Raw genomic sequence first — 46,130 nt, 5'->3', positions numbered from 1 at the left:
TTGCTGAACCCATCGCAAACCTCCTGTTTGCGCTACCGATTCAGATTCGTCGGCTTTTGGGAACCCCGAGAGTCAGCATCAATGGAGGTTGGTATTAAAGGGTAGGGCCAGCCACTCCGTGACTATGAACTGATAGGAGAGACCTATGACGCAATGCTTCCGTAAAAGCATACTATTCCCGATCACTCTCATGTTCGCTGGTGTCGTCGCGTTTTTTCTCTTCCTTTATGTGACAGGGCATGATCCCGACGAAAAGCCACTAACATTGATCCATTGGATTATTGGCGGAGCGCTGATCGGTCCAGGTTTTGGCTACCTCGTCCAATGGAGGCAAGGCAGGGACCGAACCAAGTTGTAAGCAACTCGTACCCTGGCGGCCGTCGCAAGTATTCTGATATTCACGACAAAATCAGCGACAATGTATTTCTCGGAAAATTTATGTCGCAAAAACCGGTCGCAAAAAGCTAGCATTCGCGACCGAGTTTTGCGAAGGGATTGGATGACCGGAAGTAACCCTTCCGAGCTTTTCCACGATTGCTCGTCCAATCCCGGTAAGCTACCGTTCACATTTTCCACTTCACTGCATAAGCCTCGTGTATCGGCAGAAGTCGCAGGGAGCCGCCGCGCCACATGCCCTATCGCACCATTTTCCCGCACCTCATAGCGGCAGCCCTCTTTCTTCTTGCTCCGCCACCTGCCTTCGCAGAGGAGCCAGCCTTGCCGCCAGGTGCCGAGACTGCGGGTCACGCGCTGCCCAGTGCAATCATGCTGCGTGCGGCACCCCTGATGCAGGCGGGCAAGGGCGACGAGGCGACGTTCTGGTTCTATGCCGGACAACTTCGCTGGCGCTCACGCCTGAACGCCAGCCCAGCTCAGGACCCGACCGGCGAACCCGCTCTGTTTTCGTCGCTGTTCGAGACACTCGGGCCGCCCGTCAACAATTGGGCCTTCGGCGACATCCCCAAGCTCCAGCGGACGATCGACGCCGTGCTCCTTTGGGACGTCCGTTATCCCGATCCTTCGCTGGATCCGGCTGTACACGAGCGGATGCGGGCAGGACTGACGACCCTTCGCGAGCAGATCGGCCGAGAAGCGGACATGATCAGAGCCGAGCGCGCCTCACAGGATCTGGAGAACCGATGATGCTGTGCTTGCGGTGCTGCATATACATGGACCGTTTGTCCCGCCTGCTGCTCGCATCCACGATGCTGCTTGCCATCTCCGGATCCGCATCGGCGCAGGATGGGCCTGTCGCGGATCCGTTGCGCAGCGGTCTGGAAGGCGCACTGCGCGGCTGCGAGATTTGGGTCCTCGACCCGTCAAGTTGGCTAAACGATCCAGCGCGCTTCCTCGCGGCCATCGATCTTGGCGGCGCGGTGTTCGAGACCGAGAGCCTGCCCGAGCCCCTCCTCCCACCCGAGCCATTCCGGCGCGCCAACCGGTACTGGCGGATCAATGTCGGACCCAACGAGGGTTACGCGCTGGTGGTCTCGCGCGATATTCCGATGTGCCACATTACGGGCGGCGGCGGGGTCGATTTCCAGCCGGCGGCCGAAGCGGTGGCCGCCTCACCGGACGTCTCCGATCGCTGGGAACGCATCGGCGAGGAGCGCCAAGGCGGTATGGTCTCGACCTTCTTCCGACTGCGCAAGGAGCCAAAGCTGGCACTGGTCCTCAGCCGTGCCGACGAACCGGGTGCGCGTCGCGACCGCCCCCAGGTGATCGTCACCGTGACCTACGACCTTGGTCGCTGAGGCAACGCAGGTTCGTCCGGCCAGTGTGGTGGAAACGGCCACACGAGAACCTCACCGCCCGGCGGGATCGGACCCAAATGGCGCAGGACACGGTCATAGTGCTGGTTGCTCGGCGGGTAGCGCAACTCACCATGTCCGACAACGGACCCGGCTTCGCTTTCGGCTCGCAGCCATAGGACCAGCGTGCCATCGGGCTCGCGATGCGCTGAGCCGATCGACGCCTCTGCGGAAGAGGTAGCCGGCGCATGCCCCTGCGAACTCGCTCGCCCGTTGGCGGACGCCGCCAACGCTTCCAGCACCGCGACAAGGCGTGGTCTCGGACAATCGGACCCGACCTCCTGCAGGACGTCGTCGCCATCGAACAGGGCGAAGCTGCACAGGCGGTCCGTCGGCTCACCGAGCACTGGCGTATCGGGAGCCGGCGTGGTCCAGGCCTCGTTGCCCGACGCGATCACGTTGCGCCGCTCGTCTTCCGAAATGGCATCGGTGCGTTCGGTTTCAATCTCCACCAGCCCTCCTGCGTCGGCCAGACGGGTCGTTGCCTGCCGGATCGTCATGAGGTCGAGATCAATGACGATCCAGCGCGCCAGCGGCGACAGGACGTTGCCGGTCGCGACCAGCATTCCGCGACGCGGCAGTTCACCGGCAGGAAAGGCGAGACGGACGCCCGCCCGGCTCGTGCGTGCGGGTGAGGCGATCTTTGCGTCGGCGTAACCGGGCTCGTGCGCCTCCGCTGCGACCGGCAAGACGAGAAGGAGAACGAGAAGCTCGGAGGTGCCGAGCCGTCGTAAACGGTGAAGGGCTCCTTCACGCCACCTGGTTCCGGTCTCGCTCCGGTATGCGCGCATCATACTGCCTTTCATTTGCGAGCCCGCTTCTGTTCGTTTCGCTCCGGCATCTTATCGACGCTGGTCTCAGCCGTCATCCGTCCGTGGTCAGCAATCCGGGTAGTAGGGGCTGACTTCGACCAAACAACCGAGCCGCTCGCCCAGTTCTTGCCCAAGCGCCGTCATGCCGTCGGGATCGCTGTGCTGCGCTAGGAACACAGACTGGCTGTCCGCGCCGGGTGCATGCGTGCAACAATGGGCATGAAGCGACGAGCCGCCCCCGCCCTTGGCCGGCGTCATACGGATGACCTCAAGATGCAGAATGTCGGTGCGGGGCATGACGAAGAGCTGATCCGAAACCACGATCAGCGCCTTGCCATCGGCTGACAACCCAAGCATCCGCTGCCGGTCGTCGACCAGGTCTTCTGGATCGCGCACGTACTCGAGTTCCGTTTCGCCCGGCGCATGGCGGCCAGCCTGTGCCATGCGCGCTGTCCCGACATCCCGGTCGAACGCGAGAGGCAGGAAGCCTGTCACCCATTCTCGTTCTCTCGCGCTGAGAGACAGGCGGAAGCCGGTCGTCAGCGTCACGTGGCAGGCAGTCCTAAGGCGCGGGTCGCGATCCTCGGACGGGTTTTGCAGGCCATGCGACTGCCAGTCCGGCGGCCAGGCCGTCAGCGAGACCTCAGCCAACCCCGATCGCCACGCGGCGACGACTGTGTTCCACCGCTGACCGACAGGCGCGGGCCCGAGCGATGCCGCTAGATGGTCCGCGACGCGCCGAAGGTTGGCGCGTGCGTCGTCCTTGAACCACGCAAGGGCGGCGAAGCGAGTGATCGGAAACTGGGGTGGGATGCGCTCGAAGGCGCTTGCCGTCCAGGGCGCGAGTGCGCCTGGTGGAGGTTCGGCGTTGGTAATGACGAGCGCTGGCCATTGGTAGATCGGATCGGGAAGAACGCCGTAGCGCGCCAAGACCTCCATGCGCGTTTCGTGACGGGGTAAGCGCCAATCGTCCGCAAGGCGGAGGATCGGGTTCATGCCATCGGGACATAGTTGGAGCTCAGCCGGCGCGGGGCCGTCGGGCCAGGACGTCAGCGCGGCCTGCGTGCGGCGGAAGATGCGGTTAAAGAATTGCATCGCGGCCTCCGTTTAAGCTCGCCGCTCGGCAACGGGTACAGGTAGGATACAAGATATGCGCTGCCCGTGTCCACGTCCCGAACGTCTTGCCCGCAAGTGGACCCAGAGCTTTTTCGGTTACGAGGGAGTGAGTTTCCGGAACAGATCAGACCGCTCACGATCCCTTTCTGGCACTATGCCATTTGATGCCGTTCAAGTAACGCGCGGCAGGCTGCGTCCCAAAGAACATTACGTCAATCATCGAGGCAATGATTAGCCGGCAGTTAACGCCCGCAACTATGTACCAACCGACACAGCTGACACTCCTTCTCATTTATCTTCTCGTCAACGTCGCGGTCTACTGCCTCTACTGGTGGGATAAGAAAGCTGCGGTCGAGGGAGCGTGGCGCGTTCGCGAAAGCACGCTGCTCTGGCTGGCTATTGTCGGTGGAAGCCTTGGAGCCCTTGCCGCCCAGCAAGTACTTGGCCACAAAACGCGAAAAGAGCCGTTACGAAGCTTTCTGATGACAATCGGAGCGCTGCATGTAGGATTGGGCGCCGTATGGATTGCTGCACCAGATCTTGTGGTGGAGGCGTTATCGCGTATGAAGTCGTCTCACTGGTTCAGAGATTTATGATGTAGGTTCCCAGGCGGCGACCACCAGTACTCTCGACTTTGGCGAGGATGATTGTCGGTCAGGAATGCGCCTCGGGAAAATCTGCGTGAATTGCGCCAGAAGCAGACGCTGTAGCTTCTCAATAAAGCGCTCTGGCGGCTACGTCAGGTCGTGAAGGTTTTTGCCCAAGGCCGGCCCCAATCGCCACTCGCTAAATCTGACCTCCAAGCCTGCACGTTCGGGAGTGCAGCACATTGGCCCAACGAGATAATGGTCCGCTTCAGGGAATGGGCAGAGGCGGACCAGTGGCCACATCTGCCCATCCTGTGAAGCTTGTATCCTCAGAACGCCGCTCTGGACGGTCACCCTTATCCAGAAATCTGATGGGTCGCCGTCATAACGCCCCGTTGCCCAGTCGGAGGCTTCATTCGTAAGCACACTGCCGAGCAAGCCATATCCGTCCGAGAACTCGATCCCGGTCTTGACCCACCGTCTTTGGTCGAGCCTGACCATGAGACCGGCCTGATCGTAAAGATGCTCGAAATTCGCCTGAACTCGAACCTGGGCGGTGAAATCGTCTTGGGTCTGGAATGCATAGAAGTGGCCGTTGTCGCGCACAAAGCCATAGTGTGTCTCTCGCCAAAAATCGGTGCTGGCGTCCGTCGTCACGGAAAGCTCGGTATCTGAAGCATCTGCCTTTGTGGGCTCATTGAGCCACCGTCCACTTTTAAGACTCTGCAACGGACGTCTCCTATGACAACGAGCTGACTTGCTCGGCCGCACCTCTTGTATAACAGTCGTTTCCAGAGAGCCCAATTGCTGCCAACAGGCAAGATCTGAGATGCGTCCTCCGCTCTGCGCCGACAGCAGCATGCCGCCCAAAGTAGACGTCTGACACCAGAAAGGGATGCTGCCTGCTAGGCCTAAAACGCGGCAGTGGAGGTAACGACGAGCGCATCAAGGCATCCACTGATCTGGATGGGTGCAATCATATCATGCCATCGCGGCACTTCACCGCCTCCGCCGAATGCTTACGCTAGATCTTCATCGTTACCTAGATCAAACCCCGGCAACCTGTCCACGATAGAGCTAAGCAGTTTCTCTCCGAGTCTGCCATTTCGGCAACGGAACTGCGTTGAGCAACGTTCTTGTGTAATCGTGGAGGGGCGTGGCGAAGAGTGCAGTGGTTTCGTTCTCCTCGACAATACGACCTTGCTTCATGACGAGGATGCGATCGGCGAAGTGGCGCACGATCGGCAGGTCATGCGTGATGAAGATATAGGACAGGCCAAGCCGGTTGCGCAGATCCGCCAGCAGATCGATGACCTGCGCCTGGATCGACACATCGAGGGCCGAAACCGCCTCGTCGCAAATGATGAGTTCCGGCTCGCTGGCAAGCGCGCGGGCGATGGCGATCCGCTGGCGCTGTCCGCCGGAAAACTGGTGGATGTAGCGTCCTTCGTGTTCGGCCTTCAGTCCGACGAGTTCCAGAAGCTCGACGACACGGTCTCTCCAGCGCGCGCGTGGCAGGATGTCGCCGTGGATCTGCCACGGTTCCGAGATGATCGAGCGGACGCTCATGCGCGGGTTCATCGAGCCGTAGGGGTCCTGAAACACCATCTGGACCCGGCGACGAAATGCCATCAGGTCTTTCCCCGTGAGATCGAAGATGTTCTGCCCGGCAAAGATAGCCTTGCCCGATGTCGGCTCGTTCAGGCGCATCAGCATGCGCGCGACGCTCGATTTGCCGGAGCCGCTCTCGCCGACGATACCCAGCGTTTCGCCTTTGCAAAGATGAAAGCCGACATCCTCCACCGCCTTGAACACCGATTTTCCGGCAAACGCGCCGGATGACAGGACGTAGTCTTTGCCGAGCCCTTCCACCTTCAGCAGCACCTCTTCGGCGCGTTCCCTGGAGCGCTTGTGACCGGCATCGGCAGCCTCGCCATGCGGCAGCGCGGCGATCAGTTTCCGGGTATAGGCGTGTTGCGGCGTCTCGAACACGTCTCTGGCCGGTCCGGCCTCTACCACCTTGCCGCTATTCATCACGATGATCCGGTCCGCCATGGACGCCGCCACCTCGAGATCGTGGGTAATCATGACCAGCGCCATGCCGGTCTCGCGCTGCAGATCGCGCAGCAGGTCCAGGATCTGTGCCTGAACGCTGACGTCGAGCGCCGTGGTCGGTTCGTCGGCAATCAGGATATCGGGTTTCAGCGCGATGGCGATGGCGATCATGATGCGCTGGCGCTGGCCGCCGGAGAACTGGTGCGGATAATGATCGACGCGCTGCTCGGGCTCGGGAATGCCGACGCGGCGCATGAGGTCGAGGATCCGGGAGCGCAGGTCGCCGCGGCCTTCGCCATGGCTGCGATAGACTTCCTCTATCTGTCGGCCGACTGTGTAGACCGGGTTCAGCGAGGCGAGGGGATCCTGGAAAATCATCGCGATGCGCCGTCCGTTGAGGGCGCGCCGCTTGTCCTCATCGAGGCGCGCAAGCTCCTGGCCAGCGAACAGGCAGCGACCGGAGACGATGTGGCCGGGCGGGCAATCGACCAGCCCCATCAGCGTGCTGGTGCTGACGCTTTTGCCCGAGCCGCTCTCGCCGAGAATGACCAGCGTCTCGCCGCGCGCGACATGGAAGGAGACATCATCGACCGCGCGGACGGGATCGCCATCGGACAGGAAGTCGACCGTCAGTCCCTCAACCTGAAGGATGGGTGCGGGCATTCTCGCGTCGTCGATCTTGCTCATCGGGCAGTCTTTCTCAGCGCCTGCAACCGCCAGCGCTGTTGCGGGTCGGCGACGGTGCGCGCCCAGTTGGAGAGAATGTTGAGCGACAAGGTCGTCATCATGATCGCAAGGCCCGGCCAGAAGGCGATCCACCACGCCGTCTGCAGATAGCCGCGCCCGTTCGCCACCATGGCACCCCAGGTGAAATCGGGTGGCTGTATGCCGAGGCCGAGGAAGCTTAGCGCGGACTCGGCAAGGATCACGGTCGCAAAATCGATGGCCGAGATCGTGACCAGCGTCGGCAGAACGAGCGGCGCGATATGGTGGAAGACGATGCGCACCGGCGAAGCGCCCATCGAACGGGCCGCGCTCACGAACATCCGCTCGCGAAGCTCCAGCACCTCTGCGCGGGCGGTTCGCAGGTAGATCGGCAGGCGCGTGATCGCCAGCACGATGACGAGGTTCGTCATGCTCGGCCCGAGCGTATAGAGGACGATCAGGGCGAGGAGAAGCGAGGGAAAGCTCATGATCACATCGGCGACACGCTGGATGACATGGCTGTACCAGCGCTCGGAATAGCCGGCGATCAGCCCGAGCGCGCCGCCGACCAGCATGGAGCTGAACACGGCGGCCGCAGCGATCAGGATCGTGTTCTGCGCGCCGACGATCAGTCGCGCAAGGATGGGGCGCCCGAGCGTGTCTGCCCCGAGCACGTAGAGAAAGCCGCCATTAAAGGTGAAAGGCGCAAGGTTACGCTGGCGCAGGCCGAGCCGTGCGGCGGCGTCGCCGACGAGCAAGGGGCCGAACAGGACCAGGAGCAGAAGCAGCACGAGAAAGAGGGCGGAAGCAAACGCCATCTTGTCGCGCCAAAGGTAGGAGAGGAGCGGCATGCGCGGAGAGATCGCCGCGACGGGAGCCGAAAGAAGCGTCATCGGGCGTGCCTTCTAGTAACGGATGCGGGGGTCGAGGAATGCGTAGAGAAGATCGATTGCGATGTTGAGAAGGAAGATCGCGACGGCCGTCACGAGGATCGTCGACTGGACGACCGCGAAATCGCGCTGGATGATCGAGTCGATCATCAGCTTGCCGATGCCCGGCCAGCCGAAGATGGATTCGACCACGACCGCGCCGTTGACGAGCCCTGTCGCAAGATCCCCCGCCACCGTGACGATCGGCAGCAGCGAATTGCGCAGCGCATGGCCGAAGATGATCTCGCGGCGCGGCATGCCCTTGGCCCGGGCCGTCTTGATATAGGCGGCGGACAGGGCCGATAGCATCGTGCCGCGAACCACCTGCACCAGCAGCCCGAACGGCCGCAGCGTCAGCACGAAAATCGGGAGCACCCAGTGCGCCGCACTTCCCGTGCCGGAGGTCGGCAGCAACCCGAACCCGACGGCGAAGAGAAGGATGCCGACGATGGCGATCCAGAAATCGGGCGCGCTGGCGCCGGCCAGCGACACGAGGCTGGCGATGCGGTCGAACAAGCTGCCCGGACGCGCCGCAGCGAGCGATCCGACAACGATAGCCAGCGACGTCGCAAGCGCGATGGCCAAAAAGGCAAGCTTCAGCGTTTCGGGAAACGCCTCCAGCGCGACCTCCATGGCCGAGCGGTTCTGCCGAAGGGATTGGCCGAAATCGAGTTGCGCCAGATTGCCGAGATAGGTGAAGAACTGGACGATCGCCGGCTGATCGAGCCCGTTCAGCCGTGCAAACTGGGCGCGCGCATCGGCGCTCGCGTCCAGGGGCAGGTAGAGCGCGGAGGGATCACCTGTCAGGCGTGTCAGAAAGAAGACGAGCGTGACGAGGCCGATGATCGAGATCAGGCTGTACGACGCACGACGTCCGAGATAGCGGAGCATGGCAGGCCCTCGTTTGAGACCGTATCAGCCGGCAGAGTGCCGGCATGGGGGAGAGACGCGCGGCAAGGCACCGCGCGTCTCTCCGTGCTCAGGACTTGATGCCGATATTGGCCAGCGGGATTTCGCTGTTGGTGGTGATATCCGGCTTCCAGTCGAGGCGCTTGCCGACGCGCGTGTAGCCGATCATGTGGAACATCGGGATATCGGACACGACATCGGTGCGGACCTTGGCAAAGAGGGCCTTGAACTTCGCCGTGCGGTCATCGCCGGTTGCCGCCAGGGCCTCGTCCACCTGCTTGTCGAGCGCCGGGTCGTTCACGGTCGCATAGTTGCCGGTCGAGCGGTAGAAGATCGGAATGGTAAATGCCGCATCGCCCTTGTTGTTGTCGTGCATCATCTGCAGCATGTTGGCGCCCCGGTTTTCCGGGTATGGCTTCTGCAGGTACCGCAGCCAGTCGGCGACATCGAGCATGGTCAGCTTCACGTTCAGCCCGGCGTCCTGCCACATGGCGACCATGGCCTCCATGGCTTCCGAGCCGTTGGGATAGATGCCGTTGCGGCCGATGAGAGTGATCTCGGTTTCGACCGGGACGCCCGCCGCCTTTGCCTCTTCCACCAGCTTCTTGGCCTCGGCGGCATCATATGTCCATGGCGTGAGGGCATCGTCATGCCCGTTGATGCCGGGTACGACCATCTGCGACGCGCGCTTGATGTCGTCTCCGAACAATTGGGCAAGCCCGTCCCAGTCGATGGCGAGGTTCAGGGCCTTGCGGATGCGCAGATCGTCAAGAGGCGGCTGCGCCGCATCGATGCGGATCGCCGTCGTCTCGGAGTTGAGGTAGGAAAAATCCGTTTCCGGATTGGAGGCATCCTGGATCGCGATCGACGGTGTCAGGTCGGCCTCGCCGGTCTCGATCATGGCGGCCCGGATCGAGGATTCCGCGCGCCAGACATAGGTCGCGGCCGTCACTTTCGGTTTGTCGCCCCAGTATTTGTCGAAACTGACAAGTTCGACGGTCTGCGTATTGAAGGTCTTCAGGCGAAACGGTCCCGTGCCGACCGGATCGTTGACGGCCTTGTCGGCCGGCGTCTTCGGCGACACCACCATGACCACGCTGAGCAAGGTGGGAAGGATCGGCTCCGGGCGATCGGACTTGATCTCGACAGTCAGGTCGTCAACGGCGGTCACCGTCAGCTTGGCATCGCCGAACTTCGCCATGTTGTTGCAGTTCAGCTTGCCGCCTGTCATGCGCTCGATGGAAAAGGCGACCGCCGCCGCGTTGAAGGGCTCGCCATCCTGGAAGGTCACGCCGTCCCTCAGCTTCAGCCGCCATGTCTGCGGATCGACCTGGCTCCATTCGGTCGCGAGCTTCGGGCGAGGCTGCCCGGTGGCCGCATCGATGACCGTCAGCGGCTCCACCACGTTCTGGGCGAGGATCTGCCCGACATTGGTGATGATGGTGCCGCAGGGCTCGAGATTCGCCGGCTGCTCCGGCAGCACGATGCGGATCGCCGTGGCGTCCTGCGCCATGGCATAGGATGCTGACGCTGCCGCCAGCAGGCCTGCTGTGATAAGACGTAATGTGATGCCAGTCATGTTGCTCCTCCCGATTGAACACGATGTCGTCTGAAGTCGTACGGACCGCTGCGCGCGATGGTCCCGGCGCTTTCGTCCGATAGATGCGGCCCTTGCCCCTCCATGCGAGGCGAAGGCACCGTCGTCAGGCGCCGGCAGCCTCGATGAGGCTCGCCAGCATCTGTTTTTCGTCAGGGGTCAGGTCCGTCAGGGGCGGACGAACCGGCCCCGGGGTCTGGCCAACCAGTTCGACGCCGGCCTTGATGATGGAAACGGCGTAGCCGGCTTCCCGGTCGCGCAGAGCGGCGAACGGGAAGAAGAAGCGGTTGAGGATATCCTCCATCGTCGCCCGGTCGCCCGCTCGCATCGCCTTGTAGAAGCGCTGCGCCAGCGCCGGCACGAAATTGAACACGGCGGAAGAATAGGTCGTGACGCCGACGCCGTTGAAGCCTTCGGCAAACAACTCATGCGTCGGCATGCCGCCGATATAGCAGAGCCTATCCCCAAGCTTGGCGGTGACATGACGGACCAGATCGACCCGTCCGGTGCCGTCCTTGAAGCCAATCAGGTTCGGGCAGGCCTCGGCAAGCCGCGCGACTGTATCGGCGGTCGCAACCGAATTGGCTCTGTTGTAAAGAATGACCCCGAGCGGCGTGGACTGGCAGACCGATTTGACGTGCCGGTAGATCCCCTCCTGCGACGCTTCCATCAGATAATGCGGCAGCAGCAGCAGACCGTCTGCGCCGGCCCGCTCCGCCTGGCGCGCGGTGTCTATGGCAAGCGAGGTGCCGTAGCCGCAGCCCGTGATGATCGGCACACTGCCGGAGGCCTCTTTCGCCGCCTTGGTGACCAGACCGACTTCTTCGGGCGACAGGGAAAAGAACTCGCCCGTGCCACCGGCCGCAAAGAGCGCCGCCGCCTCGAAGCCGGAAAGCCACGCCACATGTCGGCTGTAACTCTCCAGATGAAGGCTCAGGTCCGTCTGGAAATGGGTGACCGGAAACGACAAGAGACCCGATGCGATGGCAGATTTGATTTCTTCAGGCGACAACAGAACCTCCCATTCGTTGAAGCCTAAGTCGTATTATGACTTTTGGAATGAGTCAATCAGTAACCGGCAGCTTATGCTTTGGTCGTGATACCAGAGATCGGTATCGCTCCATGCCGGTCAGAAGATGCACGCGCATAGCTTCGCGGGCACGCTCAGGCTCTTGGGCGGAGATGGCATCGGCAATGGCGCGATGCTCATCCAAGATCGGATGATCGCGGCTTGGCAGCGGATCGACGCCGCCCATGACGCTTTTAAACTTCACGCGCGGGATCATCCGGCGGCCGATATGCTCGAGGAACAACCTAAAGCGCGCATTGTTGGTGGCGGTGGCCACCGCCATGTGGAACTGGAAATCGACCTCGTCCGTCGGCTTTCCCATGTCGATCAGATCTCCGAAACGCTGGACCTGCGCCTGGATCTCCGCCTCCTGTGCAGGCGATCGACGCAAGGCGGCAAGGCCTGCGGCCTCGACTTCGACGCCGATGCGAAGCTCCAGTTCTTCGATGATGTCGGAGATTCTATCCGTTTCCCGGCTGAACAGATCCTGCAGCGGATCACCGGGTCGCGACGCGACGACGAAAACCCCGGCGCCCTGGCGCGACTCGACCATCCCATCGGCCCGCAACGCTGCGATCGCCTCGCGAATGACGGTCCGACTGAAGCCAAAGCGGCTGACCAGCGCCGGTTCCGTTGGAAGTTTGTCGCCAACCGCATAGACGCCCTCCTTGATCTGAGCCCTGATGATGTCGATGACGTCACTCGAATAGCGGCGCCCCCTTTGTGGTGCTGCACTCATAGAAGAGGCCTTACGATATCAGATGACATTCCAGAATTCGTATGACGATATGGTTTCATGGGAGCATGCGCCGGTCCGTTCCTCGTTGCGAGGTGACGTTCTTCCTGTCAGGAAATCAAGTCAATCCGATTGAACGGATTTTGATCGAGATCTGGTTGTCTTCGGTGGAATTAGCTGGCAGGCAAGCGATCCGGCGATGTCGTTCCAGTGGCATTAACCACCTACTTGAACAAGACGTCTTGGAGACGCCTCCCAATGTTTGATCGCGGCTTACTTCCGCTACTAGCGCTTAACCGTGATACAAGAGTGCCTCATCGGCCTAGCGACACTGAAAGTAGATGATCATCGCCAATGGCACATCCTTGTTGCGAGAATGGATGCAATCTCTTGGAAAATCCTCTCATCTTGTTTTCCAGCGTTCCGCGTGGGCGGGGGCAGGCGATAAAACGCATCTGCTCGATAATATGCAGGCCGGCTCCTTCGACGTGTTGGGCAATCACGCGCCGCGCCTGGCAAAGATGAAATTGTCGAGGCATTGCCGTAGACTGGACACCGGTGTCCTGCGTGGAGCTCTGCAAGGAGATGGTCGCTAGGTGCCCAATCTCTATCTTATCTTCAGCTAGGCCGATGACATGGCGCTCGGCTGTGCCGGCTTGATACAGGCGTCCGGCTCGAAGGTGAAATTGATGTCCACTGGCGGTGGATCGGCTGCAGGCAATGCCGCCGTCGCCAAAGGGAAGTTCGATGGCTCCGTCTTCACATGCCCGGCGCTTCTCGGTTGCCCGATGTTCAGGTATTGTCTGAGGGGCAACCGGCCCGAAGGCGCAGAAAGCCCAGGTCATCAGATATGACAGCGTCCCGATTACCAAGGATACGCTGCAGACCTGCCCGCCGGGTAGGTTTCGTCGTCAGGAACTTGGACGACGTTGCCGACGTGCCACCACCGTGTAGAAAAGACACGGGGAGCGCAACCGTACTCAAACGCTCTCCGACACCGCAAATCCTAGTGGACAAGAAGGCGTGGCGTTACGGTTGTTCAAGATGATCTGGACATTGAAGGCCCTCTGCTTTCGCCGTACGAATGGCAGTCGGCTTTTCCATTTGTCTGCTCTACCGAGATGATGGCAACCGCGTTCTCGGAAACATCTCACATTAAAAATAACGAATGAAAAGATTGCGATGATCCATGTTCAGGGTCGATAAGCCCTTTCGGAAATGAGGGGGTAATCCATTGACGGCGGTTTCACTAACTTAGTGTTGCGCTGCCGGTCGTAGCGCCTGACGTCCTTCTTTGGATTGGAGCTGGCCATGCTAAACCCGACGCAACTGGAAATATCCCGACGAAATCTGCTGATAACCTCGGCCGCAGCGGCTGCGGCAACGAGTGCCTTGCCGCTGTCGGCGGCAGCACAGACATCGCAGACGGAAACCGAACTCACAAGTACGGTCGCATTTGCCGTCAACGGTGAAAGGCGAGAGCTGAACATCGATAACCGCACGACGCTTCTCGACGCGCTTCGCGAGCACCTGCATCTGACAGGCACGAAAAAGGGCTGTGACCACGGGCAGTGCGGAGCGTGCACCGTCATGGTGGGCGGACGCCGCGTGAACGCCTGTCTGACGCTCGCCGTCATGCATGAGGGCGACGAGATCACCACGATCGAGGGCCTGGGACAACCCGGCAACCTCCATCCCATGCAGGCGGCCTTCGTCAAGCATGACGGCTTTCAGTGCGGCTACTGTACGCCGGGACAGATCTGTTCCTCCGTCGCCGTGCTCGAAGAAATCAAGGCGAACATTCCGAGCCACGTGACGACCGATCTCACCGCACCGGCCTCGGCGAGTGCAGAGGAAATCCGCGAACGCATGAGCGGAAATATCTGTCGGTGCGGCGCCTATTCCAACATCGTGGATGCCATCACTGACGTCGCGGGGACACGCGCATGAGAGCCTTTACATATGAACGCGCCTCGATGATCGAGGCCGCAGCCGCATCGGCTGCTTCCCATCCATCCACACGGTTCATTGCCGGCGGCACCAACCTCCTGGATCTGATGAAGCTCGAGATCGAGGTGCCGACACATCTGATCGACGTCAACGGTCTCGGCCTCGATACGATCGAGAAGACGCCGGAGGGTGGCCTTCGCATCGGTGCGCTGGTTCGCAACACCGATCTGGCGGCAGACAAGACCGTGCGCCGAGACTATGGCCTGCTCTCGCGGGCACTTCTCGCCGGGGCCTCCGGTCAGCTTCGCAACAAGGCGACGACGGCAGGAAATCTTCTGCAGCGGACGCGCTGTCCTTATTTCTACGATACCAACCAGCCCTGCAACAAGCGCCAGCCGGGCAGCGGCTGTTCCGCCATCGAGGGCTTCAGCCGCCAGCTCGGCATCGTCGGCGTCAGCGATTCCTGTATCGCCACACATCCGAGCGACATGGCCATTGCCTTGCGGGCTCTCGATGCCGTGGTGGAAACCGTCAAGCCAGATGGCCGGCGTCACGCGGTGCCGATCGCCGAGTTCCACCGCCTGCCGGGCAATACCCCGCATATCGAAACCGTTCTGGAGCAGGGCGAATTCATTACAGGTGTCGTCCTGCCCGCGCCGCTCGGCGGCCGCCACATCTACCGCAAGGTCCGTGACCGCGCGTCCTATGCGTTCGCGCTCATTTCCGTGGGTGCGGTGATCCAGCCCGACGGGACCGGCCGCGTCGCGGTCGGCGGCGTCGCTCACAAGCCATGGCGGGTCGAGGCGGCAGACGTTGCGCTGCCGCAAGGTGCAAGGCCCGCAACGGCTGCTCTTCTAGCGGATGCGCGGCCGACGGAACACAACAGGTTTAAGATCGATCTGGTCGAGCGCACGCTCGGGGCGGTCATTGCAGAAGCAAAGGGTTGAGCCATGAAGTTCGACACACCAGCCACAACCAATCCGATCGACCAGATGAAAGTCGTGGGCAAGCCGATCCCGCGCATCGATGGATACCTCAAGGTCACCGGCCAGGCAAAATACGCCTATGAGTGGCATGACGCCTCCACGCCCTACGCTTACGGCTATCCGGTCGGCGCCTCGATCGCACGCGGCCGGATCACGTCGTTGGACATCGCCGCCGCAGAAAAAGCGCCCGGTGTTCTGGCTGTCGTGACGACGCTGGCCGTCGGGGAGCGCAAGAAGGGCAAGTTCAATACGGCAAAGCTCTTCGGCGGCGACGAGGTGCAGCACTACCACCAGGCGATTGCCGTTGTTGTGGCCGAGACTTTCGAGCAGGCCCGCGCGGCGGCTGCGCTGGTGAAGGTCGATTATGCGGAAGAAAAGGGAGCCTTCGACTTGAAGGAGGCGATGAAGACGGCGGAGAAGCCGGCGGATTCTCAGCAGCCCGACACCTCCGTCGGCGATTTCGACGCCGCCATCGGCAGTGCCGCCATCACCCTGGACGAAGCTTACTCGACGCCCGACCAGTCCCACGCGATGATGGAGCCCCACGCCTCCATCGCTGCGTGGAACGGCGACGAGGTGACGGTATGGACATCAAGCCAGATGATCGACTGGTGGCGGGCCGATCTGGCGACGACACTCGACATTGATGAGGAGAAGATCCACCTGATGTCGCCTTTCATCGGCGGCGGCTTCGGCGGCAAGCTTTTCCTGCGCTCGGATGCGGTTCTTGCGGTTCTCGGAGCACAGGCGGCCAAGCGGCCGGTCAAGGTTGCCCTGCCGCGGCCCTTCATGATCAATAACACCACCCACCGCCCGGCAACCATCCAGCGCATCCGGATCGGAGCGGAGCGTGACGGGAAAATAACGGCGATTGCCCATGAAAGCTGGTCCGGCGACCAGCCGGGTGGCCAGTTGGAGGCGGCTGTTGCGCAGACCCGTCTGCTCTACGCCGGTGCAAACCGGATGACGGCCATGCGGCTGGCGACGCTGAATCTGCCGGAGGGCAATGCGATGCGCGCGCCGGGAGAGGCGCCCGGTCTTATGGCCCTCGAAATCGCCATGGACGAGATGGCTGAGAAGCTGGGCCTCGATCCGATCGAGTTCAGGATCCTCAACGATACGCAGGTGGATCCCGAGAAGCCGGAGCGGCCGTTCTCGCACCGCAACCTCATCGGTTGTCTCAAGCTGGGTGCCGAGACGTTCGGCTGGAGCAACCGGGGCAAGCCTGGCGCGCGTCGCGAAGGAAACTGGCTGATCGGCCAAGGTGTCGCGGTCGCCTTCAGAAACAACATGATGCTGCCATCCGGCGCGCGTGTGCGGCTGGACAGGCAAGGGATTGCCACCGTCGAGACGGATATGACCGACATCGGCACCGGCAGCTACACGATCATCGGACAGACGGCCGCCGAGATGCTGGGTCTGCCGATGGACAGGGTCGCGGTGCAGCTGGGCGATTCCCGCTTCCCGGTTTCGGCCGGCTCGGGCGGGCAGTTCGGCGCGAACTCATCCACGTCGGGCGTTTATGCCGCCTGCGTGAAGTTGCGGGAAGCCGTTGCGGCAAAGCTCGGCTTCAACTCCGACGACGTCGTCTTCGAGAATGGCGAGGTCCGCTCCGGCAATCGCTCGGTTCCCCTGACCGAGGCTGTGGGAGACGAGGGCCTCGTCGGAGAAGACACGATGACATGGGGCGATCTGACCCAGACACATCAGCAATCGACGTTCGGCGCTCACTTCGTCGAGGTCGGCGTGGATGTCGCAACGGGAGAAAGCCGTGTCCGCCGCATGCTGGCCGTCTGCGCCGCCGGTCGAATCCTGAACCCGATCACCGCGCGCAGCCAGGTCATCGGCGCCATGACAATGGGGGTCGGCGGGGCGCTTTCGGAGGAACTCGCGGTCGATACGCGTCGCGGCTTCTTCGTCAATCACGACCTTGCGGGCTATGAGGTGGCGGTCCACGCCGACATCCCGCACCAGGATGTCATCTTCATGGACGAAACGGACCCGATGTCGTCGCCGATGAAGGCCAAGGGCGTTGGCGAACTCGGTCTCTGCGGCGTCTCGGCGGCGATCGCCAATGCCATCTATAATGCATCAGGGGTTCGCGTCCGACACTACCCGCTGACGCTCGACAAACTGATCGGTAAGCTTCCCGACGTCGCATGATCGCAAGGGACGGCGGCTGGTGTTCAGCCGCCGTCCAACAGGTCATTTCCGTTGCCCGGTCAAGGGCGGGGTGATGGACGTCGGCGGGGCGCATCCATGCCCAGCGCCACCAACACAGGAAGAATTCCATGAAAATCGACAGGAATGGATCTCAGCCGTCCGCAAAGGGCCCGGAAGACTGGTTCACCGGAACAGTCCGGATCGATCCGCTTTTCGCTGCCAACGACGCCCGTCGGGGAGCCTCCGCCCTCGTCACGTTCGAACCCGGCGCACGCACGGCATGGCATACGCACCCTCTCGGCCAGACGCTGATCGTCACTGCGGGTTCCGGGCTCGTTCAGCGCGAAGGAGGTCCGATCGAGGCCATTCGTCCGGGTGATGTCGTCTGGTTCGAACCGGGCGAAAAGCACTGGCATGGCGCATCTCCAACGACAGCCATGACGCATATTGCGATCCAGGAGCACCTCGACGGCAAGGTCGTCGACTGGCTCGAACACGTGACCGACGCGCAATACAAGCCCTGACCGCGTAAGCCGGCATCGCGGTGCCGGGCGACACGTTCCATCGCCCGGCCAGCGGATGAACCGGGATGGCGGATCAGTCGAGATACTGCTCGTCGGTGACCTTCTCCATCCAGTCGACGGCTTTGCCGTCTTTCACGTTGGAGACAGCGATATGGCTCATGCCATTCTTGTCGGTTGCCCCGTGCCAATGCTTCGTGCCCGGTGGCATCCAGATCACGTCGCCCGGGCGGATCCGGCGCTTTTCGCCGCCTTCTTCCTGTACCCAGCCGGCGCCGGATGTCACGATCAGAATCTGTCCTGCGGGATGCGTGTGCCACGCCGATCGCGCCCCCGGCTCGAATGTCACGAGCGCCCCTGAATTGGCTGTATGCGCGTTGTTCCGGTAAAGCATATCGACGACGACCGAACCGGTAAAGTTGGCCTTAGGACCCCGGGCGCTCGCGCGTGAGCCAGCCGGAAAGATCTCGGTGGCCTGAGAGGTCGCGGTGGCCTGAGAGATTTCGGGGGATTGAGCGAACGCTCCTGCAAATGAGGTGCAGGCTATCATGGCAGTCGTGGCGAAGAGTTTCATCATATCGTCCTTCTGTCGGTTTCGCGGGTTCGTTCCAGGCGCTTGCCGGCCGGTGCCGGCGTTGCGCCTGTGCGGGAGATGGTGATGTGCGGCCCTCGGGATTAGCGGGCAGAACGTGAAGAGAGATATGGGTGTCATTCATAAGCGAACTGCGCCCATGCCGGCGGGTCGCCTGCAAGGATTTGATGAAGGAGGTGCGGGCATGCTGAGGGAAAACGTGACGGACCTCATGGCATTCGTGGTCGTTGCACGCGAACGCAGCTTTACGCGGGCTGCGGCCCAGCTCGGCCTTTCGCAGTCCGGAATCAGCCACTCGATCCGCGGGCTCGAGGAGCGTCTCGGCGTTCGTCTTCTAACGAGAACCACGCGAAGCGTCTCGCCCACGCCCGAAGGCGAGCGGCTTCTGGCAACGATGGCGCCGCGCTTTCTGGAGATCGAGCAGGAGCTCTTCGCGTTGAGCGATCTCAGGGAGAAGCCGGCGGGAATGATCCGCATCACGGCAGATGACTTTGCGATCGACACTGTCTTGTGGCCGAAGCTGCAAAAGGTTCTGTGCAACTATCCGGAAATCAGGGTCGAGCTCGTCGTCGATTATGGCCTGACCGACATCGTCGCCGAGCGTTTCGACGCCGGCGTTCGGCTCGGCGAGATCATCTCTCAGGGAATGATCGCGGCAAGGATAAGCGGCAACCAGCGGATGGTGGCGGTCGGCGCGCCCGCCTACTTTGCGGATAGGTCCGAACCGATTGTGCCGCAGGATCTGACCGGCCACAACTGCATCAACCTCCGGCTTCCGACGAAGGGAGGCCTCTACGCCTGGGAGTTCGAAAAGGACGGTCAGGACTTCAAGGTGCGCGTGAACGGTCAGCTGACGTCGAACGGGGTCAGGCAGATCCTGCAGATGGCATGCGATGGCTACGGGATCGCGTTCATTCCCGAGGGCCTCGCCCTTCCCGATCTTCAAGCGGGCCGGCTCGTGCAGGTGCTGGGCGACTTTTGCCCGTACTATCCGGGCTATCATCTCTACTACCCGTCGAGACGGCAGCCCTCGGCCGCCTTCTCGATTGTCCTCGACGCATTGCGCGAACGCGGCTAGGGCATTTCCGGCGAACACGGGCTCACCGGAAATGCCCCGGTCTTTCGTTTTTGCCGATCAGGAGGCACGCTTTGCAATGACGTCTTTCACCACGGGGACCGCGGAGAAGACGTTCGGCCAACCCGCATAGAAGGCGAGTTGCGTCAGAAGTTCGGATGCCTCTTCCGTTTTCAGGCCGTTATCCATCGCGCGATTGAGGTGGTAGGGGACCTGAGCGACCTGCCCATTGGCGATCAACGATGTTACCGTGATCAGGCTTCGGTCGCGCGGGCTCAGACCGGGCCGAAGCCACACGTCCTTGAACAGAAGATCATTGGTGTACTCGGCCAGGCCGGGAGACGTCGGACCGACGGTTTGTTCGACGGTCGCTCGCCGGGATGCATCCTTCTCTGCATCGAGAGGCATCAGGGCCGGCCTTGCCGGGGGAAGCTGATCCGGGCCGATGCCCCGTGCGGCAAACACATCCTTTGCCACGCCCACGGCTGCCGTTGCATTTGCCCAACCGGAATAGAACGCCAGATGCGTGATGATCTCCGAGAGTTCTGCCGGCTTGACCCCGTTGTCGAGCGCGAGACTGAAATGGTACGCGAATTCGGCAGGCTGGTTTCTGGCGATCAGGGCGGCGACCGTAATCACGCTTCGATCGCGCGGCGCCAGTCCCGGGCGCTTCCATACATCGCCGATGGCTGAGGTCGCGGTATAGTCCGCCAAAGCCGGCGATACCGCTTTCATGTCCTCCAGCGTCACCGGCGGCGTCGCGAGCGGGTGTTTCCGATCGTCAGCAAGGGCCGGCGCGGCGGTCAGGGAGAGGGAGAGTGCCGTAGCGGCGAGGTGCTGCTTCATGAGAAAATCCTTTCGTTTACGGCGGGCACGAGCGCGTCCCCTCAACGATATGGCGACGGTATCCTTCCGGATTAGACACCGGCACCTGATAGGACTTATGAGCCGAGCCCATGAAAGCCGGGTGCAGCGGATCTGCCTCCCGCTCTCCCCCCGGGAGACCCTCAGCGCGCGCTATCGACCTTGACGGTGACCTTGCCGGGCCGGTCGAAGATGGAGACGTCGCCCTTGACCTGACCGAGAATGACAATGCCGGGCGCTGGAACCTCTCCGTCGCGATAGTAGATGACGAAATCGCCGGAGCTCCACAGGCCGAGCGTGCCCGCGGAGAACGCACGCTGGCGCGGCGCGGAGGGCAGGGCGGAGGGCAGGTTGCCGGTCTTTTCCTGACGAAGATGGTCGTCCATCTCGATCGTCAGCGGCAACATGCCGGCGAGGGCGCGGGCGGCCGCGTTGTCGGCGAGTTCAGCGGTAACATCGCCCCATTCGGACGAAATGCGGATACGATCTTGGGCCAAGGCGGTCCCTCCCATGAAAAGCGTGAGTAAAACTGCGGAATATGTCGTTCGTGCGAGCTGTTTCATATCTGGTCTCTCGTTGCTGGACGTGAAGTCTGGCGGTGTGCCCTGATCGATACCATGGCGTAATGCGAAAGAACGGCCGCCCCTGCCATGACGGCCGTCCAGTGGGCGAAAAACGGCGTCACGGAGCTGGTGAAGTCCCAGAAGGCGATGCTGTAGCCAAGTGTCAGCTTGGTCGATACGCCGAGCACGGCGAAGCTCCATGCGCCGAAGCCGAGAAGGAGCAGAGCTGCAAGACGCCCCATGCCTGTCCTGATGCGGGACGGTGAAACCCCGAGAGCCGTTCGCGCCGTGGTCATCACGCGTGTCCAGTGACTGCCGGCATGAACGGCCACGATCAACACCACCCAATAGGCCGAGAACCAGTGAAGCTCGACAATGCCCACCTGGTCCGTCAGAGGCGGCATGCCGGGCAAGGACCGTGAGATCAGCAGGCTGGTACAGACCAGCACCGTCATGAGGATGGCGAGCCATGCGTGTACGAGCGTCACCGCCCAGCGATGCAGGTCGTAACGCCCCGTCCCGAGCCTCATGAACCACCGCCGGTTCACGGTCAGGTGCCAGGCCAGAAGAGTGAACATCGCAGCCCCGAAAAGCTCATGCGGTCCGTTGTCGAGCCACCAGTAGGCGAGCGAGAGCATGAGCAACGCGGCCATGCTCGCTGGAAGAAGAATGCGGCGGGTCCACAATCGAAACATGACGGCAGCCTGCAGGCGTCAGAGCGTGTCATCATCGGCAAGAGCGCCGCTGAGGGTGAACAGGAACTGCTCGGCTCGGCGCGAACGGTGACAGGCATAGCATTGAGCCACATTCTCGTCCGCTTTCACGGTTCGGTCAGGCCAGAACCATTGATATTCCCATTGATCTGCGCCAGCGCCGATCTTCTGCGCGACGAGGTAGCGCGTGAGAACGTCACTCTGATAATCGACAAGAACCATGTGCGTCCCCGTTGGAACCGGTTCGCCCGCCTTGAGGGCTGCAAGCGCCGCAGCGCTCGTCAGCATGTGCTCGCGGGTGACACCCCGTCGAACGGTCGTGTAATGCTTAAGCTCATCTAGCGGCGGAAACGTAACCGCGTTCGGAGCCGCAAGCGCCGGTGTCGGCGACACTTCGGCTTCTGCGAAAAAGGCGCCCGTCAGGACGATCGCGAACGGCACGGAGAGCAAGCCGGACCAACGGGAAACATGCATTGCGATCATCCTTCAAAGCTGGACGGCAAAGGCCTTTGGCCGGTGGCCGATGCAGGCCGTACGGAAACCTGCCTGTCGGACGACGAGCCGGTATTCCGGCCGGATGTCGCGCGGACACCGGCCGGGAGGAGAAGCATGAAAACGGGGCCGAGATCGTCGGCGGTTTACAGGCTTATGCGAGGTGCTGGTCGAAGAAGCCTTTCAGCTTGTCGAAGGGGATCAAATTCACACGGTCGTAGAGATCGACATGGCCGGCGCCCTTTACCCAGACGAGTTCCTTCGGCTCCGACGCCCTGTTGTAGGCCTCCTGGCTGAACTCCTTCGAGTGGGCCTGGTCGCCCGAGATGAACAGCATCGGGCGGGGGGAGATGGTCTCGATATCGTTGAACGGGTAGAAGTTCATGAACTTCACGCTGCTGCTGAGGCTCGGCTTCGTCGTCGTCTCCCGGGTCACGCCCGCCGGCGTGAATTCACCGCGCGGCGTGCGGTAGAAGTCGTAGAATTCGCGCTGGATCGGATCAGTTTCGGCCGTCAGTTCCAGCGTGGTGCCGCCAATGTGCTGGATGCCGGCGCCATCTGCTTCTGCCCAGCGCTGTTCGGCTGCCGTGGCGATGAAGGCCTTGCGCTGCTCGACCGTCTGGGACTTGTTCAGCGCATCGCGGAACGCGGCGCCCATGTCGTACATGCTGACCGTGGCGACGGCCTTGATGCGCGGATCGATCTTGGCGGCGCTGATGACGAAGCTGCCGCTACCGCAAACGCCGATGGCGCCGATATTCTGGCGATCCACGGAAGGCTGCGAGCCGAGGAAGTCCACGCCTGCGCTGAAAGCTTCCGCGTAGGCTTCCGGCGACACCACATTGCGCGGCTGGCCTTCGCTCTCGCCCCAGAAGGGCAGGTCGATCGACATGGCGACGAAGCCCTGCTCGGCCATCTTAGTGGCGTAGAGATTGGCGCTCTGCTCTTTCACGGCGCCCATCGGGTGGCCGACGATGATGGCCGGATTCTTGGCGGCCTGGTCCATATCCTTGGGAAGGAACAGGTTGCCGGCAACAGCGGTCTGGTACTGGGTCTTGAAGGTGACCTTCTGCGATGTCACCCGATCGCTGGTGTAGAAGTTGGAAGCGCCGTTGGACATGTCTTGAGCCTTTGCAGTCATCGTATCGAAAATGGAGATCGTGCCGAGAGCGGCGACGCCGGCACCCGTCATCTTGAGCAGGTTGCGACGATCGATGCCGGTCGTCGGAGTTTTCAGGTCGTCGAGGTAAGTTTCATCAGTCATATCGATGGGTCCTTGGTTCAGGGGGCGACGGAAGATGATCGGGTGTCGCGGGATGTCAGCGACATTGGGAACGCCAAGCCACTGCGGCGAGAAGGGAAGAGCCGGCCAGTAGGACGGCTGCGAACAGGAAAGTCGTCCACCAGCCCGTCGCATCGAACAGCACGCCGCCTGTCGAGGCCCCGAGCGTGATGGCGAGCTGGATGGTTGCGACCTGCAGCCCGCCGCCGGCTTCGGCGTCGTCGGGCATGGTTCGGCTCAGCCACGTGCCCCAGCCCACCGGTGCCGCCGTGCCGAGCAGGCCCCAGCCGATGAGCAGGAAGGCGGTCGATGTGGCGGACGATCCCAAGGCGATCAGGCCCAGCGCGATCACGGCCATGAGCAACGGTATCGTGATCAGGACGGGAAAGAGCCGGGTGCCCAGCATTTGGCTGACGACGTAGGTGCCCACGACACCTGCTATTCCCATCAGGAGGAGGAGGAGCGACAGGGTCGAGATCGAAACGGCGGTGACCGTCTCAAGGAAAGGGCGAAGATAGGTGAACAATGCGAACTGCCCCATGAAGAGCAACAGGATCGACGCCATGCCGATGGCGACTTCCGGCCGAAGAAGAAGCCGGAACACGTTGGAAGACCTTATGCAGGACGTCGTATCGGCGGAGCGCGGCGGTACCGAAGGCATGCTGACCCACTGCCAGACGAGAGCCACAAGCGCCAGCGGAACGACGGCGAAAAAGGCGCCACGCCAGCCGATATAACTCCCGAGCAGGCTGCCGAGCGGTGCGGAAATCGTGGCGGCGATGGCGTTTCCGGCGTTCAGCATGGCCAAACCCTTGGGAACGGAATCTTCGGGAACGAGGCGCATGACGATCGAGGTGGACATCGACCAGAAGCCGCCGATCGCCACGCCCAGCAGGGCGCGTCCGATCATTAGGACGAGATAACTCGGAGAGAACGTGACGATGGTTCCTGAAATCACCAGCATCAGCGAAAACGAGGCAAGCACCAGCCGCCTGTCCAGCCTGCGCGTCAGGCCGGACACAAAGAGGCTTGTGAGAACGGCAAAGACGCCGGAGATCGAGATCGCCTGTCCAGCCCGGCCTTCCGTCACCCCCAGTTCGGTTGCGATAGGGGAGAGGAGGCTGACCGGCATGAATTCCGAGGCGATGAGGACGGCAACACAGAGCGCCATCGAGACAATCGCGCCCCAGGCGGCCTTCGGCAGGGGCGAAGCGGGAACGACCTGTTGTTCAAGGTCTGGATCACTGGCGAGATGAGTGTGTTTCACAGCTTTCGATGTCATGACCGCAACATAAGCTTAATGGGGACCGAAAATTACCCATTGCAATTCGCTTGAACTTATCGATGATCGACATCAATGCAGGGGTGGTGCGGCCGGTCATGAAGCGCGAAGATTTGAACGACATGCTCTGGTTTCTCGCCGTTGCGGAAGAGCGCAGCTTTACCAAAGCGGCGGCAAAACTTGGTACGTCGCAATCAACCATCAGCCATACGATCAAGAAGCTTGAGGCTCGCATAGGGCTGCGTCTCTTGAGCCGCACGACGCGAAGCGTTGTTCCGACGGAGGCGGGAGAGCGCCTGATCCGCTCGCTTGCGCCGCGCATCGAGGAACTCGAAACCGAGATCGACGAGTTGATGGAGAGCCGCGACAAACCTGTCGGCTCGGTGCGGATCACGTTGTCGGACTATGCCCAGGAAAGTATCGTCTGGCCGAAACTTCGCCCGCTGCTACGTCAGTATCCCGATATCAAGGTCGAGTTGAATAGCGATAACGGGTTCCGCGATATCGTCGAGGAGAAGTTCGATGCGGGCGTGCGGCTGGGCGAAAGCGTGGACAAGGACATGATCGCGGTCCGCATCGGCCCTGACTGGCGGCTGGTCGCGGTCGCATCGCCGGATTACTTGGGGACGTGTTCGACACCAAAGGCGCCCCAGGAACTGGTCGGCCACCCTTGCATTAACCACCGGCAGGCGCGAGCCGGCGGTCTCTACGCCTGGGAGTTCGAAAAGGACGGCCGTGAGGTCAGGGTCCGTGTGGAAGGTCAGCTTACGTTCAACACGTCCTACGCCATGATCGATGCGGCCATCGCAGGCTATGGTATTGCCTATGTGCCGGAAAGCCTCGTCACCGCCGAGGTCGCCGCTGGCAGACTCATCCAGATCCTCGACGACTGGTGCCCGATGTTTCCCGGCTACTACCTCTACTACCCGAGCCGCCGCCAGAACTCGCCGGCGTTCAAGATCGTCGTCGATGCGTTGAGGGCCTGATTGCTGGTTGCACTGCGGAGCACCGGAACACGTCACGAGTTCGACTTAACATCCATTCGTTAGACTAGATGCTCATGCAAGCAGAACTCGAACCCAAAGGTATTCGCGTTAACGTCGTTGCACCCGGCCCTACGGATACGGCCATGATGGCTGCTGTCGCGGAAGACACTCGCGCGGCAATTGTTGCTCCGATTCCGATGGGTCGTATGGCAAAGCCGTCAGAAGTGGCTGCGGCCTCCTTGTTCCTGTTGAGTGATGATGCAAGCTACATCGCCGAGGCTGAACTATGCGTAGAAGGCGGCTTGCGGCAAGTCTAGGGAGCCGCCGAAACGCTGTACCCGCTCTGGAGTTGGTCGGGTACAGCAAAACGCACTCGATAAGAGACCGACTTGAAAGCGGACATGCCTTACAGCGATTTCGTGTCGGCTGTGCGCTTTCGAAGTGGGCATTGCAGGGCAGAACGAGCACAAAATAGGCGGCGAGACAGGGCTGTCGAGGTCAGTCTGTTCGGGCGAACACCCCTGGCGTGACACCGACATGCCGTGTGAATGCGACGCTGAACGCGCTGGCGGAGGCATAACCGATCCGTGTTGCGATCTCGACCAGCGGCGCCTCTCGCCGGACCAACAGGTCCTTTGCAAGCACCATGCGCCAGCCCGTCACGTATTCCATCGGAGGGACGCCCACCTGCCTTCGGAAGCGGTCGAAGAATGCCGACCGAGACATAGCGGAGGTCTCTGCTAGTTCCTCGACGGACAAGCCTCCACTCGGGTCCTGATGGATGCGTCGTAGTGCTGGAGCCAGGCGCATGTCGGAAAGCCCGCGCAACAATCCCGGAGATGTCTCAGCCCCTCCTGTACTCCGCAGAGCGTCGATGAAGAGAACCTCCAGCAACCGGCTCAGGATCATGTCCCGCGCTGCAAGTCCGCCGACCATCTCGGCGTGAATCATCCCGACGAGATCCATGAGCCGCCCCTCGCCTCGAGCATGAACGATGTCCGGCAGCAGCGAGCTCAGCAACTGCTTGTCGTTCGCCAGAAAGGAACAGTGACCCACCATGGCTGTGACGTCGGCCAGTGCGTCAGGATCGCCGAGGCGGAAGACTCCGGGGTTGGTCTCCAGCCGTTGCGGTGGCGTGCCCGGCGGAGGCGGTTCAAAGCTGCTCATGGTAAATTCGTGGATTTGCGGCACGAGAACGAAATCCCCGGACGCGAGAATGATCGGCGATCTGCCGGCGATCGTCAGCAGACAGCGTCCTTCCACAATCGCGCAATAGAACGGACTACCAAGCTCGCGACGCTCGACCGACCATGCCCCGCCGGCAACAACCAGCTTGGCGATCGATGGCACGGGCTTGAGCAGCGAGACGATCTCGGCGAGTGGATCGGACATGTCTGGACTTTCACTCAATCAGTACGGACTTTCAGATATAGATAATCCTGCCCTCGTCGTCCATCCTGAAGGCGCACAAGGAGACCACACATGACGACGAACAATCTAATCGATATCGCGCGCCGTATCCCAACGCCCGACGGAGCCCTCACGATAGCCTACTCGCCGATCCGCCTCGACATCGACGGACGGGCGCCTCTGGAACTGCGTTTGACTGCACCGGCAGAAGGCGATCGCCTCCCCATCGTCATTCTGTCGCATGGATTCGGACCCTCATTCTACGTTCCGTCGAAGGACGGCTACGCGCATATGGCGCAGTTTTGGGCAGAGCGCGGTTTTGCCGTCATCCAGCCCACTCACGCGAGTTCACGCGTCGGCGGCCTTCCTGAAGACGCCGAAGGAGCGCCGTTCTTCTGGCGCGAGCGCGTCGCTGAGATTCGGACAGTGATCGACCGGCTGTCAGAGATCGAAGAGCGCGCGCCGGCCGTCTCTGGCCGGCTTGACCATGGCCGCATCGCGGCGGCAGGACATTCTCTCGGTGGCCACACGGTGAGCCTGCTCCTGGGCGCGCAACTCCACGGAGAGACTTTTAGCGATCCACGCATCCAGGCTGGGATCCTTCTCACCGCTCCCGGACGTGGTGGAAAGGATCTGACAGAAGAGAACGCCGCGCGCTTTCCATTCTTTGACCTCGACTTCTCACACCTCACGACGCCGAGCCTGGTCGTTTGCGGGGCAGATGACAACCCGCGTTTTACGCCCCGTGGCCCGGATTGGCACGCCGATGCCTATCATGACGCGGTTGGTGCACACGCGCTTCTTACGCTTCATGGCGTAGGCCACGGCCTTGGTGGCATTGCCGGACTCGACGCCAAGGAGACAGAGGTCGAGTTGCCGGATGCGCTCGAGGCAACGAAGCGCATGACCCTTGCTTGGTTGAGAACTGCCCTCGGCGATGACCCGGACGCTTGGTTCTCAGCATGTACGGCGTTGAAGGGGCCGGGGAGCAGCCTTGGAAACATCGTCGAGAAGTAATCGGATATAGCCGGACTTCGGAAGCCCGCAGGTGGATGGGAAGCATCACCCGTTTCCGTAGTGACGAAGCTGCAATTGGGAGCGGTTATCAGCCGCTCGCTTTACATGTTAGACCTGCGCCTGCGCGAGGGGCACATGTACCTCAAGCCGCCTGCCAGACCTGATTGAGGATCTTTGCCGCCAGCGCCGCCTTGTCCTGCGGCAGGAACCGGCCATAGTGCCTGGCGACCATGTCGGGCGTATCCTGGATGGCATAGCTTGCCTGCTCGTAGGAGCCGGTCTGCTTTAAGATATGGGTGGCGAGCACATCGCGAACATTGTGTGGCCCGTGTGGCAGCAGGCCTTCGATCGCGCCGCGGCCGGTATAGGGATTGTAGATCCCGTACCGCTGGATGGTCAGCCGCCACGCCTCGTAGAAAGTCGTCTGGTCGTAGGCCGCATCCTTGCTGGTGGTCTTCACCGTCTTGACGAAGAAAGTTTCGGGATCGCGCGCGTTTCCAAGAAGGACGCTGCGGTGTCGTTCGACATAGGCGTCGAGATGCGTGTAGAGCCCCATGAGATCGGGCAGAACCAGCCGGAAAGGTTTCGAGCCGAAGAACGACGAGTGGGCATTCTTGAAGGCGTTGGCCGGGATAAGCACTTCCCAGCCCCGCTCGCGGTCGTTCCAGCGCAGTTCGCCTCGCTTCAGTTCCTGCAGCCGCCGCTCGGAGCGCGGAAAATGACCGCGGGGGCAGAGCAGGAGCTGGCGCAGGTTCTTCTGGCGAAGCCCCAGATGCAGGCCGAGACGCAACATCAGGAAAGCACGCACGGCTTCGGCTGCGGCCCGCGGATACCGGCGCTCGTCCGGCATCCGCTGAAGAATCTCCTCGGTGATCTTGCGGTATTCGGCAAGGGGGCTCGCCGCCTCCAGAACCGGCATGATCGGCTCGAACGGATCACGGTGGACGCGCATGACCCGCTGGATCTCTTTCGAGCGATGACGGGCATACTGGAAGAAACGCTCGCAGGCAGCATGCCAATCATTGCGAGCGTCATCGATCTCGGCCTGCGAGATCAGGCCGGGCACGGCACGAACGCGCTGCAGAAGTTCGGGATGCTGCCGCAGCCAGCCGGTTCCCTCGCGGGTCAAAGACAGCGCAACGCTGAGCATGTCGACTTCCCAGGCGGTGTAAAATCCGCGGCGTCGTTCACGCCATTGTACATACCAATCCCAGATGCCAGGGAAGACCAGCATGCCGAAGGTCAGGTGCGGCAGCGGAACGCCACGCCCGCGCACGGCACTGCCGGGGGAGGCGGCAAGGGCGCCGAACATCAGTCCGAGATGCTCGATCTTCTGGGACGCCGTCTCTTCACCCCACACCCCGTGGCGCTGAAACCCGAGCGCCGTCAGCGTCGACGTCTTGAAGCTAACGAGATCGGCCATTTCCATCGCCAGGGCCGGCGGCGCATCGATCACGCCGGACAGGAGGTCCGGATCCTCGATCGAAGTGACATCGTCTTCATCCGTGTCGTCGACAGGTGCGAGGAGGTTATGACTGGTCGATGGGCCGCCGCCATAGGCTATCCCGGGAAAGCGTATGGCGTATCGTTGGCGGACGGCGGCTGCCTGATACCGCCTGTAGTCGGTGGCGCCAGTGATGATGACGCGGCGGACCCAGTCGAGGATCTCCTCGCGCTTGGAATGGGGCAGACTGTTGAAGTCGTCCGGAAGGTGCCAAGCCAATCGACGCCGTTCCGCTGGACCGATGTCGCTACCGACGTCATGGCCCGATGCTGCGCGCGCGGCATGCGGCAGCTTGGCTTTGAAGTAGCCTTGGGGAAGACGATAGCGGGCTTCGATACGGTTGAGGATGTCGAGGCTTTCCAGCGTCCTCGGCGTCTTCATGCCGGTGATCCAGCTCAGCAGCGTAGTCTTGTCAAAGGCCTCGCCCGGATGGACGACGGCCTTATGCAGGCGATAGTAGGTCTCGCCAAAACGGCGGATCTGGTAGCTCAGTGCCTCTTGAAACGAAGCAGGATCCTGCCCTTGGCTGAAGAGTGGCTCGGGGAAGGGGTCGATCGGTTGCGGATCTGGTCCAGGCTTGGACAGGGACGGCGCCGCTGTGGATACCGTATTGCGCAGTGTCCTTGGCGATCTGGATGATGGCACGTCTTTGACAGCTCGTTTGGCCCTCGCTGTCTTGTCCGCAACCGGTGTTCTCGGCTGCTGTTGTGTTCGTTGAGTTCGCCGGGATGGCGCTGGATCCGGCTCCGCCTCGCCGATATCACGCATCCAGCGTTCGATTGCGTCAAGTCCCGGCTGCATCGCTCGCTTCAATGCTTGCGACATCTCCTGCCGAAGATCACAATCATCGGCGATCTGCCGCCAATCCGTGCGCCCGGCGTTTATCGGTGGCCGCATGTGTCTGGCAATAAGGGACAGCAGGTAGCCCCGAATGTTCTGGCAGTCGCGTTGTGTCGCAACAGGAGCAATCCTGACCTGGCAGAACTGGGTGATCATGCGCTGGAGGGTTTGGGGTGAGGCAATGTGCTTTCGCATACGGCATCCACAATTGGTCGAACTCGATCGGCCCGAGGCCGGGGCCAGCCTGCTAATGCGATCCTGTTAACAGAACGTATACAAGGAAATGCGTATGTAGCCTCGGCGGTTATGATCCGATTGGAAGACCGGCGGTCCTGTCGTGCACCTTGCACAACTCCATGCAGCTGAGCGTTTCCACACGTCAGACCATTCGGAACCCGAGTGACAGGTGCACGTTACCGGACACGAGCCTCCATCAACCAGGAAGTCAGGTGACGTTATGACCCGTGTGATCGTGATTGGAGCAACGGGACATGTCGGGACCTACCTCGTCCCCGCCCTTGTTGAAGCAGGGTATGAGGTTGTCGCCATCAGTCGCGGCTTGGCCGAACCCTACCAGCCGCACACGGCCTGGCGTCGGGTTGAACGTCTGCAAATGGATCGGGAGGCGCTGGAGCGCGCCGGTACTTTTGGCAAGGATATCCGGTCTCTGAAGCCCGACATCGTCATCGACATGATTTGCTTCACAAAACCCAGCGCTGAAATGCTGGTTAAAGCGCTGTCTGGTCATGTCGGTCATTTCCTTCACACAGGCACGATCTGGACCCACGGCACGTCTGTTGCTGTACCGACCGTTGAAGCCGCACCAAAATATCCCTTCGGCGACTATGGGGTGAAGAAAGCCGAGATCGAGACCTACCTGTTGAAGAAGGCGCATCAGGACGGGTTTCCCGTGACTATTCTTCATCCCGGCCACATCGTCGGACCGGGCTGGGCCCCGCTCAACCCGCAGGGCAACTTCAATTCGCAGGTGTTTTCCATGCTGGCGCGGCGTGAAACAGTCGTCCTGCCGAACTTCGGCCTGGAGACGGTTCATCATGTCCATGCGGAAGATGTCGCCCGCTTGTTCATGGCGGCCATCTCCTCTCGTGCAACGGCAATCGGCGAGGCCTTCCACGCGGTTTCCGACAAGGCTCTGACGCTGCGCGGATATGCGGAAGGCATGTCTCGCTGGTTCGGTCATGAACCGAACCTGGAATTCCTTCCCTATGACCAATGGGCGGCTGGCCAGAACGCCGAAGACGCAAAAGCCACATGGGAGCATATTGCACGCAGCCCAAACTGCTCGATGGAAAAAGCGCGGCGTCTCCTAGGTTTCGTGCCCCGGCATACATCGATGCAAGCCGTACAGGAAGCGGTCACGTGGCTCATCGCAAAGGATAAGCTAGAGGCACCACTCGGCTAAGTATATTGGCTTCAGCGTAGTTTATATACCATCGACAAGGGATACTTATCGGACGTTATAACGCCAACTGGCAATGATACAATGTGAGGAACCGTAATATTCATTATATAGTTCGTATAAGAAATCATTTACCATGATTTCAATGGGTTATGATATCGCGAAAATCAGCATGACAGCCCTGATGCGGCCGGCTTTTGAGGCCGCTACCGCACTCACTCGTCTCGACGAGCGCATCGCCCGTCCGCCTGTCGGCCAGGGCTTTATTGAGCGCTCCCACTTCACCGACGCCTGTGCCTCGCTGTGGATCGATGGCGAACTTGTTCACCTCGATGACCTCGTACTCCACGACGCCACAAAGGATATTCGCACGCCGACCCACGAACTGACCATCGCCCGCGACGTTCTTCGCACCCGCCGGCGCATCGCAGCTCAGCTCCCGGCCTGGGCCTTGTCTGTAGACGGTATCCGAACTTTGCGACAGATGTCCGACATAAGTCAGGTCGGAGCCGAGGCGATAGAGCCGGCCGGTTTAGTCCGGTCCGCGGTCGAGGCAAAGAATCCGGAAGGGGAGGGGAACATGTCGACGACGTCGAGAACCTTCCGGGTGTCGACTACGCCGCGATCGATGCGGTGCTGGCCCGATCGGAAGCGGCGATCGCGAACGCAACACGGCCCGGCCGGAGTGGCGCGGCCGAAAAAGATCCGCTGGTCTATGACCTCGATTGGGACGAGGATGCCCGGCTCGACGAATGGCGCAGCGTGTTGCGCCAAGCCGGAAACTTGCCGGCGGTGCTGCAGGCGATCATCGTCCTTGATGCCTGGAACGAACTTTCCGTCCTTCAGCACGCGCCGTGGCTCGGTCGGCTGTTTGCCGCGTCGATCCTGCGCCAGGCCGGCGTCACGTCAGGCGCGCACCTCGCCGCCATCAATCTCAACCTCAAAACCATTCCCGTCGATCGCCGCCGCCATCGCGATCGTGAGACCCGGCTGCTTGCCATCGCGCATGGATTGTTGGCGGCGGCCGAGATCGGCATGAAAGAGCATGACCGGCTGGCGCTCGCTCGGCAGATGATGGAGCGCGAATTGGTGGGAAAACGATCGTCTTCAAAACTGCCGGAGCTGGTTGAGTTCGTCATGGCAAAACCGTTGGTGTCGGCCGGGATGGTAGCGAAAACGCTCGACGTCACGCCGCAGGCGGCGCGGCGGATTGTTTTGGAACTGGGGCTGAGGGAGATGACGGGGAGGGGGAGGTTTCGGGCGTGGGGCGTGCTTTAGTGGAAGAATAGATGGATTCTTGTGCAGATCACCTAGAAGTTGAAGTGAAGGCTTGAGTTGCGTAGAGAGCAAATGTAACCAGGAGTCTACTGCGGTTCGGAAAGTAGACGGATTGATAATGGCATACCGTAAACGGACAAAAGCGCAAAAGCCGCGAGTTCGCTCTTCAGCTCTAACCCCTCAAAAACGCCAAGTACGTGTCTCTAAGGGAGCGCACGACGCCCTACTTTCTATTCGGAATGAGGCTCCTTCGGTTGAAGCTCTCAGTCGAACGCTTGAGTGGACCTTGGCGCGATATAAATATCGCCGCTATCTGGTGTCGTTGTTGCCCCGGACCCCGTCGCAGCTCCCTGATTATGTACTTGCCGCAGGCGACCGTCTTGAAGATGCACTAAAGTGGCAGATTGCGGCGATCACTGCAGCACAGCGAAAAATTGAAAGGCATAATCGAAATGCTTACACCAGCATCGATCAGGTAACCGACCACAGATCATCTTTCGAGAGTGCCACAGTCGAGATGCAGACGTGCATGTGGAGTTACTCGGCGGCTTCGCAAGCTCTTTTCTCGCTAGCCAAGTCCAAGGGGCTAGATGCTCAACGGCGTTGGATGCAGGGAAGCGTCTATGTCTCCAATCCTTCGATCTCGAATATCATACTGTACAGCAAAGGGATTGCGTCAGAAGGCGATCGGCACCCGGTCGACATTATGGAGGTTTTAAACAGGTTCATCTTCTCCAAAATGGTCGACGACGAATTGAACCTATTACTATACTACCTCACATTCAATCCGCCTTTGAACCTGGAGGTGGCTGCAAAGCTATCACCGTTGCTTCTGTATTTTCCGTTGGTTGACCAATACGAGTTTCTGGCGAATCTGGTGACGTCCGATCCGAATTCGTCAACGCCCGATAGTTTCCCATTTTCCGCTGACTTCATTCCGCTCTTAAGCGCTACAGGTGACTGGAGAGGTAAAGCGCGAGATATGGTAGCTGAAAACGTCGAATCGACGCTCCTCTTGCCTATCATGAATAGGTGGTGTGGCTACCTGCTCGACAGTATTGGGGTGCTCGACGGCGTCTCCTCTGCCCCTGATCGCGAGCTTGATATCGCCCTCGCGAACGAGTTTTTCCATCAGCCGCAATCTCCTCGGGCATACCTCGCAAGCTCGCTTTTCGCGATGAAGTCCGCGCAAAACTTGGAAGATGTAAAGTCGGCCATTTACCGCAGGGAAATAGCGAGCGCTCATTTCGAAAGCATGGAACTTAACCCGGAGCACATCGAGCGCCGACCTGTAGGGCTCACTTTTGATACTATGTTGGTCGAGGTTGGGAACTCAGATTCCGTTTATGAAAATCGGGAGCTTTTCCGGATCGCCTGCATCTGCGGCATCAGCGAAGGAAGAACTCTGGACACTCTAATTCTCCTTTACAACTACACAAGTCGAGACCCGCTAGCTGCGGGTTATTTTCCAGCGAGCCTGTTCTCAACGAGTATCACAGAAGACGAGGTAGCCGATGTTGGGCACGACGCGCGGGCTGCGATTGCACTATCGCGTGTTGCGGGAAGTCTTGGAGACGAGGGGCAGAACCTAGTCTATATCGCGGTAGAGCAGCATTTGAACGAGAGAGGAGTTAGCAAGCCAAGCGACCTAACGATCGGAGAACTTATCGATATCGCGTTTCTCAGTGAATCCTGCACATCCGCTTCTTTGAGGCAGTCACTGGAATTTTTGTCAAAGGCAGAAATGGAGGAAGAGCGTATCAAAGTGCTCTTCAATCTTGCGCAGGCAAATCTCGAGCGCGAAGACGATTACATCGATGAGGTTCACGCCATCATCGGGCAACAGACGATCGAAGAGCTTCTTCAAAGGTTTCATGTGGGGAAAGTACAGTGTGACGAGCAAGCTCTCGCGACGTGGGCGCTGACGGAGCTGTCTCCAAAATTCAATCGGTTAAAAGACTTTATTGACGCTGGACTGCCGCCAGTCGAGAAAAATGCTGATGTTGAGTTTATCGCTCATTTGACTTCGGGAAAGTCCGAAACGTTCACGTTCAAGGTTCCTAACAACGAGTCCCTCGACATAGCTCGGACGATCTTGGCCGAACTGAATCAAAAATATGCGCTGGATCCTCGCTACGGTGTCGATTCCTATCTTAGTCTCGGCATGCGCCATGGTGCAGTCGAGGCTCATCTTCAGAGCCCACTCAGTGCAGAAAATATTCTCACTACGAAAGAGCCACTCGGTTATCCGGATGATTGTTTTTGGAAGGGGTATTTTATCGACAACGGCTATGAGTACTACGGGGAAAAAATTGGGCCAATTTTGGCTCGGTTCTCAGAGAAGTTCGATAACAAGCTAGAAGCTATCAAAAATGATCTTCTGCAAGTGCGGCGACCCGATAAGCCAGAGGGTTTGATCGTTGCCGATTGGTCGGAAGCTTCGGTACTCTCAGCGTGTGCGAGATTTGCTGAGGTCGTTGACTTTGAGGCGCTTATTAACGAGTTCACGTCCATATTTTGGACCATTATAGAAAAAAATTTGAGCGACGCTCGCGAATTTATCGAAAACGTTTTAACGAATGAACTGAACGGACTCATCGACGAGCTGGAGGACGATGTCCGCCAAGCCACGGGACAGCAGAGGCTGCCCCCGTTCTCGGATGCTCTGATGCGGGCGCGTCAGGAACTCAGCAATGCCGTAAGAGATATATCTTCATGGCATAATGTTGCTCGCTCCACTGACGTGGAGCCTCTTGGGTTGGTAGAAATCATAAGCGCGGCTCAGAAGATAGTTTGCCGCCTTTATCCTGATTTCCAGCCCCGTGTTACATTTTCTGGCGACACCGGAATATCGGTTACGTATTCGCTGCAGGTATTGATCGAGGTATTCAAAGCGCTGTTCACCAATGTCTACGCTCATTCAGAGGTCGAACAACCGACTGTCAATATTCACATGATTATGTCCGGCGACGACGCGCTAGATGTCGAATTCGTCAGTGACTGCAAAGACCTGGATAAGGCTGAACAAGCGGCCTCAGACAACAACGAGAAGATCCGAACAGGAGAATATGAGAAAAAGCTTCCCAAAGAGGGTGGCTCTGGTTTGGCAAAAGTGGCGCGGTCCACTCTCCGGGATGGAAAACCCAACACCATAATCTCAGTCGATCACGAAGCTGAAAAATTCCGCGTCGGCATGACATTCAGAATTATTCAGTTTTAGAGGGTAACTGCGGTGAAAACTTTGATCGTAGAGGATAATCCAAAAAAGCGTGCATCACTTGTAGAGTACTATTCGTCCGAGTTCCCAGCGGACGACTTGGATGTCACATCGGCCCTTATATCCGGCCTTCGCGTAGCTCGTGATACCAAGCCTGGCTTTATCATTCTCGATATGACGCTGCCCAACTATGCTCCTGATGAAAGCAAGGGATCTCGCATTGAGCTTATGCCCTTTGCTGGTCGTGAATTCGTTATGCGGGTCAACCGCATGTCGTTTGCGACCAAGGTAGTGATCGTTTCGATGTTTGAAACCTTCGACATTGCGCCCCGCCTCATAACTCTCAATAGTTTGGACGCTGAATTACGTGAGAGATACCCGCGAATATTTGTGCAGGCTGTGCATTATTCGTCTGGCCAAGCGGACTGGAAGTCAGCAATCAAAGATGTACGAATGAGCTTGGATACTTAAATGCAGATCTTAATTGTAGACGATGAGAATGCCAAAGTTGTCGAAATTTGCGCTGTTTTGCGGGATGCCGACATCGCTGAAGATTGCATAACGGTCGCCACGACAGCAGCGGCCGCTCTGAAAGAGCTGAAGAGCAATTACTTCGACCTGTTGATCATCGATATGTACCTCCCAAACCGAGTGGGGGAGGCGCCGAACCTTTCAGGAGGCGTGGATCTGCTGAAGCGCATTAATCGCGGCAACGATGTTCAACTCCCAGAACATATTGTGGGTCTGACTTCAAATCTCGAGGCTCTTGCCGCGTCCGAGGAGGACTTTGCAGCTAAGTCTTGGTTCGTCGAAGAGGTCGGACCGTCCAAGACCACCTGGAAGCTGCGCCTAATGGAAAAGCTCCAATATCTTAAAGCGCGTGAGGAGTATCAGAGTAATCAGTCGAAGAGCGATATCGTCCCAACGGTGAGGCCCGAGTGTGAGTTGCTTTTCGTCTGTGCGCTCTTGGATCCGGAGTTAACTGCGCTGCATACTGTGTCAGGCTGTAAATGGGAAGTTGTGACTTTCCCTGGAGATCCTGCAATTTATTGGTCTGCCCAGATGCCGTTCGGCGATAAAACGGTTTCGGCCATTTGTATGTGTCTGCCGCAGATGGGATTGGTCTCTGCAGGTGTGACAGCAGCGAAAGCAATTACATTGTTCAAACCCAAGCTGGTGGTCATGACTGGTGTCTGCGCTGGTCGTCGGGGTGATTGCAAACTAGGTGACGCGATTGGCGCTAATTTGACCTGGGATTACGGCAGCGGGAAGTTCACCGAGGTTGACGGTGAAGTCGTTTTCGAGCCGGCGCCATTTCACGCTGCGGCATCAGCTCGAGTCGTTGGCGTATTGACGGAACTTTCGAACGACAAAGCTCTGTTAGAGGAACTTTATAGAAAGAGCCCCGGCTATCGGCCAGAGGTTGTTCCGACGTTTCATGTAGCACCGCTTGCTTCAGGCGCTGCAGTTCAAAACCACAAAGAATTTTTTTCCGGAGTTGTTACGCAACAAAGAAAAATGCTCGGAGTAGATATGGAGGCGTTTGCGGTCGCATGGGCGTGTCATGAAGCATTGGAACCACAACCGAACTGGCTCGTAATTAAATCTGTGGTTGACTTCGCCGATGGAACGAAGGACAGCAAAATTCAAGCTTTTGGCTCATATATTAGCGGAGCTTTAGCGGTCTCGGCTATCGAAAGGCTAATGAGCCGATAAGTCGGTGTTTGCGTAAGCTGAAAAGCGTAGCTATTTTCGATGGGTTGAACTTCCGTCGTCGCGAGGCAGTACAGGCTACGTCGCCGGAACTTCAATTCCAAGCTGGATGGCAATCGGCGTATAGATGTCAATCTCGGCACCTGGGGCTCGGAGAGAAACGATCAAAGCGTAACGCACCGAGCGATCCCAGCGCTGCAGCCCCGGTTTTTCCTTCGGCAATGCCCCCCCGGCAATTCTTGCTCCGAGGCGTTCGCGCTCTTTTTTACGCGTGATGGTGTGACGGGCAAAGAAACGCTGGATCGTGCCGAAGCCGAAGAACAGTCCTTGTCCGGCAAGGCTACGCCGCACCTCTTCGATGGTCGCATCCTTGTCCGGACCCAAGGCTTCGAGGATGGCATTCATGTGCGCATCAATGCGGGCGGAGCGCCGATCTCCGCCGAGAGCATGAGGCCGGGCATCGCCTTAATCACGCTCAAGTTTGCGCCAGCGGCTAATGCTGGCGGCGCTCACCTCAAAACGTTCAGCCGCCGCCCGATGCGACAGGCCCTGCGAAACCGCAGCAAGAGCACGCACCCGCAAATCCATTGATAAAGCCTTCGACATATCCGCCGCCTCCATCCGGCGGCTCCTATTGAATCAGCCAAATCATGATTTGAATAGCCAGTGCGATTCAGTCAGATCGGGTGCCGCTCTAGCGCATCGTGCAGGGGTTGTAGGTGTGCCAGACACGACCGATGGTCAGGAAATGGTCGTCAGATGGCTTATGCCGAAGACCTCCATAAAAGATGGCCCGCCCGATCAACGTATTGATGTATCGGGGCCAATGGGCACGCTCGTTCAAGCGCAGCATATTGATGGCGATTTTGCCACAAGGGTTGAACTACAGGATCGTGAGAAACGAGTGGGGATTGGAAACGACTTACATTTCAAACCCGACGAAATCCTTGAGATTTGCCAAACCTTTCAACTCGCGGCGGCAGCTTTTAGTGAAATAGGTCCACCCAACGAACCGCCTTCTGATGATTTTACGGATTCAAATGATTGATATCATTGATAATAACAAAACGGCTTGCAATTTTTGTCTTCAAAGCCTATTTTATACCTAGAGCAACGCTCCGGGGTCAGCGCTAAGCGCTGGCCGAATGGATTTAGGCCCCGAAAGGGGCCTTTTCTATGAAAAGCAGCTGTATTTGATGCCGAGGCTTGGCCGGTCCTGCGGCGGCAACAGCGCATCAATCAGCTTTCCTGCCGCCATCAGATCAACATACGGTTTGTAAGTGGGTTCGTAGCCGCCCTTGGCCATGGGATACAGGATCAGATCGGCCACTTGAATCATGGGCGTCTTTTTGGTTCGGCGTTTCGGCTCACCCATGACGATACGCCGGAAATCCTCAGGTGACAGGGCGGCATAGTTCCCTGACGGCTGGTTGCCGAACGGCATGCCATCGGATTTGAGCGCCTCGGTGTACTGGATCAGTTCGCGATCCTCGTGCTTGCTGCATTCCTCGAAAAATACCCCTAAGACACGTCCCTGGCTGTCGGCATATTTTGCGGCCCGCTCAATCAAGATTGAATAGGCGGTCTTACACATGAACCAGAGCCGCTCGGCATACTGCTCGCGATAGCGGGCCACGTAGCGGGGGCGGTCAATCACGGCAGCAATGCCGACGATCGGCAGCCCCAGCATGAACGCATCCAACTCCGGGAAAAACACGCGGGCGTTTTCCGGCTTCTTAAGCCAGCCGAACTGACCGCGTCCGCCCCGGATTTCCTGGGAGTGCAGCGGATAATCGATGGTGTGCCTGACACAGAACGCGGCATGAGCCTCCTTCAGGCCTTCCACATCTACCTCCTTAATGAGGAAGCCGCCCAGGCCGAAACAATCCATACGGTCGCGGCGCGTTTCTGAGGGGCGGTGATCCGGATCGCCGCTGCCGGTGTCATCAATGAACAGATGGTATTCGAGGCGCTTGGGAGAAGAAGGGAGGTTCATCCTAGTATGATGGCACAGCTATTTCTGCTTCCAACGAAACATATTGCGTCGTTGAACGCGAAATTTCGTTCGGAACTGCCGTCATGCGTCAGACATCCAAGGGTTGCCTTTATCAGGCAGTCATGATTGTCTGTGTCCCAGTTTTAGGACTATTGGGGGAGGCGAGGATGGCCCGTAAGGTGGAACCGCGCTTGATGCAGGAGAGTGAAATCCCGGCTTTCGTTGACGCCATCATCGAGACGGGTTGTGACATCTGCGCCTGCGGAGACGATCTTTACACAATTGGCGATGCCGATCTGTCAGATGAAAATTACGAGATTGCAGCCCCCCAGCTTCAGGCAATCAACCAAAAATTTGGCGACCGGGACTTTCTGCGGCGGGAGATTGTTGCGTACCTGAGATCACTGCGGCGCTATCTCGATAGCTCGGAGATTGACCACTGGAGCCAAAACGTATCGTCGCAGTGACGTCTTGGGTGCAATGCATCAATTATCCATGAGTAGCAAATGCGATCCGCTGCTCGGACTAGCCTGGGCGATGCATGAACGACGAAGCCGCCGACCTTGTTATCTCGCTAGCCTGGGCCAGCAATGCCATCGCCGAGGCCGATATGGGTGACCGCCTCCGTATTGCGGCGGCTTATCGGGAAGCCCAGTGTGTGATCGGCATCCTGCCGGATCATGAAGGCAGGCGTCCACGTACCGTTGCCTGTTTTGAACGGTTCACTCCTCTGAAAGCTGCCAACGATGTAACGGCATGCGGCTGGCTGCTGGCTGCAGTTCAGGAGCGCGTCAGCGAACATGATCTGTCACGCTGGGAAGAGCTGGACGTAATGGTAGGATAGACCGTCCGGCTTTTACAGTACGGAGTTTCCCGGCTACATTAGAATTTTACTTTTCTCGCAAGGTAACACGCATGAGTCCGCTGAAGGATGCCGAAGCTTACCTAGAAACCGTCGGCCTGCTCGATCGGCCCGGGAAAGTGCTGTACTCGGCTGAAGCGACGCTCGTCCCCAGTCCGGTCTACCTGCTTGGCCTGAACCCTGGCGGGTCGGAGGGGGCAACAGTGCGCGAATCTCTCGCCCAATCCCGTAACGGGCATAATGCCTACATCGATGAGCAATGGTCACCCGGTGGTCACCTCAAGGCTGCCGGTACCGCACCTCTGCAAAGGCGCGTTCAGGGCCTGTGCCAGACCATGGGGCTGGAGACGCGTTCGGTACCGGCATCAAATCTGGTGTTCACCCGATCAACACGGCTAAACAGCCATGCGGATTTCGCCAGCGAATTAACGCTATGCCTGCCGGTCCACGCAATTTTTCTGAATGCCGTTCAGCCCCAATTTCTGATGACGTTTGGCGGCATCGACAACTTCCGGAAAGCTGTCGCTGTTCTGTCTATGGAAAGCCGACCTGCCGGACACGCTACGTGGCAGGCTCATCGCGGCAGGGCAATCTTCTGTGGGCGCGAACTTCAATTCGCCAATGTCCCGCACCTTTCACTCTGGGCCAGCAACCTAAACCCAGAAGTCTTGTTATGGGCTGTTGAGCGGATGAAAAGCTGAAGCTCCGACCCACTAGGAAAGGGTCTTCGCCCTTTTTCGCGTGGACATCTGTAGCGGCTCCTTATCCAGAGCAGAGAACGCGCAGGCGTTCATTCGCCATTCTGGTAGCTTTGTGCACCGCAAGACCTATCCCAGCCGGGAAGCGACGGCGGTAACAAGCTGAGGTCCGGCGACAAACATTGCCAGGGTCGAAACCAGCAGCAACAACACTGCCAGGATCATCATGGCAACCGTTCCATTCGCCTTGAGCGACATCCCGAGCACTGTAACTTCGAGCGTATCCTTTTCCATCAACCTGCCCTTTCCATAACATGGGCAACAGCCTGCCCTTTCGGCCGGGGCCGTGCAAAGCACAGCTTCAGCCGACCAGATTCTACAGCTTCTCACAGAGTGTTCAGTGCGAGGGATGAGTAATTATTTCAGCACACCAGCACGTTTAAGGAGATCCTTACGCTGGTTCAGTTCGAGCAGGACCGAGCGATGATCCTGACCGAAAGCAGCTTTGAGCGCATTCTGTTTTGCAAGCGCATGGTCCAAAAACGCGCCTTGCTGGCGGGCTTTTTCAATGAGATCGATGAAAGACGATGTTTCCAGCTTGTGAGGCCATCTCTTATCCGACAACACTCAACCGCTTGGGTAATCGGGCCCGATAAGTTCCCCAAAGCCAATTCTTCGAGGCGAGACAAAGGCAACGTGCGCGGAACCGATCGCCTTACCGGCTCGGCCCTTTTACGCGCTGCTTCCAGAAGCTCCTCACCATGCTCCTTCCATTTGACCTGCCAGCGGCGGCAAGATACCTGCGCATCGCCGTGGTCGGTTTCGTCAACTTGTCGGCAAACATGATGTCCGCGATCTTGGCGAGATGAGGGATGTCGTTCGCACCTGTACCGCGCGGGCGGCCCCTTGATCGTTTGTCTGTCATAAAGTTACCTCTACTATCGATACTCCAACAACTAATGCGGTAAGATATCGAATTCAAACGAGAAGAATTGGCGTTTCTAGTAAATTGGCGATGATTAATCGAGGCAGATGGACCAAAAGCGAGCGAAATTCGATTTATCCTCGCTTTTGGTCTTGGAAAAGGGTTTATCCTCGCGAAGGGGCGTGTGCGGACACGGTCGCGCCGATCGCGGGCAGGCGCGAGCGGCGGAAGGTCATCTTCATCGTCGGCGGGTTCGGGAGGTTCGGTCGTGAACCCGCGCGGCTGTGCGCCGCCCCAGCGGTCCCACCAAGTGTACCAGCGCCAGCTTTTGCGGTAATCGATGCGGCGGCCGAAGATCGAGAACGGCACGTTGCGGAATTTGACGATCGTGCGCGTCAGCGGCAGGCGCTGGATCTCGGCCGGATCGAGCAGCCAATAGCCGCTTTCAGATTGCCCTTCCTGCCGGTTGCGCGGCGACCAGGCGTCACGTGACTGGCTGATGCTGGTGGAGTTGGAGAGGGTGGTGGTGTGGCCGACCATCGTCGCGACATACTGCGCGGTATCGTTATCGTTGACCCCGAAAAACACCCGCGGAGGCGTTCGCCAGGAACGCTCTGGCGTCGTCGCCGTAGATTTTCTGGACCTGGGGCAGGTTCTGCCAGATCAGCACGGGGGTGCAGTAGGCACGGAGCAGGCCGGACTGGGATTCCAGGGGATCGAGCCGACCCAGCACCGCGTCCTCGTCGAGGAGCAGCACGACCTTGCGCTTCGGCCGGTTGGCCTTGACGCGGGTCAGGGTCTTGATGGTGCAGCCGACCATGACGCGCAGCCAGCGTTCGTAAACGGTCAGCAAATCCTCATCCACGCACAGGTAGAGGGTGACGGTCTCTCGGCTGAGGTCAGCCAGGTCAAAGGTCGAGGACTGTGACAGTTGCCCTGCCGGAGACCCGGCTGACCACGGCTCAGTGGCTTTCTGGGTGTTGGACAGCACCGAGCGGAACTCCGGCGAAAACTCGTCTTCCTTGCCCCGGGCACTGGTTAGGAACCAGGCTGCGATCTCGCGGGCGGCCAAGGACGGAGACTCGGTGGCAATCTCGGTTAGCGTGGCGAGGAAGACTTCGGGGTGCCGACCGCCAGACGGCGCACGCTGGCAAGGGTGCGGCTGGCGGTCGGTTCGTGCAGGGCATGGAGAATAAGCGCATTCAGAAGGGACGCGGCCTTGTCGTCCCAATGGGATTCCCGCCCGTCCGGCTTGACCATCAGGCTTGCCAGAGAGGCGGCATCGTCGGCCTCGCTCTGTGTGCCCTTGCGGATGATGTCCATCGGATTGTAGCAGTCGGAATGGATCAGGTCGGTGGGATTGAGCATCCGCACCGTCCCGTAAGAGGCGCGGCGGCGGCGCGTGATGGCATAGTTTTCACCCTTGGGGTCCGTCACCAGCATCGAGCCGCGATAGGTGAGCAGGGAGGGGATGACGACGCCGAGGCCCTTGCCCCACGCCCATGGCCGCGAACACCATCACCATGCCGTCGGTCGAGAACCGTAGGAGACGGCGGAACGCGCCCCGGCCGAGGATGACGCCTTCGCCGGTAATCGCACCGCCGCGCCACTGCTGCCAGCGCGAGGCCCAGCGGGCAGAGCCGTGGGAACCGCCCTTGCGCGTCACGCGTGTCAATGCCGCGTGAATTTTCCCCAGAAGGAGGTGCGGACGAAAACTTGGACTAACAGGAGATAGTTCATGTATTCGTACGAAGACCGCATGAGGGCCGTGCAGCTCTATATCAAGCTCGGCAAACGGGCGAATGCCACCATCCGTCAGTTAGGCTATCCGACAAAGAATGCTCTGAAGCATTGGCATCGCGAATTTGCACGGGGCGACGACTTGTCGGCAGGCTACGTGCGCACCAAACATCGATATTCGGATGAGCAAAGGAGGATTGCGGTTGAGCACTATCTGGAGCATGGCCGTTGCCTAGCATGGACCATAAAGGCGCTTGGCTACCCTTGCCGTCAAAAGCTTTCGGATTGGATCGACGAATATGAACCAGGCGGCAGGCGGCGAGTTTTTACCGTCAGCTCAGACGTTAGCACGAGATCGGAGCAGGAAAAGCGAACGGCCGTGATCGATTTGTGCGCCAGGAGTGACAGCGCCCGCTCGGTGGCTCAGAAGGTAGGCGTGAGCCGGCAGACGTTGTACGACTGGAAGAACCAGAAACTTGGTCGTGAGGTCCCAGCATCCATGACACGCCATCGCGAGTTACCACCGACTGCCAGAAGAGACGAACTCGAGCGTGAACTTGAGGCACTTCGTAGTGATGTGAAGCGCCTTCAACTCGAACATGACTTGCTTACGAAGGCCAACGAACTCATAAAAAAAGATCTGGGCATCGATCTGCGGCTCTTGGGAAACCGGGAAAAGGCACTGCTGGTTGATGCCCTGCGAAACACATATGCATTACCCGAACTCCTCACGCGGCTTGAGTTCGCCCGCAGTTCTTATTTTTATCATCGGTCTTTGCTTTCCCTTGAGGACCGATACGCAGATCTTCGCCAGACCATTGTGGTACTCTTCGAGACCAACCGCAACTGCTACGGCTACAGACGCATTCATGCGGCACTGGCCAGGGACGGAGAACAGGTCTCAGAAAAGGTGGTACGCCGCTTGATGAAGCAGGAGCAGCTGGTCGTGACCACGGCTAGGCGGCGCCGATACACGTCTTATCAGGGCGAACTGGATTCCGCGCCGGAAAATTTGGTCGATCGTGATTTCCACGCTGCGAAGCCGAACGAGAAATGGCTGACCGATATCACCGAATTCCAACTGCCAGCAGGCAAAGTGTACCTGTCGCCCATGATTGATTGTTTCGATGAGCTGGTGGTCAGTTGGTCTGTAAGCACGCGTCCGGACGCCCAGCTAGTGAACACGATGCTTGATGCTGCAATCGAAACAATCACCGGCAGTCCCAGCCGACCTATTGTGCACTCAGATCGGGGTGCGCATTATCGTTGGCCGGGCTGGTTGTCACGCATGCAGAAGGCTCAGCTGGCCCGGTCTATGTCACGCAAAGGGTGCTCGCCGGACAACTCAGCCTGCGAGGGGTTCTTTGGGCGGCTGAAAAACGAGATGTACTACAATCGCACCTGGACCAGTACGACCGCTGACGACTTCATGCAGCAGCTAGATTCCTACATCCAGTGGTACAATCAGCATCGCATAAAACTCTCACTGGGCGGCATTAGCCCCGCCGAATACCGCCGAAATCTCGGAATTGCAGCATAAGCAGTCCAAGAATTTGTCCGCACCTCCGAAGTGCCGAAGTAAAATTCCCCAGTTATGCCGACGTCGACGACATGGCGAATTGAGGATTTTTCGGCGGCCGCCCGCGCGGCTTTTGTGGTGGGGCGAAAGCTGGGGGAGCGATGAGGGCTTTGGAGCGAACATGCTCCGGCATAAG

At 59.6% G+C, this 46,130-nt stretch carries 43 protein-coding genes and 5 pseudogenes; 21 read left to right on the top strand and 27 right to left on the bottom strand.

Annotated elements, in window-relative coordinates; translation table 11 throughout:
• The first annotated feature begins 630 nt into the window (after positions 1–630).
• Together C8J33_RS24545 and C8J33_RS24540 are read left to right on the top strand one after the other, a co-directional pair.
• Positions 631–1,143 carry a hypothetical protein gene (locus C8J33_RS24545; RefSeq protein ID WP_132665684.1) on the top strand — a complete coding sequence of 171 codons (513 nt, stop codon included), beginning with the start codon at positions 631–633 and terminating at the stop codon, positions 1,141–1,143.
• Positions 1,144–1,169: 26 nt separating this feature from the next.
• A complete protein-coding gene (locus tag C8J33_RS24540) occupies positions 1,170–1,754 on the top strand; it encodes a hypothetical protein (protein WP_110808383.1) in 585 nt (194 codons plus the stop codon).
• Here the strand turns inward: C8J33_RS24540 and C8J33_RS24535 are convergent.
• Both C8J33_RS24535 and C8J33_RS24530 read right to left on the bottom strand, forming a co-directional pair.
• A complete protein-coding gene (locus C8J33_RS24535; protein ID WP_132665683.1) occupies positions 1,736–2,605 on the bottom strand; it encodes a hypothetical protein in 870 nt (289 codons plus the stop codon). The genes C8J33_RS24540 and C8J33_RS24535 overlap by 19 nt on opposite strands.
• A gap of 84 nt (positions 2,606–2,689) precedes the next feature.
• Positions 2,690–3,718 (bottom strand): hypothetical protein, encoded by a 1,029-nt coding sequence (locus tag C8J33_RS24530; RefSeq protein ID WP_132665682.1) that lies wholly within the window; start codon positions 3,716–3,718, stop codon positions 2,690–2,692.
• A gap of 248 nt (positions 3,719–3,966) precedes the next feature.
• On the opposite strand from C8J33_RS24530, the gene C8J33_RS24525 reads away from it, so the two are divergent.
• A complete protein-coding gene (locus C8J33_RS24525; RefSeq protein WP_422039051.1) occupies positions 3,967–4,335 on the top strand; it encodes a DUF1294 domain-containing protein in 369 nt (122 codons plus the stop codon).
• A 138-nt stretch (positions 4,336–4,473) separates the two neighbouring features.
• On the opposite strand, the gene C8J33_RS24520 is transcribed toward C8J33_RS24525, so the two are convergent.
• The 8 genes from C8J33_RS24520 to C8J33_RS24485 all read right to left on the bottom strand — a co-directional run bounded on the left by C8J33_RS24520 (position 4,474) and on the right by C8J33_RS24485 (position 13,171).
• On the bottom strand, positions 4,474–5,055 hold the full coding sequence (locus C8J33_RS24520) for a DUF1349 domain-containing protein (RefSeq protein ID WP_207901571.1): 582 nt from the start codon (positions 5,053–5,055) through the stop codon (positions 4,474–4,476).
• A gap of 348 nt (positions 5,056–5,403) precedes the next feature.
• Positions 5,404–7,068 carry an ABC transporter ATP-binding protein gene (locus C8J33_RS24515; protein WP_422039049.1) on the bottom strand — a complete coding sequence of 555 codons (1,665 nt, stop codon included), beginning with the start codon at positions 7,066–7,068 and terminating at the stop codon, positions 5,404–5,406.
• On the bottom strand, positions 7,065–7,979 hold the full coding sequence (locus tag C8J33_RS24510) for an ABC transporter permease (RefSeq protein WP_132449618.1): 915 nt from the start codon (positions 7,977–7,979) through the stop codon (positions 7,065–7,067). Before C8J33_RS24510 ends, C8J33_RS24515 begins: the two co-directional genes overlap by 4 nt.
• A 12-nt stretch (positions 7,980–7,991) precedes the next feature.
• Positions 7,992–8,906, bottom strand: coding sequence for an ABC transporter permease (locus C8J33_RS24505; RefSeq protein WP_110808377.1), 915 nt, complete (start codon positions 8,904–8,906; stop codon positions 7,992–7,994).
• A gap of 88 nt (positions 8,907–8,994) precedes the next feature.
• On the bottom strand, positions 8,995–10,503 hold the full coding sequence (locus tag C8J33_RS24500) for an ABC transporter substrate-binding protein (RefSeq protein WP_132665680.1): 1,509 nt from the start codon (positions 10,501–10,503) through the stop codon (positions 8,995–8,997).
• Positions 10,504–10,627: 124 nt separating this feature from the next.
• Positions 10,628–11,533 (bottom strand): 5-dehydro-4-deoxyglucarate dehydratase, encoded by a 906-nt coding sequence (gene kdgD, locus C8J33_RS24495; RefSeq protein ID WP_110808375.1) that lies wholly within the window; start codon positions 11,531–11,533, stop codon positions 10,628–10,630.
• Positions 11,534–11,585: 52 nt separating this feature from the next.
• A complete protein-coding gene (locus C8J33_RS24490; RefSeq protein ID WP_110808374.1) occupies positions 11,586–12,329 on the bottom strand; it encodes a FadR/GntR family transcriptional regulator in 744 nt (247 codons plus the stop codon).
• Between the two features lie 311 nt (positions 12,330–12,640).
• On the bottom strand, positions 12,641–13,171 hold the full coding sequence (locus tag C8J33_RS24485; protein WP_132449619.1) for a hypothetical protein: 531 nt from the start codon (positions 13,169–13,171) through the stop codon (positions 12,641–12,643).
• Positions 13,172–13,637: 466 nt separating this feature from the next.
• Between C8J33_RS24485 and paoA the strand changes: the two genes are divergently transcribed.
• The 4 genes from paoA (at position 13,638) to C8J33_RS24465 (ending at position 17,949) form a co-directional block, all read left to right on the top strand.
• Positions 13,638–14,276 (top strand): aldehyde dehydrogenase iron-sulfur subunit PaoA, encoded by a 639-nt coding sequence (paoA, locus tag C8J33_RS24480; protein WP_165910827.1) that lies wholly within the window; start codon positions 13,638–13,640, stop codon positions 14,274–14,276.
• Entirely contained in the window at positions 14,273–15,223 is a 951-nt protein-coding gene (locus C8J33_RS24475; RefSeq protein ID WP_110808371.1) for an FAD binding domain-containing protein, read from the top strand. The genes paoA and C8J33_RS24475 overlap by 4 nt, the downstream gene beginning before the upstream one ends.
• Before the next feature lie 3 nt (positions 15,224–15,226).
• Entirely contained in the window at positions 15,227–17,425 is a 2,199-nt protein-coding gene (gene paoC / locus C8J33_RS24470) for an aldehyde oxidoreductase molybdenum-binding subunit PaoC (protein ID WP_110808370.1), read from the top strand.
• 128 nt (positions 17,426–17,553) lie between these two features.
• Complete coding sequence (locus C8J33_RS24465) at positions 17,554–17,949, top strand: (R)-mandelonitrile lyase (protein ID WP_062597264.1); 396 nt, start codon at positions 17,554–17,556, stop codon at positions 17,947–17,949.
• A gap of 73 nt (positions 17,950–18,022) precedes the next feature.
• Here the strand turns inward: C8J33_RS24465 and C8J33_RS24460 are convergent, their stop codons facing one another.
• Positions 18,023–18,496 carry a (R)-mandelonitrile lyase gene (locus C8J33_RS24460; protein ID WP_245423343.1) on the bottom strand — a complete coding sequence of 158 codons (474 nt, stop codon included), beginning with the start codon at positions 18,494–18,496 and terminating at the stop codon, positions 18,023–18,025.
• 226 nt (positions 18,497–18,722) lie between these two features.
• Here C8J33_RS24460 and C8J33_RS24455 point away from each other — a divergent pair, with 226 nt between their 5' ends.
• Complete coding sequence (locus tag C8J33_RS24455) at positions 18,723–19,616, top strand: LysR family transcriptional regulator (protein ID WP_110808368.1); 894 nt, start codon at positions 18,723–18,725, stop codon at positions 19,614–19,616.
• A 57-nt stretch (positions 19,617–19,673) separates the two neighbouring features.
• On the opposite strand, the gene C8J33_RS24450 is transcribed toward C8J33_RS24455, so the two are convergent.
• From C8J33_RS24450 to C8J33_RS24425, 6 genes are all read right to left on the bottom strand, one after another.
• On the bottom strand, positions 19,674–20,459 hold the full coding sequence (locus tag C8J33_RS24450; RefSeq protein ID WP_132665679.1) for a carboxymuconolactone decarboxylase family protein: 786 nt from the start codon (positions 20,457–20,459) through the stop codon (positions 19,674–19,676).
• Positions 20,460–20,620: 161 nt separating this feature from the next.
• Positions 20,621–20,974: a cyclophilin-like fold protein gene (locus tag C8J33_RS24445; RefSeq protein ID WP_245423342.1), complete on the bottom strand. Its 354-nt coding sequence runs from the start codon at positions 20,972–20,974 to the stop codon at positions 20,621–20,623.
• Positions 20,975–21,036: 62 nt separating this feature from the next.
• Positions 21,037–21,735, bottom strand: a complete 699-nt coding sequence (locus C8J33_RS24440) for a hypothetical protein (RefSeq protein ID WP_110808366.1) — start codon at positions 21,733–21,735, stop codon at positions 21,037–21,039.
• Between the two features lie 18 nt (positions 21,736–21,753).
• Entirely contained in the window at positions 21,754–22,194 is a 441-nt protein-coding gene (locus tag C8J33_RS24435; protein WP_245507276.1) for a hypothetical protein, read from the bottom strand.
• Between the two features lie 205 nt (positions 22,195–22,399).
• Positions 22,400–23,509, bottom strand: coding sequence for an alpha/beta hydrolase (locus C8J33_RS24430; protein WP_132665678.1), 1,110 nt, complete (start codon positions 23,507–23,509; stop codon positions 22,400–22,402).
• Between the two features lie 55 nt (positions 23,510–23,564).
• On the bottom strand, positions 23,565–24,809 hold the full coding sequence (locus tag C8J33_RS24425; RefSeq protein ID WP_245423341.1) for an MFS transporter: 1,245 nt from the start codon (positions 24,807–24,809) through the stop codon (positions 23,565–23,567).
• A gap of 98 nt (positions 24,810–24,907) precedes the next feature.
• Here C8J33_RS24425 and C8J33_RS24420 point away from each other — a divergent pair, with 98 nt between their 5' ends.
• Both C8J33_RS24420 and C8J33_RS24415 read left to right on the top strand, forming a co-directional pair.
• A complete protein-coding gene (locus tag C8J33_RS24420; RefSeq protein WP_110808388.1) occupies positions 24,908–25,795 on the top strand; it encodes a LysR family transcriptional regulator in 888 nt (295 codons plus the stop codon).
• 80 nt (positions 25,796–25,875) lie between these two features.
• Positions 25,876–26,112: pseudogene (locus tag C8J33_RS24415) on the top strand (SDR family oxidoreductase); the annotation flags it as partial.
• A 181-nt stretch (positions 26,113–26,293) separates the two neighbouring features.
• Here C8J33_RS24415 and C8J33_RS24410 read toward each other — a convergent pair.
• Entirely contained in the window at positions 26,294–27,187 is an 894-nt protein-coding gene (locus C8J33_RS24410; protein ID WP_132665677.1) for an AraC family transcriptional regulator, read from the bottom strand.
• A 90-nt stretch (positions 27,188–27,277) separates the two neighbouring features.
• On the opposite strand from C8J33_RS24410, the gene C8J33_RS24405 reads away from it, so the two are divergent.
• Positions 27,278–28,222, top strand: coding sequence for an alpha/beta hydrolase family protein (locus tag C8J33_RS24405; RefSeq protein WP_132665676.1), 945 nt, complete (start codon positions 27,278–27,280; stop codon positions 28,220–28,222).
• A gap of 142 nt (positions 28,223–28,364) precedes the next feature.
• On the opposite strand, the gene C8J33_RS24400 is transcribed toward C8J33_RS24405, so the two are convergent.
• On the bottom strand, positions 28,365–30,761 hold the full coding sequence (locus C8J33_RS24400) for a hypothetical protein (RefSeq protein ID WP_132665675.1): 2,397 nt from the start codon (positions 30,759–30,761) through the stop codon (positions 28,365–28,367).
• Between the two features lie 262 nt (positions 30,762–31,023).
• On the opposite strand from C8J33_RS24400, the gene C8J33_RS24395 reads away from it, so the two are divergent.
• The 5 genes and pseudogenes from C8J33_RS24395 (at position 31,024) to C8J33_RS24375 (ending at position 38,197) form a co-directional block, all read left to right on the top strand.
• The gene (locus C8J33_RS24395) at positions 31,024–31,989 is read left to right on the top strand and encodes an NAD-dependent epimerase/dehydratase family protein (protein WP_132665674.1); all 966 of its coding nucleotides are present in this window, start codon (positions 31,024–31,026) and stop codon (positions 31,987–31,989) included.
• A 133-nt stretch (positions 31,990–32,122) separates the two neighbouring features.
• Positions 32,123–33,264: pseudogene (locus C8J33_RS24390) on the top strand (RHE_PE00001 family protein).
• A gap of 118 nt (positions 33,265–33,382) precedes the next feature.
• On the top strand, positions 33,383–36,484 hold the full coding sequence (locus C8J33_RS24385; protein WP_110802920.1) for a hypothetical protein: 3,102 nt from the start codon (positions 33,383–33,385) through the stop codon (positions 36,482–36,484).
• A 12-nt stretch (positions 36,485–36,496) separates the two neighbouring features.
• Complete coding sequence (locus tag C8J33_RS24380) at positions 36,497–36,952, top strand: response regulator (protein ID WP_110802919.1); 456 nt, start codon at positions 36,497–36,499, stop codon at positions 36,950–36,952.
• Positions 36,953–38,197, top strand: a complete 1,245-nt coding sequence (locus tag C8J33_RS24375; RefSeq protein ID WP_110802918.1) for a response regulator — start codon at positions 36,953–36,955, stop codon at positions 38,195–38,197. It begins immediately after the preceding gene.
• A gap of 203 nt (positions 38,198–38,400) precedes the next feature.
• On the opposite strand, the pseudogene C8J33_RS24370 reads toward C8J33_RS24375, so the two are convergent.
• Positions 38,401–38,800, bottom strand: a pseudogene (locus C8J33_RS24370) (helix-turn-helix domain-containing protein); the annotation flags it as partial.
• 115 nt (positions 38,801–38,915) lie between these two features.
• Here C8J33_RS24370 and C8J33_RS24365 point away from each other — a divergent pair.
• Positions 38,916–39,242, top strand: coding sequence for a hypothetical protein (locus C8J33_RS24365; protein ID WP_132665673.1), 327 nt, complete (start codon positions 38,916–38,918; stop codon positions 39,240–39,242).
• A 126-nt stretch (positions 39,243–39,368) separates the two neighbouring features.
• On the opposite strand, the gene C8J33_RS24360 is transcribed toward C8J33_RS24365, so the two are convergent.
• Complete coding sequence (locus C8J33_RS24360) at positions 39,369–40,190, bottom strand: DUF3800 domain-containing protein (RefSeq protein WP_132665672.1); 822 nt, start codon at positions 40,188–40,190, stop codon at positions 39,369–39,371.
• 167 nt (positions 40,191–40,357) lie between these two features.
• Here C8J33_RS24360 and C8J33_RS24355 point away from each other — a divergent pair, with 167 nt between their 5' ends.
• From C8J33_RS24355 to C8J33_RS24345, 3 genes are all read left to right on the top strand, one after another.
• Complete coding sequence (locus C8J33_RS24355) at positions 40,358–40,657, top strand: hypothetical protein (protein WP_110802938.1); 300 nt, start codon at positions 40,358–40,360, stop codon at positions 40,655–40,657.
• A 74-nt stretch (positions 40,658–40,731) separates the two neighbouring features.
• The gene (locus C8J33_RS24350) at positions 40,732–41,034 is read left to right on the top strand and encodes a hypothetical protein (RefSeq protein ID WP_132665671.1); all 303 of its coding nucleotides are present in this window, start codon (positions 40,732–40,734) and stop codon (positions 41,032–41,034) included.
• A 71-nt stretch (positions 41,035–41,105) separates the two neighbouring features.
• On the top strand, positions 41,106–41,753 hold the full coding sequence (locus C8J33_RS24345; RefSeq protein ID WP_110802914.1) for a hypothetical protein: 648 nt from the start codon (positions 41,106–41,108) through the stop codon (positions 41,751–41,753).
• A gap of 126 nt (positions 41,754–41,879) precedes the next feature.
• On the opposite strand, the gene C8J33_RS27200 is transcribed toward C8J33_RS24345, so the two are convergent.
• The 5 genes and pseudogenes from C8J33_RS27200 to C8J33_RS24320 all read right to left on the bottom strand — a co-directional run bounded on the left by C8J33_RS27200 (position 41,880) and on the right by C8J33_RS24320 (position 44,350).
• Positions 41,880–42,044, bottom strand: coding sequence for a hypothetical protein (locus tag C8J33_RS27200; protein ID WP_165910834.1), 165 nt, complete (start codon positions 42,042–42,044; stop codon positions 41,880–41,882).
• Positions 42,045–42,167: 123 nt separating this feature from the next.
• Positions 42,168–42,374: a hypothetical protein gene (locus C8J33_RS24340; RefSeq protein WP_110802913.1), complete on the bottom strand. Its 207-nt coding sequence runs from the start codon at positions 42,372–42,374 to the stop codon at positions 42,168–42,170.
• A gap of 721 nt (positions 42,375–43,095) precedes the next feature.
• A pseudogene (locus tag C8J33_RS27845) lies at positions 43,096–43,747 on the bottom strand (type IV secretory system conjugative DNA transfer family protein); the annotation flags it as partial.
• A gap of 26 nt (positions 43,748–43,773) precedes the next feature.
• Entirely contained in the window at positions 43,774–44,118 is a 345-nt protein-coding gene (locus tag C8J33_RS27840; RefSeq protein ID WP_280953162.1) for a type IV secretory system conjugative DNA transfer family protein, read from the bottom strand.
• Positions 44,093–44,350: a hypothetical protein gene (locus C8J33_RS24320; protein ID WP_132665670.1), complete on the bottom strand. Its 258-nt coding sequence runs from the start codon at positions 44,348–44,350 to the stop codon at positions 44,093–44,095. Before C8J33_RS24320 ends, C8J33_RS27840 begins: the two co-directional genes overlap by 26 nt.
• Before the next feature lie 63 nt (positions 44,351–44,413).
• Between C8J33_RS24320 and C8J33_RS24315 the strand changes: the two genes are divergently transcribed.
• Positions 44,414–45,955: an IS3 family transposase gene (locus tag C8J33_RS24315; protein WP_110802909.1), complete on the top strand. Its 1,542-nt coding sequence runs from the start codon at positions 44,414–44,416 to the stop codon at positions 45,953–45,955.
• Between the two features lie 52 nt (positions 45,956–46,007).
• Here the strand turns inward: C8J33_RS24315 and C8J33_RS27385 are convergent.
• Positions 46,008–46,130 (bottom strand): annotated as a pseudogene (locus tag C8J33_RS27385) (AAA family ATPase); the annotation flags it as partial.

It is taken from the genome of Rhizobium sp. PP-CC-3G-465 (assembly GCF_004343445.1).
GTDB lineage: Bacteria > Pseudomonadota > Alphaproteobacteria > Rhizobiales > Rhizobiaceae > Ferranicluibacter > Ferranicluibacter rubi.
The sequence above is the reverse complement of the archived record's forward strand: the minus strand, read 5'-3'. Positions and strand labels throughout refer to the sequence as shown.

Excerpts from the sequence above, each read along its gene's own strand:
- C8J33_RS24355 (WP_110802938.1), top strand. The coding sequence starts at position 40,358 with ATGGCCCGTAAGGTGGAACCGCGCTTGATGCAGGAGAGTGAAATCCCG.
- C8J33_RS24345 (WP_110802914.1), top strand. The coding sequence starts at position 41,106 with ATGAGTCCGCTGAAGGATGCCGAAGCTTACCTAGAAACCGTCGGCCTG.
- C8J33_RS24535 (WP_132665683.1), bottom strand. The coding sequence starts at position 2,605 with ATGATGCGCGCATACCGGAGCGAGACCGGAACCAGGTGGCGTGAAGGA.
- C8J33_RS24540 (WP_110808383.1), top strand. The coding sequence starts at position 1,170 with ATGGACCGTTTGTCCCGCCTGCTGCTCGCATCCACGATGCTGCTTGCC.
- C8J33_RS27840 (WP_280953162.1), bottom strand. The coding sequence starts at position 44,118 with ATGCTGGTGACGGACCCCAAGGGTGAAAACTATGCCATCACGCGCCGC.
- paoA (WP_165910827.1), top strand. The coding sequence starts at position 13,638 with ATGCTAAACCCGACGCAACTGGAAATATCCCGACGAAATCTGCTGATA.
- C8J33_RS24455 (WP_110808368.1), top strand. The coding sequence starts at position 18,723 with ATGCTGAGGGAAAACGTGACGGACCTCATGGCATTCGTGGTCGTTGCA.
- C8J33_RS24500 (WP_132665680.1), bottom strand. The coding sequence starts at position 10,503 with ATGACTGGCATCACATTACGTCTTATCACAGCAGGCCTGCTGGCGGCA.
- C8J33_RS24375 (WP_110802918.1), top strand. The coding sequence starts at position 36,953 with ATGCAGATCTTAATTGTAGACGATGAGAATGCCAAAGTTGTCGAAATT.
- C8J33_RS24395 (WP_132665674.1), top strand. The coding sequence starts at position 31,024 with ATGACCCGTGTGATCGTGATTGGAGCAACGGGACATGTCGGGACCTAC.
- C8J33_RS24460 (WP_245423343.1), bottom strand. The coding sequence starts at position 18,496 with ATGATAGCCTGCACCTCATTTGCAGGAGCGTTCGCTCAATCCCCCGAA.
- C8J33_RS24465 (WP_062597264.1), top strand. The coding sequence starts at position 17,554 with ATGAAAATCGACAGGAATGGATCTCAGCCGTCCGCAAAGGGCCCGGAA.
- C8J33_RS24405 (WP_132665676.1), top strand. The coding sequence starts at position 27,278 with ATGACGACGAACAATCTAATCGATATCGCGCGCCGTATCCCAACGCCC.
- C8J33_RS24525 (WP_422039051.1), top strand. The coding sequence starts at position 3,967 with ATGATTAGCCGGCAGTTAACGCCCGCAACTATGTACCAACCGACACAG.
- C8J33_RS24385 (WP_110802920.1), top strand. The coding sequence starts at position 33,383 with ATGGCATACCGTAAACGGACAAAAGCGCAAAAGCCGCGAGTTCGCTCT.
- paoC (WP_110808370.1), top strand. The coding sequence starts at position 15,227 with ATGAAGTTCGACACACCAGCCACAACCAATCCGATCGACCAGATGAAA.
- C8J33_RS24485 (WP_132449619.1), bottom strand. The coding sequence starts at position 13,171 with ATGACCTGGGCTTTCTGCGCCTTCGGGCCGGTTGCCCCTCAGACAATA.
- C8J33_RS24360 (WP_132665672.1), bottom strand. The coding sequence starts at position 40,190 with ATGAACCTCCCTTCTTCTCCCAAGCGCCTCGAATACCATCTGTTCATT.
- C8J33_RS24315 (WP_110802909.1), top strand. The coding sequence starts at position 44,414 with ATGTATTCGTACGAAGACCGCATGAGGGCCGTGCAGCTCTATATCAAG.
- C8J33_RS24475 (WP_110808371.1), top strand. The coding sequence starts at position 14,273 with ATGAGAGCCTTTACATATGAACGCGCCTCGATGATCGAGGCCGCAGCC.
- C8J33_RS24515 (WP_422039049.1), bottom strand. The coding sequence starts at position 7,068 with ATGAGCAAGATCGACGACGCGAGAATGCCCGCACCCATCCTTCAGGTT.
- C8J33_RS24490 (WP_110808374.1), bottom strand. The coding sequence starts at position 12,329 with ATGAGTGCAGCACCACAAAGGGGGCGCCGCTATTCGAGTGACGTCATC.
- C8J33_RS24350 (WP_132665671.1), top strand. The coding sequence starts at position 40,732 with ATGAACGACGAAGCCGCCGACCTTGTTATCTCGCTAGCCTGGGCCAGC.
- C8J33_RS24440 (WP_110808366.1), bottom strand. The coding sequence starts at position 21,735 with ATGTTTCGATTGTGGACCCGCCGCATTCTTCTTCCAGCGAGCATGGCC.
- C8J33_RS24400 (WP_132665675.1), bottom strand. The coding sequence starts at position 30,761 with ATGCGAAAGCACATTGCCTCACCCCAAACCCTCCAGCGCATGATCACC.
- C8J33_RS24545 (WP_132665684.1), top strand. The coding sequence starts at position 631 with ATGCCCTATCGCACCATTTTCCCGCACCTCATAGCGGCAGCCCTCTTT.
- C8J33_RS24420 (WP_110808388.1), top strand. The coding sequence starts at position 24,908 with ATGAAGCGCGAAGATTTGAACGACATGCTCTGGTTTCTCGCCGTTGCG.
- C8J33_RS24430 (WP_132665678.1), bottom strand. The coding sequence starts at position 23,509 with ATGACTGATGAAACTTACCTCGACGACCTGAAAACTCCGACGACCGGC.
- C8J33_RS24425 (WP_245423341.1), bottom strand. The coding sequence starts at position 24,809 with ATGACATCGAAAGCTGTGAAACACACTCATCTCGCCAGTGATCCAGAC.
- C8J33_RS24510 (WP_132449618.1), bottom strand. The coding sequence starts at position 7,979 with ATGACGCTTCTTTCGGCTCCCGTCGCGGCGATCTCTCCGCGCATGCCG.
- C8J33_RS24450 (WP_132665679.1), bottom strand. The coding sequence starts at position 20,459 with ATGAAGCAGCACCTCGCCGCTACGGCACTCTCCCTCTCCCTGACCGCC.
- C8J33_RS27200 (WP_165910834.1), bottom strand. The coding sequence starts at position 42,044 with ATGGAAAAGGATACGCTCGAAGTTACAGTGCTCGGGATGTCGCTCAAG.
- C8J33_RS24505 (WP_110808377.1), bottom strand. The coding sequence starts at position 8,906 with ATGCTCCGCTATCTCGGACGTCGTGCGTCGTACAGCCTGATCTCGATC.
- C8J33_RS24410 (WP_132665677.1), bottom strand. The coding sequence starts at position 27,187 with ATGTCCGATCCACTCGCCGAGATCGTCTCGCTGCTCAAGCCCGTGCCA.
- C8J33_RS24530 (WP_132665682.1), bottom strand. The coding sequence starts at position 3,718 with ATGCAATTCTTTAACCGCATCTTCCGCCGCACGCAGGCCGCGCTGACG.